This is a genomic window from Limnohabitans sp. Jir72 (assembly GCF_003063575.1).
Classification (GTDB): domain Bacteria; phylum Pseudomonadota; class Gammaproteobacteria; order Burkholderiales; family Burkholderiaceae_C; genus Limnohabitans_A.
The window spans coordinates 224,954-268,380 of sequence record NZ_NESC01000007.1 but is presented as its reverse complement, the minus strand read 5'-3'; the positions used below and the strand labels follow the sequence as shown (position 1 = coordinate 268,380).

The 43,427-nt window shown below is 59.8% G+C and carries 54 protein-coding genes and 1 tRNA gene (1 of these 55 cut by a window edge); 24 read left to right on the top strand and 31 right to left on the bottom strand.

Annotated features, from left to right (window positions below; all coding sequences use genetic code 11):
* On the top strand, positions 1-132 hold a 132-nt coding region (locus B9Z52_RS12090), incomplete at its 5' end, for an IS3 family transposase (RefSeq protein ID WP_146182850.1).
* 60 nt (positions 133-192) lie between these two features.
* Here B9Z52_RS12090 and B9Z52_RS12085 read toward each other — a convergent pair.
* Both B9Z52_RS12085 and B9Z52_RS12080 read right to left on the bottom strand, forming a co-directional pair.
* A complete protein-coding gene (locus tag B9Z52_RS12085) occupies positions 193-639 on the bottom strand; it encodes a hypothetical protein (protein ID WP_108414088.1) in 447 nt (148 codons plus the stop codon).
* Between the two features lie 8 nt (positions 640-647).
* Positions 648-1,169, bottom strand: a complete 522-nt coding sequence (locus B9Z52_RS12080) for a GNAT family N-acetyltransferase (RefSeq protein ID WP_108414087.1) — start codon at positions 1,167-1,169, stop codon at positions 648-650.
* A 135-nt stretch (positions 1,170-1,304) separates the two neighbouring features.
* On the opposite strand from B9Z52_RS12080, the gene rpsP reads away from it, so the two are divergent.
* From rpsP to rplS, 4 genes are all read left to right on the top strand, one after another.
* Positions 1,305-1,556, top strand: a complete 252-nt coding sequence (gene rpsP, locus B9Z52_RS12075; RefSeq protein WP_108414086.1) for a 30S ribosomal protein S16 — start codon at positions 1,305-1,307, stop codon at positions 1,554-1,556.
* A gap of 16 nt (positions 1,557-1,572) precedes the next feature.
* The gene (rimM, locus tag B9Z52_RS12070; protein ID WP_108414122.1) at positions 1,573-2,190 is read left to right on the top strand and encodes a ribosome maturation factor RimM; all 618 of its coding nucleotides are present in this window, start codon (positions 1,573-1,575) and stop codon (positions 2,188-2,190) included.
* Between the two features lie 29 nt (positions 2,191-2,219).
* The gene (trmD, locus tag B9Z52_RS12065) at positions 2,220-2,972 is read left to right on the top strand and encodes a tRNA (guanosine(37)-N1)-methyltransferase TrmD (RefSeq protein ID WP_108414085.1); all 753 of its coding nucleotides are present in this window, start codon (positions 2,220-2,222) and stop codon (positions 2,970-2,972) included.
* A 120-nt stretch (positions 2,973-3,092) separates the two neighbouring features.
* Complete coding sequence (rplS, locus tag B9Z52_RS12060) at positions 3,093-3,476, top strand: 50S ribosomal protein L19 (protein ID WP_053174072.1); 384 nt, start codon at positions 3,093-3,095, stop codon at positions 3,474-3,476.
* A 161-nt stretch (positions 3,477-3,637) separates the two neighbouring features.
* Here the strand turns inward: rplS and B9Z52_RS12055 are convergent, their stop codons facing one another.
* A complete protein-coding gene (locus B9Z52_RS12055; RefSeq protein WP_108414084.1) occupies positions 3,638-5,713 on the bottom strand; it encodes a DEAD/DEAH box helicase in 2,076 nt (691 codons plus the stop codon).
* A gap of 262 nt (positions 5,714-5,975) precedes the next feature.
* Positions 5,976-6,563 carry an oligoribonuclease gene (gene orn, locus B9Z52_RS12050; protein WP_108414083.1) on the bottom strand — a complete coding sequence of 196 codons (588 nt, stop codon included), beginning with the start codon at positions 6,561-6,563 and terminating at the stop codon, positions 5,976-5,978.
* A gap of 68 nt (positions 6,564-6,631) precedes the next feature.
* On the opposite strand from orn, the gene B9Z52_RS12045 reads away from it, so the two are divergent.
* Genes B9Z52_RS12045 through rsgA form a run of 3 tightly spaced genes read left to right on the top strand, consistent with a single transcriptional unit; the run spans position 6,632 to position 9,167 of the window.
* Positions 6,632-7,891 (top strand): M48 family metallopeptidase, encoded by a 1,260-nt coding sequence (locus B9Z52_RS12045; protein ID WP_108414082.1) that lies wholly within the window; start codon positions 6,632-6,634, stop codon positions 7,889-7,891.
* Positions 7,888-8,199, top strand: coding sequence for a 4a-hydroxytetrahydrobiopterin dehydratase (locus B9Z52_RS12040; RefSeq protein WP_108414081.1), 312 nt, complete (start codon positions 7,888-7,890; stop codon positions 8,197-8,199). The genes B9Z52_RS12045 and B9Z52_RS12040 overlap by 4 nt, the downstream gene beginning before the upstream one ends.
* Positions 8,196-9,167: a ribosome small subunit-dependent GTPase A gene (gene rsgA / locus B9Z52_RS12035; RefSeq protein WP_108414080.1), complete on the top strand. Its 972-nt coding sequence runs from the start codon at positions 8,196-8,198 to the stop codon at positions 9,165-9,167. The genes B9Z52_RS12040 and rsgA overlap by 4 nt, the downstream gene beginning before the upstream one ends.
* A 12-nt stretch (positions 9,168-9,179) precedes the next feature.
* Here rsgA and B9Z52_RS12030 read toward each other — a convergent pair whose 3' ends face one another.
* A complete protein-coding gene (locus B9Z52_RS12030; protein ID WP_108414121.1) occupies positions 9,180-10,145 on the bottom strand; it encodes a CobD/CbiB family protein in 966 nt (321 codons plus the stop codon).
* Positions 10,146-10,152: 7 nt separating this feature from the next.
* Positions 10,153-10,965: a CoA pyrophosphatase gene (locus tag B9Z52_RS12025; RefSeq protein ID WP_233251942.1), complete on the bottom strand. Its 813-nt coding sequence runs from the start codon at positions 10,963-10,965 to the stop codon at positions 10,153-10,155.
* On the opposite strand from B9Z52_RS12025, the gene B9Z52_RS12020 reads away from it, so the two are divergent.
* Positions 10,958-11,698 carry a MipA/OmpV family protein gene (locus B9Z52_RS12020; protein ID WP_233251941.1) on the top strand — a complete coding sequence of 247 codons (741 nt, stop codon included), beginning with the start codon at positions 10,958-10,960 and terminating at the stop codon, positions 11,696-11,698. The genes B9Z52_RS12025 and B9Z52_RS12020 overlap by 8 nt on opposite strands.
* Before the next feature lie 118 nt (positions 11,699-11,816).
* Positions 11,817-12,707, top strand: a complete 891-nt coding sequence (locus tag B9Z52_RS12015) for a hypothetical protein (protein ID WP_108414078.1) — start codon at positions 11,817-11,819, stop codon at positions 12,705-12,707.
* Between the two features lie 162 nt (positions 12,708-12,869).
* Here B9Z52_RS12015 and B9Z52_RS12010 read toward each other — a convergent pair whose 3' ends face one another.
* The 9 genes from B9Z52_RS12010 to B9Z52_RS17895 form a co-directional block, all read right to left on the bottom strand.
* A complete protein-coding gene (locus B9Z52_RS12010) occupies positions 12,870-15,392 on the bottom strand; it encodes a VIT and VWA domain-containing protein (RefSeq protein WP_158270561.1) in 2,523 nt (840 codons plus the stop codon).
* Positions 15,389-15,781, bottom strand: coding sequence for a MerR family transcriptional regulator (locus B9Z52_RS12005; RefSeq protein ID WP_108414076.1), 393 nt, complete (start codon positions 15,779-15,781; stop codon positions 15,389-15,391). The genes B9Z52_RS12010 and B9Z52_RS12005 overlap by 4 nt, the downstream gene beginning before the upstream one ends.
* Positions 15,782-15,948: 167 nt before the next feature.
* The gene (locus tag B9Z52_RS12000; protein WP_108414075.1) at positions 15,949-16,356 is read right to left on the bottom strand and encodes a type II toxin-antitoxin system VapC family toxin; all 408 of its coding nucleotides are present in this window, start codon (positions 16,354-16,356) and stop codon (positions 15,949-15,951) included.
* A 9-nt stretch (positions 16,357-16,365) separates the two neighbouring features.
* Positions 16,366-16,596 (bottom strand): CopG family transcriptional regulator, encoded by a 231-nt coding sequence (locus B9Z52_RS11995; protein WP_108414074.1) that lies wholly within the window; start codon positions 16,594-16,596, stop codon positions 16,366-16,368.
* Between the two features lie 131 nt (positions 16,597-16,727).
* Complete coding sequence (locus tag B9Z52_RS11990; protein ID WP_108414073.1) at positions 16,728-17,393, bottom strand: SOS response-associated peptidase; 666 nt, start codon at positions 17,391-17,393, stop codon at positions 16,728-16,730.
* A 225-nt stretch (positions 17,394-17,618) separates the two neighbouring features.
* Positions 17,619-18,035 (bottom strand): hypothetical protein, encoded by a 417-nt coding sequence (locus tag B9Z52_RS11985; RefSeq protein WP_108414072.1) that lies wholly within the window; start codon positions 18,033-18,035, stop codon positions 17,619-17,621.
* Between the two features lie 172 nt (positions 18,036-18,207).
* Complete coding sequence (locus tag B9Z52_RS17680) at positions 18,208-18,558, bottom strand: hypothetical protein (protein ID WP_146182849.1); 351 nt, start codon at positions 18,556-18,558, stop codon at positions 18,208-18,210.
* Positions 18,555-19,172, bottom strand: coding sequence for a hypothetical protein (locus tag B9Z52_RS11980; protein ID WP_233251940.1), 618 nt, complete (start codon positions 19,170-19,172; stop codon positions 18,555-18,557). Before B9Z52_RS11980 ends, B9Z52_RS17680 begins: the two co-directional genes overlap by 4 nt.
* Positions 19,169-19,411, bottom strand: a complete 243-nt coding sequence (locus B9Z52_RS17895) for a hypothetical protein (protein WP_158270560.1) — start codon at positions 19,409-19,411, stop codon at positions 19,169-19,171. The genes B9Z52_RS11980 and B9Z52_RS17895 overlap by 4 nt, the downstream gene beginning before the upstream one ends.
* Here B9Z52_RS17895 and B9Z52_RS17890 point away from each other — a divergent pair.
* A complete protein-coding gene (locus tag B9Z52_RS17890) occupies positions 19,410-19,682 on the top strand; it encodes a hypothetical protein (protein WP_158270559.1) in 273 nt (90 codons plus the stop codon). The two genes, B9Z52_RS17895 and B9Z52_RS17890, sit on opposite strands and share 2 nt — an antisense overlap.
* Positions 19,683-19,794: 112 nt before the next feature.
* Here B9Z52_RS17890 and B9Z52_RS11970 read toward each other — a convergent pair whose 3' ends face one another.
* The 3 genes from B9Z52_RS11970 to B9Z52_RS11960 are packed head-to-tail and all read right to left on the bottom strand — an operon-like array spanning position 19,795 to position 20,712.
* Positions 19,795-19,977, bottom strand: a complete 183-nt coding sequence (locus B9Z52_RS11970; protein WP_108414070.1) for a hypothetical protein — start codon at positions 19,975-19,977, stop codon at positions 19,795-19,797.
* The gene (locus B9Z52_RS11965) at positions 19,952-20,419 is read right to left on the bottom strand and encodes a DUF3293 domain-containing protein (RefSeq protein ID WP_108414069.1); all 468 of its coding nucleotides are present in this window, start codon (positions 20,417-20,419) and stop codon (positions 19,952-19,954) included. The genes B9Z52_RS11970 and B9Z52_RS11965 overlap by 26 nt, the downstream gene beginning before the upstream one ends.
* A 17-nt stretch (positions 20,420-20,436) precedes the next feature.
* A complete protein-coding gene (locus B9Z52_RS11960; RefSeq protein WP_108414068.1) occupies positions 20,437-20,712 on the bottom strand; it encodes a hypothetical protein in 276 nt (91 codons plus the stop codon).
* A gap of 347 nt (positions 20,713-21,059) precedes the next feature.
* Between B9Z52_RS11960 and B9Z52_RS18290 the strand changes: the two genes are divergently transcribed.
* Both B9Z52_RS18290 and B9Z52_RS11950 read left to right on the top strand, forming a co-directional pair.
* The gene (locus B9Z52_RS18290) at positions 21,060-21,815 is read left to right on the top strand and encodes a nucleotidyltransferase domain-containing protein (protein WP_369907911.1); all 756 of its coding nucleotides are present in this window, start codon (positions 21,060-21,062) and stop codon (positions 21,813-21,815) included.
* Positions 21,815-22,219 carry a HEPN domain-containing protein gene (locus B9Z52_RS11950; RefSeq protein ID WP_233251939.1) on the top strand — a complete coding sequence of 135 codons (405 nt, stop codon included), beginning with the start codon at positions 21,815-21,817 and terminating at the stop codon, positions 22,217-22,219. Before B9Z52_RS18290 ends, B9Z52_RS11950 begins: the two co-directional genes overlap by 1 nt.
* Positions 22,220-22,371: 152 nt before the next feature.
* Here the strand turns inward: B9Z52_RS11950 and B9Z52_RS11945 are convergent, their stop codons facing one another.
* From B9Z52_RS11945 to B9Z52_RS11935, 3 genes are read right to left on the bottom strand one after another with little or no spacing between them, the layout of a single operon-like run.
* Positions 22,372-22,653: an antitoxin gene (locus B9Z52_RS11945; protein ID WP_108414067.1), complete on the bottom strand. Its 282-nt coding sequence runs from the start codon at positions 22,651-22,653 to the stop codon at positions 22,372-22,374.
* Positions 22,650-22,934, bottom strand: a complete 285-nt coding sequence (locus B9Z52_RS11940; RefSeq protein WP_108414066.1) for a BrnT family toxin — start codon at positions 22,932-22,934, stop codon at positions 22,650-22,652. The genes B9Z52_RS11945 and B9Z52_RS11940 overlap by 4 nt, the downstream gene beginning before the upstream one ends.
* A gap of 48 nt (positions 22,935-22,982) precedes the next feature.
* Entirely contained in the window at positions 22,983-24,617 is a 1,635-nt protein-coding gene (locus B9Z52_RS11935) for a nuclease-related domain-containing DEAD/DEAH box helicase (RefSeq protein ID WP_108414065.1), read from the bottom strand.
* Between B9Z52_RS11935 and B9Z52_RS11930 the strand changes: the two genes are divergently transcribed.
* From B9Z52_RS11930 to B9Z52_RS11920, 3 genes are all read left to right on the top strand, one after another.
* On the top strand, positions 24,616-24,969 hold the full coding sequence (locus B9Z52_RS11930) for a nucleotidyltransferase family protein (protein ID WP_369907910.1): 354 nt from the start codon (positions 24,616-24,618) through the stop codon (positions 24,967-24,969). The genes B9Z52_RS11935 and B9Z52_RS11930 overlap by 2 nt on opposite strands.
* Positions 24,970-24,990: 21 nt before the next feature.
* Positions 24,991-25,293, top strand: a complete 303-nt coding sequence (locus B9Z52_RS11925; protein WP_108414063.1) for a DUF86 domain-containing protein — start codon at positions 24,991-24,993, stop codon at positions 25,291-25,293.
* A gap of 78 nt (positions 25,294-25,371) precedes the next feature.
* Entirely contained in the window at positions 25,372-25,974 is a 603-nt protein-coding gene (locus tag B9Z52_RS11920) for a macro domain-containing protein (RefSeq protein WP_108414062.1), read from the top strand.
* Here the strand turns inward: B9Z52_RS11920 and B9Z52_RS11915 are convergent.
* Entirely contained in the window at positions 25,960-26,925 is a 966-nt protein-coding gene (locus B9Z52_RS11915; RefSeq protein WP_158270558.1) for a YafY family protein, read from the bottom strand. The genes B9Z52_RS11920 and B9Z52_RS11915 overlap by 15 nt on opposite strands.
* Positions 26,926-26,974: 49 nt before the next feature.
* Positions 26,975-27,208, bottom strand: coding sequence for a hypothetical protein (locus B9Z52_RS17675; protein ID WP_233251938.1), 234 nt, complete (start codon positions 27,206-27,208; stop codon positions 26,975-26,977).
* 151 nt (positions 27,209-27,359) lie between these two features.
* On the opposite strand from B9Z52_RS17675, the gene B9Z52_RS11910 reads away from it, so the two are divergent.
* On the top strand, positions 27,360-27,674 hold the full coding sequence (locus B9Z52_RS11910) for a HigA family addiction module antitoxin (RefSeq protein WP_108414060.1): 315 nt from the start codon (positions 27,360-27,362) through the stop codon (positions 27,672-27,674).
* 50 nt (positions 27,675-27,724) lie between these two features.
* Here B9Z52_RS11910 and B9Z52_RS11905 read toward each other — a convergent pair.
* The 6 genes from B9Z52_RS11905 to B9Z52_RS11880 all read right to left on the bottom strand — a co-directional run bounded on the left by B9Z52_RS11905 (position 27,725) and on the right by B9Z52_RS11880 (position 34,292).
* A tRNA-Thr gene (locus B9Z52_RS11905) sits at positions 27,725-27,800 on the bottom strand.
* A 13-nt stretch (positions 27,801-27,813) separates the two neighbouring features.
* Complete coding sequence (locus tag B9Z52_RS11900) at positions 27,814-28,818, bottom strand: class 1 fructose-bisphosphatase (RefSeq protein ID WP_108414059.1); 1,005 nt, start codon at positions 28,816-28,818, stop codon at positions 27,814-27,816.
* Between the two features lie 49 nt (positions 28,819-28,867).
* Entirely contained in the window at positions 28,868-31,573 is a 2,706-nt protein-coding gene (pepN, locus tag B9Z52_RS11895; RefSeq protein ID WP_108414058.1) for an aminopeptidase N, read from the bottom strand.
* Between the two features lie 33 nt (positions 31,574-31,606).
* Positions 31,607-32,711 (bottom strand): peptide chain release factor 2 gene (gene prfB / locus B9Z52_RS11890; RefSeq protein ID WP_108414057.1). Its coding sequence is split into 2 segments (ribosomal slippage): positions 31,607-32,629 and positions 32,631-32,711, totalling 1,104 coding nucleotides; the frame shifts between segments, so codons are not numbered across the junction.
* Between the two features lie 69 nt (positions 32,712-32,780).
* Positions 32,781-33,311, bottom strand: a complete 531-nt coding sequence (locus B9Z52_RS11885; protein ID WP_233251937.1) for a hypothetical protein — start codon at positions 33,309-33,311, stop codon at positions 32,781-32,783.
* Positions 33,312-33,374: 63 nt separating this feature from the next.
* Entirely contained in the window at positions 33,375-34,292 is a 918-nt protein-coding gene (locus B9Z52_RS11880; RefSeq protein WP_108414117.1) for an alpha/beta fold hydrolase, read from the bottom strand.
* 25 nt (positions 34,293-34,317) lie between these two features.
* On the opposite strand from B9Z52_RS11880, the gene B9Z52_RS11875 reads away from it, so the two are divergent.
* The 4 genes from B9Z52_RS11875 to plsY all read left to right on the top strand — a co-directional run bounded on the left by B9Z52_RS11875 (position 34,318) and on the right by plsY (position 38,383).
* Positions 34,318-36,078 carry an acyl-CoA synthetase gene (locus B9Z52_RS11875; protein WP_108414055.1) on the top strand — a complete coding sequence of 587 codons (1,761 nt, stop codon included), beginning with the start codon at positions 34,318-34,320 and terminating at the stop codon, positions 36,076-36,078.
* An 84-nt stretch (positions 36,079-36,162) separates the two neighbouring features.
* Complete coding sequence (locus B9Z52_RS11870; protein ID WP_108414054.1) at positions 36,163-37,224, top strand: aldo/keto reductase; 1,062 nt, start codon at positions 36,163-36,165, stop codon at positions 37,222-37,224.
* A gap of 9 nt (positions 37,225-37,233) precedes the next feature.
* The gene (locus tag B9Z52_RS11865; RefSeq protein ID WP_108414053.1) at positions 37,234-37,725 is read left to right on the top strand and encodes an aminoacyl-tRNA deacylase; all 492 of its coding nucleotides are present in this window, start codon (positions 37,234-37,236) and stop codon (positions 37,723-37,725) included.
* 28 nt (positions 37,726-37,753) lie between these two features.
* The gene (gene plsY / locus B9Z52_RS11860; RefSeq protein ID WP_108414052.1) at positions 37,754-38,383 is read left to right on the top strand and encodes a glycerol-3-phosphate 1-O-acyltransferase PlsY; all 630 of its coding nucleotides are present in this window, start codon (positions 37,754-37,756) and stop codon (positions 38,381-38,383) included.
* Between the two features lie 61 nt (positions 38,384-38,444).
* Here the strand turns inward: plsY and B9Z52_RS11855 are convergent, their stop codons facing one another.
* Positions 38,445-38,930, bottom strand: a complete 486-nt coding sequence (locus B9Z52_RS11855; RefSeq protein ID WP_108414051.1) for a YajQ family cyclic di-GMP-binding protein — start codon at positions 38,928-38,930, stop codon at positions 38,445-38,447.
* Between the two features lie 40 nt (positions 38,931-38,970).
* Here B9Z52_RS11855 and murB point away from each other — a divergent pair, with 40 nt between their 5' ends.
* Positions 38,971-40,023 carry a UDP-N-acetylmuramate dehydrogenase gene (gene murB / locus B9Z52_RS11850; protein ID WP_108414050.1) on the top strand — a complete coding sequence of 351 codons (1,053 nt, stop codon included), beginning with the start codon at positions 38,971-38,973 and terminating at the stop codon, positions 40,021-40,023.
* A 24-nt stretch (positions 40,024-40,047) separates the two neighbouring features.
* Here murB and B9Z52_RS11845 read toward each other — a convergent pair whose 3' ends face one another.
* The gene (locus tag B9Z52_RS11845) at positions 40,048-40,953 is read right to left on the bottom strand and encodes an NAD(P)-dependent oxidoreductase (RefSeq protein ID WP_108414049.1); all 906 of its coding nucleotides are present in this window, start codon (positions 40,951-40,953) and stop codon (positions 40,048-40,050) included.
* Positions 40,954-41,061: 108 nt separating this feature from the next.
* Between B9Z52_RS11845 and B9Z52_RS11840 the strand changes: the two genes are divergently transcribed.
* Entirely contained in the window at positions 41,062-41,745 is a 684-nt protein-coding gene (locus tag B9Z52_RS11840) for a YggS family pyridoxal phosphate-dependent enzyme (RefSeq protein ID WP_108414048.1), read from the top strand.
* Between the two features lie 190 nt (positions 41,746-41,935).
* Positions 41,936-43,427 carry the 5' portion of an energy-dependent translational throttle protein EttA gene (gene ettA / locus B9Z52_RS11835; protein ID WP_108414047.1) on the top strand. 170 nt of this gene lie beyond the right edge of the window, so the window shows 1,492 of its 1,662 coding nt (coding positions 1-1,492); its start codon is at positions 41,936-41,938; the stop codon falls past the right edge of the window.

Genomic DNA, 43,427 nt, shown 5'->3' with positions numbered 1-43,427 from the left:
AAATTCGAGAATGTGAAAGAGCTTGAGATGGGCTTGAAGGAGTACATCCACTACTACAACAACGATCGGATCAAGATCAAACTAAAAGGGCTGAGTCCTGTGCAGTACAGAACTCAGCCCTCTATGGACTAATCAGCCTTTTAAACCTTCCAACTTATTGGGGTCAGTTCATTTGTCCGGCTTTTTTGTGGGTCACTGGCTGATCAACTTGGCTTGTTCAATCTGGTATTCAAAGTACATCTGAAAGCTGAAAGCCAGACTGGACATCAAGATCGCAGTGCCGATCAGCAAAGACGTGGCAAGCCCAAAGACCGTGAGCCAGTTGGTTTGTCCGGCGACATCATCGGCAGCGCCTTGCGGATTGAATTTGGCGTTCCATTTTTCCGCAGGCATCAGGCCGTAGACGATGGCCGTGAGTGCGCAAACTGCAATGGTGAAGCCCAAAAAGGGAATCAGCACCCAGCTCAGTTGATCGTCCAGGCCAAAAGCCTGGGCCCTTTGGATGCCATAAATCCCTATCGCTGTCGGCACGGGCAAGAGCCAGCCCAATATGTCGCCAAAGCCTTTGAGGTAGAAGCGGTGCAAGCCGAGCGGTCCGCCCCAAAAAGTGAGCCATGTGGCCAGAGTTTTGTTTTTCATGGGGGTGATTATTGCGGAGCGGTGCTGTCGCCCTTGCCCAAAGGCCTTTCCATCATCACCACATCCAGCCAGCGGTCAAATTTCCAGCCGCAAGACTTGAGGGTGCCCACATGCGTGAAACCCACCGAACGGTGCACGCCGACAGAGCCAGCGTTGGCCGAGTCCCCGATCACGGCCAGGAATTTGCGCACGCCCGCTCTTTCGGCCTGGGCGCACAGCTCGCTCAGCAGGGCTTTGCCCAAGCCCTTTTGCTGCACACCGGCCGCCATGTAAATAGAGTCTTCGGCCGAATAGCGGTAAGCCGGGCGTGGTTTGAACCAGTTGCAATAGGCAAAACCCAACACTTGGCCTGCGTCTTCCAGCACCAGGTAGGGCAGGCCCTTGCTCAAAACATCTGCACGCCGGGCAGTCATGTCGGCTTCAGACGGGGGATCGATCTCGAAAGTGCCTGTGCCCGTGAGCACATGGTGTTGGTAAATGGCCGTGATGGCGGCCATGTCTTCTTGGCGGCTGGGTCGGATCAAGGGCATCTGCGCTCCCGTTGTATAATTGAGGGCTCTTCAGTGTGTCACTGGCCGGGTGGCCAGTTGCGTGTCTCAAACGCTGGAAGAAATCGGGTGTCTCGGCATTTGTTCCGAAGTCACCCAACCACCCAAGGATAAATCATGGTTGTTATTCGTCTGAACCGCGGCGGCTCTAAAGCACGTCCTTTCTTCAACATCGTCGTCGCCGACAAGCGCGTGCGTCGTGATGGTCGCTTCTTGGAGCGCATCGGTTTCTACAACCCCACAGCCCGTGGTGGCGAAGAAGGTCTGCGCATTGCTCAAGACCGTCTGACCTACTGGAAGAGCGTTGGTGCCCAGGCTTCTCCCACCGTGGAACGCCTGATCCGTCAAGCTGGCAAAGTCGCAGCCTGATCGGCCGATGACGGCCATGCGTCCACCTTTGGAGACAGCGGTATTGCCCGCTGACGCCATCGAAGTCGGGCGCATCGCCGATGCCTGGGGCATCAAAGGCTGGTTCAAGGTCTTGCCCCACAGCGCCTCGCCCGAGGCGCTTTTTTCTTCCAAACGTTGGTTTTTGTTGCCGCCCGATCGGCCCATGAAACCCAAGCGTCCCACGGAAGCTGCAGCCGCCAAGTCTGAAGCCGCTGCATGGACCGAGCCTTTGCTGCTGCGCATCAAAGAGTCCAAAGACCACTCCAGCACGCTCGTGGCCACCGCCCACGACATCGACGACCGCAATGCCGCTGAGGCCTTGCGAGGCGCCCGCATTTTTGTGCCCCGTTCGAGCTTTCCGTCTGCTGCCGAGGGTGAGTACTACTGGGTGGACCTGATCGGTCTTCAAGTGGTCAACCGCGAAGGCCTGGCCTTGGGCGAAGTGCGCGATCTCATGTCCACTGGACCTCAAACCGTGCTGGTGATCGAAGCCGCCCCTGAGTCCGAAGGCGGCAAACCTGTCGAGCGCATGATTCCCTTTGTCGCCGCTTTTGTGGACGGGGTCGATCTGCCAGGCCGACGCATCACCGTTGACTGGCAGCCCGACTACTGATCGGCCTGCGGCCGTGGAGGGCCACATCCATGCGCTTTGACATCATCACGCTGTTTCCCGAACTGTTTGCGCCGCTGCTCACCAGCGGCATCACGCGCCGCGCCTACGAAGGTGGTTTGGTCGATGTGCGCTTGTGGAACCCGCGCGACCACGCCGAAGGCAATTACCGCCGGGTGGACGACCGCTCTTTCGGTGGTGGCCCCGGCATGGTCATGCTGGCCGAGCCCCTGTTCAAAACCTTGACCGCTGTCCGTGCAGACCGCAACGAAGTGCAGCCAGCGCCCTTGGTGCTGTTTTCGCCCATCGGGCAGGCCTTGAACCACAACGCTGTGGCCAACTGGTCGCAAAGCGCTGGTGCTGTGCTGCTGTGCGGCCGCTACGAAGGTGTGGACCAGCGGTTCATTGACCACCATGTGGACCAGCAAATCAGCTTGGGTGACTTTGTGCTTTCGGGTGGCGAAATTGCGGCCATGGCGCTGTTGGATGCCGTCGCCCGCTTGCAGCCAGGTGTGCTGAACGACGAAGGCAGCCACCAGCTCGACAGCTTCAATCCCGCACTGGATGGCCTGCTGGACAGCCCGCATTACACCCGCCCTGAGGTCTGGCAAGGCCATGCCGTGCCGTCCGAGTTGATGTCGGGCCACCATGCCCACATTGAGCGCTGGCGCCGTGAGCAAAGCCTGCGCTTGACAGCGCAGCATCGCCCTGAGTTGCTCAGTCAAGCGCGCCAAGAAGGCCGCTTGAGTCGGCTTGACGAGACCTTTTTGCAAAAAAAGCTATAATCAGGGGCTTTTCGATCCTCTACCCGCCGCGATCTGGCCCCAGTTGTGCACATGATGCCCAGCGCTTACAGCACAGATCGCCCCTTGTGCAGCGAGGCATGATCGGATGGAGTTCAAAAAATGAATTTGATTCAAACTCTTGAGCAGGAAGAAATTGCCCGTCTGGGTAAAGTGATTCCTGAATTTGCCCCCGGCGACACCGTGATCGTGAGCGTGAATGTGGTTGAAGGCACCCGCAAACGCGTTCAGGCTTACGAAGGCGTCGTGATTGCCAAGCGCAATCGTGGTCTCAACAGCGGCTTCACAGTGCGCAAGATCTCCAGCGGCGAAGGCGTGGAACGTACGTTCCAAACCTACAGCCCTTTGATCGCCAGCATCGAAGTCAAGCGTCGTGGTGATGTTCGCCGCGCCAAGCTGTACTACCTGCGTGACCGCAGCGGCAAGTCGGCTCGTATCAAGGAAAAATTGCCTCAGCGCAAAGCAGCCCCCGTGGCCGCTGCGTAAAGCCTTTTCCAAGGTATCAAAAACCGCCCGGGTTCGCCCAAGGCGGTTTTTTTATGCCCGTCATTCTCAACACAGCCCGGCACATGTGCCAAGAAAAAAGGCCTTGCCGGTGAGGGCAAGGCCTTTGAAAGGGCAGGGCCGCAAAAGCCCTGATGCTGTGTTTAGCCGCGTGTGATTTTCAGCACACGGGTGCCACCGCGTTTGCCTTCACCGCCACCTGCGCCACCCGCGTTATGGGGCTTGAAGTTGCCGGCACCGAACTGCTTGGGGCCACGGGCGAACTTGTCGCCAGCTGCGCCGCGAGGTGCCGCGCCGCGGCTGTCACCACGGTCTTCCCAACGGCCGCCTTGACGGCCTTCACCAGCACGAGCGTCCTGACGTGGGGCACCCCGGTTTTCACGATCCCAAGGGTGTGCAGGGGCAGCTGCACGCTGCTCGAAGCGGTCACCGCCACGGTTGTTGTCAAAGCGTGCATCGGCACGGCCATCTTTGCGAGGGTCAAAGCGGGGCTCAGCGCGCTGCTCAAAACGAGGCTGCTCGTCGCGGAAATTGCCACGCGGGGCGCGGTTGTCGAAACCACCGCCAGCATTGTCGCGGTCACGGTTGCCACCAAAGTCGCGGCCACCGGGGGCGGGACGGCCACCACGGAAACCACCGCCAGCGTTGGCGTAATTGCGCTCGCCACCAAAGCGGTCACCGCCACGGCCCATGGGCTTGCGGGCTTCGGGCATGCGCACTTTGGGCTCAAGGCCTGGAATCACTTCGGCCTTGAAGGGCTGGCGTGTGTAGGACTCGATGTCACCAATCTTGCGACGGTCACGAATCTCAGCGAAGGTCACAGCCAAGCCATCGCGGCCTGCGCGGCCTGTACGGCCAATGCGGTGGGTGTAGTCCTCGGCCTTCATCGGCAAGCCGAAGTTGAACACGTGGGTGATGGTTGGCACGTCGATGCCGCGAGCAGCGACGTCGGTGGCGACCAGAATCTGGACTTGACCGTTGCGCAGCGCCATCAGGCGGCGGTTGCGCATGCCTTGGCTCAGGGCACCGTGCAGGGCGACAGCCGAGAAGCCGTCTTGCTGCAAGTCAGCGGCCAAGCCGTCGCACTCGATTTGGGTGCTGGAGAACACGATGGCTTGGTCGATCGTGGCGTCACGCAACCAGTGGTCGAGCATCTGGCGCTTGTGTTGGGCGTTGTCGGCCCAGAACAGCACCTGCTTGATGTTGTTGTGCTTTTCTTGGGGGTTGTCGATCTGGATTTTCTGGACCGAAGAACCACCGTCGTGCATCACGCGCATGGCCAGTTGTTGAATGCGCGGTGCGAACGTGGCGCTGAACATCATGGTCTGGCGACGCTGGCTGGTCATGTCGTTGATATCGGCCAAGTCGTCCGAGAAGCCCAGGTCGAGCATGCGGTCGGCTTCGTCCACCACCAAAAACTGCACTTGGTCCAGCTTGATCTGCATGGAGCGCTGCAGGTCGAGCAAACGGCCAGGGGTGGCCACGACCAAGTTGGCGTTTTGCAGCTTGGCGATTTGCAATTGGTAAGGAATGCCGCCGACCACATTGGCCACGCGCAGACCGCGTGTGTGCTTGACCAGCTCGATGGCGTCTTGCGCCACCTGTTGGGCCAATTCACGTGTGGGGCACAGGATCAGGGCGCCGGGTGTTGGGGCCTTGAAGTTGCGTGGGTTGGTCGGGTCTTTGCGCTTGGCACGCTTGGGGGCAGGTTCGCCCTTGGCGGCGGCGTCGGCGCAGGCTTGGTCGAACTCGGCGCGCTCGGCAGCTTCTTGTTCGGCCATTTGTTGGATCAGGGTGTGCAGCACAGGCAGCAAGAAGGCGGCGGTTTTGCCGCTGCCGGTCTGGCTGGAGACCATCAGGTCGGTGTAGCCATTGGACTTGCCGTCTTTGGAGCCACCAGCGGTAGGCAGAGCCAAGGGAATGGCGCGCAACTGCACGGCGGTGGGTTGGGTGTAACCCAGATCGGCCACGGCTTGCACCAGCTCGGGGGCCAGGCCCAGCTCAACAAAACCGTTGGGCACCTCGGCGACGGCTTCAACTTCGGCGGTCTCATCGGCGGTGGCTTCGGGCACCACTTCGGGGGTGATTTCGGCCGCAGCGGCGACCATGATTTCAGTGGCCAAGTTGGTCGAAGCGGTCTGGGCAGACGATTCGGTGGCCATGGATGTGTTTTCGGCAGACGACAAGTCGTCCTGCACTGTGTTCAAAGTGTCAGTCATTTGTGTATATAAAACTCGCACGGAACAACGGCCGCAAACAGAAAAGCTGTTGCATTTGGCCGTAGGCACCGCAAGGTTGAAAAAACATCAACCATCAAACGGTGCTCGCGAGAGGCGCTTGGCGTGAAGCCTGGCCGCTGTGAGTGACCCTATCGGTGGGTCAAGGCATGAAGGGAGATGTATGAATTGCTGCACTGGATGCAGCAAGCCAGCGATTATGGCACGAATTCTCAAAAAACGCTAGGGTTTTCCCTGAAAAATATCAAAGCTTGATGAAGTGCTCCCGGTAATGCGCCAATTCGTCGATGGATTCGTGCACATCGGCCAGTGCGGTGTGCTTTTGCTGCTTATTGAAGCTCGAATACACCTCGGGCTTCCAGCGGCGTGACAACTCCTTGAGCGTGCTCACGTCCAGGTTGCGGTAGTGAAAGAAGGCCTCCAGCTTGGGCATGAACTTCACCAGAAAGCGGCGGTCCTGGCTGATGGTGTTGCCGCACAGGGGCGATGCGCTCTTGGGCAGGTATTTTTTCAGGAAGGCGAGGATCTGTTCTTCGGCATCGGTCTCGCTGGTGGCGGAGGCTTTGACCTTGTCGATCAAACCGCTCTTGCCGTGGGTGCCTTTGTTCCAGGCGTCCATCTTGTTCAGCAATTCATCACTCTGGTGGATCACCAGCACCGGGCCTTCGATGCGGGGCGTCAGGTGCGGGCCGGTCACGATCACGGCGATTTCGAGCAAGCGTTCTTTTTCGGGGTCAAGGCCCGTCATTTCGCAATCGATCCAGACCAGGTTTTGGTCAGATTTGGCCAGTTCGGCCACTTCGGGGGCGGTGGAGGTGTTCACTTCAGACATGTGCTGATTGTCGCTGAAGCGGGCGGGTCTTCCATGGCGCACAGGGCCCGGCTCCTACAATAGGCCGGATGAATGCATCTCTTTCTTTGACCGTGACCCTGGTGGTGGCTTTGCTGGCGCATGTGGCGCTCAAGTCCTGGCTCAATGCGAGGCAAGTCCGGCACGTGTCGCGTCACCGCGCTGCGGTGCCCGCCGCCTATGCCGACACCGTGTCGCTGGCCGATCACCACAAGGCCGCAGATTACACCCTGGCCAAAGCCAAGCTCTCGCAACTGGACATCGCACTCGATGCCGCCGTGCTGTTGGGCTGGACCTTGCTGGGCGGACTCGACGCGCTGAACCAAGTGCTGCTGGGCTGGATGGGGCCTGGCATCGGGCAGCAAATCGCGTTGGTGCTGGGCTTCAGCCTGGTGGGCGGTGTGATCGGTTTGCCTTTGTCGCTCTTGCAAACTTTTGGTGTCGAGCAGCGTTTTGGCTTCAACAAGATCACCCCTGCCTTGTGGCTGGCCGACATGGCCAAGGGCCTGTTGCTGGGTCTGGTTTTGGGCGTGCCTTTGCTGTGGCTCATGCTCTGGCTCATGCAAGCGGGCGGTAGCCTATGGTGGCTGTGGGCCTGGCTGGCCTTGGTGGGCTGGCAACTGTTCCTCATGGCCATTGCCCCCAATGTGATCATGCCGCTGTTCAACAAATTCACACCGCTCGAAGACGAGTCGCTCAAAGCCCGTGTGCAGTCGCTGATGCAACGTGCAGGCTTCACGGTCAAAGGCTTTTTTGTCATGGATGGCAGCCGCCGTTCGGCACATTCCAATGCGTTTTTCACCGGCTTTGGGGCCAGCAAGCGCGTGGTGTTTTTCGACACGCTGCTCAAGCAACTGAGCCCCTCCGAGATGGAAGCCGTGCTCGCGCACGAGCTGGGCCACTTCAAGCACAAACACATCCTCAAGATGATGCTCACCAGCTTTGCGCTCACGCTGGCCGGTCTGGCCTTGCTGGGCTGGCTCATGCAGCAAGTCTGGTTCTACACCGGTCTGGGCGTCATGCCCAGCCTGACGGACAGCAACAATGCCTTGGCCCTGGTGCTCTTCATGCTGGTCACGCCCGTGTTCACTTTGTTCTTCGCGCCTGTGTCTTCATGGCGCTCGCGCCAGCAAGAGTTTGAGGCCGATGCCTACGCGGTATCGCAAACGCCGGGCCAAGACCTGTCTTCGGCCTTGCTCAAGCTCTACCAGGACAACGCATCGACGCTGACGCCCGATCCGCTGTATGTGAAGTTTTATTACTCGCACCCGCCCGCCAGCGAGCGCCTGGCACGGATGGGCGCCGCATGAGCACCGCTGCGCTGCGCGCCTTCACGCCCACCGAAGTGGTCATGGCGCTGGGTCAAGTGCCCGGCTGGCGTTTGCAAGGCGATGGCGATGCCGTGGTGATCGAAAAGACGTTTGAGTTTGCCCTGCACACGCAGGCGCTGTTGTTCGTCAACAGCGTCGGTTGGTTGTCCGAAAAGCTCAACCACCACCCGGAAGTGGTGCTGAACCATCGCCGCTGCGTGGTCCGCTGGTGCACGCACGATGTGCAAGGCCTGAGCCGTCTCGACTTTGAGGCCGCCCGGCAAACAGACGGCTTGTTGCCCGCATGAGCAAGTTCAACAAACAACGCCCTGCGCAAGCCGATGGGGCCGTGCTCGAACCCGGCCTGGTGGTGGCCACTTATGGGCGGCACTGCCTGGTGGAAACGCCCGAAGGCCGCCGCCTGATTTGCCACCCGCGTGGCAAGAAAAATCAGGTCGTGGTGGGCGATCAGGTGCTTTGGCAAATCGCAGGTGATGAAGGCAGCATCGAAAAATTGCAAGAGCGCCGCAACCTGTTTTACCGGCAGGACGAAATCCGCACCAAGTCCTTTGCCGCCAACCTTGATCGCGTGCTGATCCTGATCGCAGCCGATCCGGAGTATTCTGAAAGCCAGCTCTCGCGTGCCCTTGTGGCCGCCGAAGCCGAACGCATCACGCCCGTCATTGCGCTCAACAAAAGCGATTTGGCCGTGCCGTTTGCACAAGCTTGGGAGCGCTTGGCCCCTTACCGCGCCATGGGCTATAGCGTGATGCCCATCAGCCTGAGCCCACGCACACCCGTGGCCGACGATGGTGTGGCCGCCTTGTGCGAACACCTGACGGGCCACACCACCTTGGTGCTGGGCCCTTCGGGCAGCGGCAAGAGCACCTTGATCAACCGCTTGGTGCCCGACGCACAGGTCGAGACCGGCGAGATCTCGCAAGCCCTGAACTCGGGCAAGCACACCACCACCAGCACCCGCTGGTATTGGGTGCCCAGCTTGGACCGCAGCGATGCGCGCACGGCCCTGATCGACTCGCCGGGCTTTCAAGAGTTTGGCTTGCACCACATCGAGCCGACACGGCTGGCCGATTGCATGCCTGACTTGCGTACTTATTTGGGCGGCTGCAAGTTCTACAACTGCACCCATTTGCACGAGCCCGGTTGCGCTGTGCTGGATCAGGTCGAGAACGAACACAGCGCAGGCACCATCAGCGCCCGCCGCCATCGCATTTATGCGCAGTTGTTTGAAGAGTTGAGCCAGCAGCGCTGGTGAACAAGAGGGCGCTCAGCCCACCAGCTTGGCCATGGTCAGCAAGGCCACCAGCACCAGCCACATGATCACGGTGCGCCAGACCAGGCCCACCACTTGCGCAAAGTGCGCCACATTTGGGAGGCGGCCGGGGGTACTGCTGCTTCCCGATGAGTCGCCTTCGTTGTGGGCTTCATCGATCGTAGTCAAGGCCGCACCCCCCAAACGGATATTGATGGCTCCCGCCGTGGCCGCCAAGATCACACCATCGTTGTCATCCGGGAAATTTTGCGCATGGTTCCGCCAACCGTCCATGGCGTCTTCAAAGCTGCCCACAATCGCAAAGCCCAAGGCGGTCATCCGCGAGGGCAACCAGTCGATGGCTGTCCATGCGCGATCTGCCACTTCCTGGAGTACAGGGCTGGTCACCGAGCCATCGCTGCTCTCTTGCTGCCAGTATTGCCTTGCAAAATCGGTTAAGCGATACACCACAGCACCCACAGGGCCTAGCCCGATGATGGACAAGATGGCGTACCAGAAGAACACACCAAACACATGGCGGTGGGCGGCAATGATGGAGTACTCAATCGCATGTCGCACGATCTCGCTGCGCGCAAGCTGTCCCACCTGAACTTGCTGCCAGTTGGCCAACAACTCACGCGCCTTGGTTTCATCGCCATCGTTCAAGGCTTCACGGATGGCAGTGAAGTGATGGCTGAACTGTCGAAACCCCAAGGTCACGTAAAGCAGTCCCACGTTCCAAATGACGGCAAACAGCCAGCCCAGACCCCACTCGAATGCCCAATGGATCAGCATGGCCAAAAGGGCCGGGATCAAGATGGCAATGCCCCAAGTCACCCAAGCTTGGTTGCGAATGCCTGCATCAAAGGTCCGTGCCACCCAGGCCAGCCACTGACCTGTCCACTGATAAATCAGGTTTTGCGGTAACAAGGGCCTAGCTTGTTCAATTACCAAGGCCAAAAGGAGCGAAAAAAAACTCATGCTCAAATCATCCTGCAGGATGGATCATCAAAAAACGGTAAAGGTTGCGCAGCATCGCTGCCGTCGCCCCCCAGATATAGCGTTCAACCAAGGCCTGTTCGCCATCTGCGTTGAGGCGGCTTTCTTGGTAAGGTATGGAAAACCACTGCCGCTGCGCCCCTTGCCACATCATGCTGTGGTGGCGGTGGTGCGCAGGGTTCATCAAAAAGGCCAGTGGCACCTCGAATACATCGTCAACCTCATCGGGGTTGGGTTGCAGCTCGATGTCGGGCGAGACCAGGCCAATGACTGGCGTGACCCAAAACGAGCTGCCCGTGATGTACAGCGGCAACTGGCCAATCACCTGAACATGGCGCGGGTCCAGGCCGACTTCTTCTTGCGCTTCGCGCAAAGCGGTGGCTTGTATATCGGCATCGTCGGCGTCGACCTTGCCGCCCGGAAAGGCAATTTGTCCCGAGTGCGTGGACAGGTGCGCCGTGCGCTGCGTCAACAGCACCGTCGGCTCGGACGCCGCCGGCCCTCGCATGACAATCGGCACCAGCACCGCCGCCTCTGAAGGCGCGCGGGTCGAGAACTGGGGTTCGCGCACCACCTCGGGCGTCCACTCGGGCGCATGCGCAAAACGCGCCCTCAACGCATCGGGCTGCATTTGCGCCCAAGGCACGGCGGGCAAGTCATGGTCAACCCGGTGAATGGGGGCCGTGCGGGGATCGATGGACAAAGGTTTGGACACAGCGGTATTTATAACCGACCGCAGCGGCAATTCGCCTGTGGGTACACCTTGTTGCACAATTCGAGGCAGGAGATGGATCATGAACATGAAGCACACACTGTTGATTTGGATGGCTCTTGGTTCGGTGGCGCAGGCGCAGTCTGCTTTCCCCGATCACTTTGTGGGCGACGCGGGCGGCATGCTGGTGGCCAGCCAGCCGGTGGTGCAGGGGGCCAGCGGCACCGTCAGCGCCATGCCTTACGTTTATGGTGATTACGGCCGCTTTTATGCGCGTGTGGACACCTTCGGCGTCAAGGCCTTGCCCATGGGCGAGGGCCATCTGGAGCTGGTCGCCCGAGTGAGCACGGAAGGCTTCAAAGCCCACAAGACCCCCTTCAGCACAGCGGGTGACCGCTCTGCCCCCGTGCCGGTGGGGCTGGGCACTTTTCAGCGCACCGCCATGGGCGGCGTGTTTGCTTATGTTTTTCACGACAGCACCTCGGGTGGTCAACTGCTGGAGCTGACCTGGGCGGGCAAACTGGCTTTGGGCCGTGCCACCTTGTACCCGCAGCTGGGTGTGGAGCACCGCAGCGCCGCGTATGTGCAGCACCTGTACGGTGTGTCCTCCGCCCAATCGTCGCCCGGTTTGCCTGCTTATCAGGCGGGCGCATCCACCGTGCCGGTGCTGTCCTTGCACGCCACGGTGCCCTTGCAAGGGCCCTGGGCGCTGCAGCTGCTGGGCCGCTACCGCGCTTGGGACAGCGCTGTGCGCAACAGCCCCATGGTGGACCGGGCCGGTCAAGCCACCGGCTATGCGGCCCTGACCTACAGCTGGAACTGACTCCCGCGCGTTCAGGATGGCCCCAGCGCATTGGTGCCGGGCTCAAGCCGCCGTAAAATAAGACCCGCTGCATTCTTTAGCAGCGCTATGGTTTCTTTTTATTCGTATAGGTTTATTCATGAAGCGTGATTACTTCTCTCAAGCCCCCCGTCCTGACCGCCGTTTTGGCGAACAGCGCAGTGGCACCTGCATGGCCCTTATCGACGGCCGATTCCTGATCTGGATGGCCCAGCAAGGCGCATTGGGTGCCACGGGTGAAACCGTCAACCGTCAGGGTCTGCTCAGCCTGCTGTCGCAAGCACTGGCCCATTCGGCACTGGACGTCGACCTCAAACGCATCTACTGGTACAGCGACCGCTCCGATGGCTTGGTCATCGACGACCAGATCGTGCGCTTGGTGCAAGCCCACGACGCCGATGGCGGTGCATCGCTGTTGCGCTCACTGGGCCACGACCTCAAGCAACTGGCCGAACACCACGCCTGCGACCACGTGCTGGTGGCCAGCGACGATGAACGCTTTTTGGCCACCATCGACGAAGCCCAGCTCAGCGGCCTGAGCGTGCACCTGCTGGCCGACGAGTCGGCCCGCAACATGCCGCAAATGGTCCGCACCGACCCGGGTTGGGCCCGTCTGCTGGCCCAGGCCGATCGCCGCGTGGTGGTCAACTCGCAAGCCCTTACCGACATGCTGCAAGGCAAAATCCCCACCGGCATGGGCCTGGCGGTGGAAGACGTCGAAGAGCTGCGCAAATCCATGCAAGAAGTCGTCGCCGCCTGGTGGGACGAAGAGCCCGAAGACCTGCGTGAAGACCTGCGTGACGCCCTGCAAATTAGCCGAGGCATTCCACAAGAAGTCGACCGCCAACTGCTGCTGCGCATGCGCCAGCGCCTGGCCCGCGCCCTGAGCCTGCCCGAAAAGAAAATGCTGCGCGAAACACTGCGCAACGTGGTGACTGGCCCTGCGGTGCAAGGTGCACTCGAGGGCTTGCCGCCCGACACCGAGGAATAAGCCAAACGCTTGGGCAACATTCCCACCGATGGGAAGACCGGCATGACCATGCGCGAGAAATGCCCCAACCGTTACGCTGCCAAGTGAGAGGGCGCAACGGCCCTGAGCCGTTGCAAGGCACACCAAGGCTGGCCGTTCTTTGCATCGGCTGGCCTTGATTTCTTAAGCCGCCTTTTGCGCCCCACCAGGCTGGGCCGCATTGTTCAGGCTTTGCAGCAGCTGGTCTTTGGCACTGCCCTGTGCTTGGCCCAGCTCAGACTCCAGCAGGCGGCGAGCATGGTGGTCCAGGTGCAATCCTTTGGCATCGGCCAGCCACAGCAACATCACCGCCCACACCATGGCCGGACTGCCCAAGGCCTTGGCGTGCTGCAAGATGAAGTCGGCCATGAAGGCTGTGCGCGCTGTGCTCAACGTCACCGACAAGGCCGATCGGAAACCCCGATTGCCGTAAGCCTGCGCATTGAACTTCTCCAGCAGCGCCACCAAAGGGTTGGCCGGATCGTCCAGACTGTGCAACACCTTGGACAGTTGCGTGAACTGATCGCCGTAAGTTTTCTCGCGCTGCTTGCGCCAATAGTCTGGCGACAGCATGGCCGCAGAGGCCGCATCGGAACTGGACGCCTTCTTGACCGGTGACACCGGTGTCGGCATGGCCGATACCGAGGCCTTGATCACCTTCGGTGCTGGGTTGCTTTGCTGGGCTGCGGGCGCATCATCGCCATCGGCCTGCTTGCGCAAAAAGGCCGGAATCTCGATGTCATCCATCCCCGCATTGGCCATGCCATCCACGCGAGATGCCGCGTGTGTGCGGTTGCTGCGCCACAGGGCTGGCGTGTTGATGCCCGTTTTGCTCGGCATGTGTGTGGGCGTGGTCACATGATCGGTGCTGCAGCGCAACACCTGCAGTGGGCCGGTTTGATGACGAACGATCTTCCGATCGTTCATCACCGTGCCATGCCCCCCAGCACCGGCCGCCTGCATTTGCGCCACTTGCTGCAGCAAGGGCAGGTCTTGCGCCTTGTCGCCCGCCGCACGTTCGTGCACCAAGATGAAGTTGGTGTGCTTTGTCACCAGCTGGTATTGCACGGCCAAGGCGCTTTGGCGTGTTTCGTCGCTGGTGTCCAGCAAACGCTGCGCAGCGCACAGGCGCGGCAAGATGCCGTCTTCGTCCCAGACCAGGTGCTCTGCTTGACGGGTGAAGGTCTGGCCCGCCAGCGTCCACTGCAAGGCCGGTGCGGCGGCAGGGCGGCTGCTCACTTGCGCCCACTGGTGCAAGGTGTCGCCTTGCGTGATCTCTTTGGCGCCCGGCGATTGTTCAAGCACAGGCGCATCGCTGACCACGCTGCAATTGACCGCGCACGAGCGGCGCATGCGATCGAGCAAACGTGCCACCGCCTGCTGCATGCTCTGACGGGGGCTGACCATCTCGCAGGCACCACCGCTGACCTCGGCCAACTCGCGCAGCAAACTCTCGGCAGGCGAGCTGCCCACCCCCAAGGCAAACACACGGTGCCCCCGCTGGCGCACGCTGGCCACAATGTTCTCGATGTCCCACACCTCGCCATCGGTGATCAGCAAAATGCTGGCCGAACCCACAGGCTCCTCGTCCTCGTGGGTGATGGCCATCACATTGCGCAAGGCGTGTTCCATCTCGGTGCCACCCAAATCGGCCTGGATGTTGCGCGCCTCGGCACGCAAGCGCCGCTGATAAGCCTCGGTGCACTTTTGCAGGCGCGGCAACACATGCACCGTCTGGCTGCCAAAGCGCGTCATCGACACCTCGTCATCGGCCTGTAGCTGGTGAAACAACCAGTCCAGCGCATCGCGGGCCTGCTCATTGCTGTCGCCCTGCATCGAGCCCGAGCCGTCCACCAGCACTTTCATGCGCAGCGGGGCAGGGCGCACCTGCGTTGCATCCCATTGCGCCACAGCGCTGGCCAGCAGTGTGTACTGGCCTGGCTGCGTCGCGTCTGCGCTGGCCAAGGCAAAGGTCATGTCCTTGAGCCCATGCACCGTCAACACAAAATCGCGGTCCAGCCAAGCCTTGCTTTGCAGCTTCACGGTCACGCCGCTTTGGTGCTTGACCAACTGCACCCCGTGCGAGGGGCTGGTGATCGTGCCCAGCCCCAGCGGGTTGGCCACCTCCAGCGACACATACAAACGGTACTCGGCCAAAGCGCTGGTGGCCGCCGTCTGGTGCGGTGCCAGCCCGCCTTGGGCATGCGCATCGCCATAGCGTGGCGCAATCGTGGTGGGCAAACTCACGCGCAGCATGCCACCCTCTAGGCGCAGCAACTGGGCGTATTCCAGCTCGATCACCGCCTCGTCACCCGGCTGCAAATTGCCCAAGTTGGCGGTGTACAAATCCTTGCCCGACCGCTCCAGCATCACCGGCAAATCGCCCGACTCGATGGCTTTTTCATAGGTGGCCTCGGCCTGTTTTTTGGGCGCCACCGTGCCGGTCATGCGCTTGCCATTGAGCTCCACAGCCATGCCCAACAACACACTGCCCCAAGCCAGCGGAAAGGTGTAGACGCACTCTAAGTTTTCGTCGGTGGTGTTGCGGTAAGCCTGGCGCAGCTTCATGCGCAGCATGGGCCCATGCAACTTGCCCTGGGCCTGCACCGACTGCAGTGCCACTGGTTCCCCCCTGCGGCTTTGCAAGCCCATTTCAGAATTGCTCATTTTTGTTTCTCCCATTCGGACATGACGGTGCGCACCCAAGCGCGAAGTTGTTCGGGTGACAAGCCCGCTGCTTGCGGATCGATTTGCAGCTCCACCCCCGGCGCGATGAACACATGGCTCAACACCCGGATGGCCCCCGGCTGGGCCGGTCGGTCTGGCACTGGCGACTGGCCGCCAGCCATCACCTCGCGAATGCGCTCCAGAGACACCCCCGCATCGGCCAGCTTGCGGATCTGCATGAGCTGGCCCAGATGAACGGGCGTGTAATGCGCGGCCCGCGTCTCGCCCACAGGGCGATCCACCAGCCCCAGCTGCATGTAATAGCGAACCGTGCGCTTGGACAAATCGCACAGCGCACACAGCTGGTCAATGGAATAAGTGGTGGTCATGCTGTCATTGTGACATAACAACTGTCACAATGACTGCTTTTAAATGTAAATCTCTCAAGCCTCATGCAGGAGCCGCACCCAGATGGCCTTCGGCATCGAGATGATGCCGATGCCATAAGCCCCATGTAGGAGTCGCACCCCGTGCGCGATATGTGCGCGAAAAACCCTCAAACCTCCTCGTGCCAATCCACCCAATGCAAGCCCGGCACCCGAGAAAACTCCCGCACATTGCGTGTGACCAAGGTCGCCTGGTGGCGCAGAGCGGTTGCGGCGATCAAGGTGTCATGCGGGCCGATGGGGGTGCCTGCTGCCTCCAAAGTCACGCGAATGCGGGCCGCATGTGCGGCGCACTCGGCATCAAACGGCAGCACTTGCATGGGGCGTAAAAACTGCGCCAACGCCGCCAACCTGGGCGTTGCAGCCTCTTGCGGCAAACGCAGCAAACCATAACGCAGCTCGTATTCCACAATCGCCGGCACACCCAAGTCGGCAGGGCGCACGGCCTGCAAACGAGGCACCACCTGCGGGTCACCGCGGAAGTAATAACTGATGGTGTTGCTGTCCAGAATCAGCATCGTGACCCCTCAAAAACCCAAGCGCGGCACATCGGCCGGCTGGGTAGAAGCTGTGTCGTCACGCAAAGGGAAATCGGCAAAACGCCCGGCCAGCGCCAAACAGTCTTGTGGCCAATCGTGTGCCGCATAAGTGCGAATGATGTCTGCCACCCAACGGCTCTTGGACACACCATTGGCCTTGGCCGCCTGTTCCACCAAGGCCTGCGTTGCATCGTCCAGGTAAAGCGTGATTTGTGACATGGCGCACCTCTTGTGATCGATCAAGTATATGTGCAAGTATATGCGATTGTCGGGATGCATGCACTTGCATTGCAGTTGCTCTGATGTTTGCTTTGTTTGAGCCCCTCAGCTGGTTGGTTGGGGGGCTTTTTTTACAGCAATCCCGACTGCTGCGGGGCTTGCGCTGCCATGTATTCCGCAGGCCACGCCCGCAAAAATTCTCCACTCTCACCCGCGCTGGCCTGCAGCCACTCGTCATACCGCTCAGGCGGCAGGATCACCACCGAGCGTTTCTCGTCCTGCGGTTTGTGGAAGTTGCGCATGAACGGGTGTTCGTCGGCGTTGATCGTCAGCATCGTGAAGCTGTGCACCGTCTCGCCTGCGGGTGATCGCCATTGCGCCCACAAGCCCGCCAGGCCCATGGGCTCGCTGTTGGTCAGGGTGATGCAGGTGGGCACGGCTTTGCCGCTGCGCCAGTCGGGTTCAAAAAACGATTGCACCGGGATGATGCAATGCTGCCCGCGTTTCCAGGCATCGCGGAAACTGGGTTTTTCCGCCACGGTTTCGATGCGGGCGTTGTAGGTGTGGCGGGCGATCTTGTCGTCTTTGGACCAGTGCGGGATCAGGCCAAAGCTGCCGATCAGCGCTTCACGCTCGGGTACCGCGTCATCCCCCACATCTGCATGGGGGTGGCGGCGAATGAAGGTGCTCATGTAGCCCGGCCACACATCGCGCCGTGCCAGCTCGCTGGGCAGGTCAATACCGAAATGCTTTTTGAGCAGGGCTTTGTCGTGGGGGGATTCGTAGTGGGCGCACATTTTTAAGTGTCTTTCTGTTGTGGCTTCTGGATCTACAACAAAAACCGGAAAACACCCCGCAGTTATACGCAGTCGTGACGCGATGATCTCTTGACTCCGAAAAAAACTCGGCAACAGTTATTTCATTTTCAAAGCGAGCACCACATGCCCATCACCGATTTCATTCAGCACCTGATCACATTGGCTTTTGTAATCCTGCTCTTGAGAGTCTTCCGATGACCTCAATCACTCAATTTTGGTGGGATAACAACTTGCTTGGCTTCGACCGCCGGGCGAGCTTGGCAACTTGTAGATCCACGTATCTTCCGTGCTTGCTCCTCCTTGAAAATAGACTTCATTCGGATTGCTCAGCCAGCCAGGTCCGTTCTGTGAATTCAAGTGAATTTTCCCTTCGTACAGCAACTTTCCAGTTTTATCGAAAAGCTTGGCCGTCCCGTATTCGTGCGGATAGGTTTTGGTGAGCTTTTCCCACAGGGTTTGGTGCCGCGTGATGTAGTACTCGTGATTGGCGCTATAGCAAAGCTCATCGCCAAACTCGGTGAAGTGGAAGCTGTTCCACTCAAACACCGCAAACCATATCGAGGACATCACTACCACAGCGAGCCCAGCTTTAGCGAGAGGGGATTTCAATGGCTGGGCCATGGTAGGTCTCCCATAAAACATCTGAGAAAAAGTCACCCTTTCGTTACGCTGGTGTTGCCAGCGTCTGCGACTGAGGGTGTACACCCAAACCTACGAAATTTCCTGCTCTTTGCTCAAGCGCCACATGTCCAAGCCGCACTAAAGTAAGCAGTAGCGCATGGGTCCAATTTTTTCAACGATTCAGCAATGTACGAAGTGCCTTGGGTATCTCTTGGAATTTGCTTTCATTTTCAAATAGGTGGCAATTCTCCGCCGCAACTATCTCTGGATTTTTTCCCAGAATTGAAAACAAATTTTCACCATCGCACCGGAGTAACACGACTCGTTTTTTTGTCTTTTTGTTTTTAACCTGCGCCACCCAACATGCATCGGCAGATCCGCATGAATGATATTCGAGGACTTCTGTCTTTGGTCTCCATGCAAGTTGAACGGATGGATTGCCACTTGATGCCAGCGACACTTCGCCGACTGTGAATAACACTATGGACAACATTGCCACCAAAGCCGGATTTTTTGCAATCATTTGTATTCTTTCCCACCCGTTGCTGTAATGTAGTCTTTCGGATGGCTCCAAAAGATGGTGCTGCCATGCGCGGCTGTTGAAACCCAAACCGCGTCGTAGCGACCACGTTCGGCACCGTCAACAATTTGACCGGTTTTTTTGTTCTTAATCTTCCAGCGAACAATAACCTCTCGCTTTTTTTCCTGAACTTTGAATATATTGTGTGATGGATCTCCGAACTTAAATCCATCACGGACTTTTGGATGGTTGTTATAGTTGGTTTTGAAATCCAATCCATCCCACCAAAATCCACCATTTGATGGATCTACCCCTTTATTTTTAATAGCGGAAGTAGCCCAATCTACTGCTAGCGACATGCCAGCATCTTTCCTGATAACGCTTTCGCTGGCTTTCATTAATTTATTGAACCGCGTATTACTACCATCCCATGCATATGCATAATTTGGTTCTGCCGCTTTTAAAGCGGTTACCGTTTTCCCGCCCCATGCGCGGCACCGATTGGCAACAGCAAACGCAATTCCACCTATTTCATCAGAATCATTTGCCGTCGATGCTTCTCCGTATGCCACAGATGCAAGCAATCGAGTTTCATCGTCAATTTTCTCGTCACTCACTTGTTGTCTCCCTTGACCCATGCAACGAAGCTCAGGTTTGGATGCTCATTGATGGTGTACGGCTTAGTTGTACCGTTATCCAGCGTTTTTGAATCAAGCAATGTTCTTCCGCCGCTTGCCAGCTTGTAGGTCATGCCCTCTATGGGTCTTCCGGTTTTTGCATCAACAATTTCAAACACTATTTCATGATCCTCTATCTCATGCCCGGCATATGCTAGCCAAGGAATAGCGCCGGACATGCTGGCCATTTCATCCGCATCAAATACCATGCTCGGCGTATTGAATGCTGTCTTCAAGCGTGGTGGTTGGGGACATTTGCATATGCACAAGTCACCATCAAGATTGATTTGCCGTCCATCCGTCCCCGTGAATGGCCGAAATGGCGGTACACACTTGGTGACGCCCATGCTTTTGCATGCCGGGCAGTACACAGGCGATCCCTCGAAGCAGATGAATCGTGGTGGTGAACCGATTGTCATTGTGATGGGCGGCACACGCACTTCGCCATGACTTGTTGTGCTGTCACCATCGCGGATATACGCTCTGTTGTACATGGATTAAAGGAATAAATTGAAAACCAAAGTATTGTCCATGTTTAGCGCTTGTATTTATCCTCGGCCACTCAACACTCGGCACCCCAAGCCAGATCGGTCATGCGCCAGCTGCCATCGGGCTGCTGCACCGCGGGGCTGAGCATCTCGACCAGCACGCCCGGCGCGGGCAATAGCTTGAGCCCGATCTGCCGCCAATACAGTGCCTGCAGCAAAGCCAGCTCTTCGTCAAAACTGTCGTACAAATCGGCCACCGTCTGGCCGTAATAGTTTTGCCCACTCCGGCCACACCAACTCCGCCACCCCATCGCCGCCCGCCCACACGAACGCGTGTTGTTCGTGCGCCTTGGCCAAGGCCATGGCCGCTTGTCGGTCTAGGCCCAAGACCAGCACACTGGCTTCGCCGGGCCAGCCGTTGCTGGGGTGTTGCCCTAAGCCGTACACAAAGGGCAGGCCGCGTTGGCGCAGCTGGGTTTTCAGCGTGTGTTGGCGGGCTTGGTTTTCTGCGGCGCTCAGCGTTTGGCTCCAGGGGTTCCATGCGGTGATGAAGGCAGCGCACGCGCTGCCGTGCTGCGCCATCAGCGGCATCAGCTCAGTGCAGGGCTGCCCTATGCGCAAGGTGAACGGGGGTTCTCTGTGCACGGTGTAGTGGGTTTCGCTGAAGGCTTGCACCAGGTCGGCTGTTGGGTGGTTCATGGTGGTTCAGTGACGGTTCATTGGCTTGCGATGGATTGACGCCATTGCTGGATTTGCGCGAGCCGCCGGGCATTGTGTTCGCCGAGCTGGCGCAGCAGTTCGTCCAAAAATTCCGGTGCCCAGTCAGCTTGCACGGTTTGGCCGTGTTCACTGTTCCAGTTCACAAAGGTCTGGCCATCGGGGTTGAACATCAGCTCGGGCTGGCCTGCGATGGTCAGCAGTGTGTGGCCGGAGCCAATGACGTTGGTCAAGCGCACGGCTGTGCCGCAGACGCTGATGGTGGTGTATTGCATGTGTTTTCTCCATGTGCCCGCAGTTTCAGTCAGCGTGTGACTGCGGCGGGTGGAGCGCAGGCATCGCTTTAGCAGCATTTGTGATTCGCCCTGCAAGTTGGTTCTTAAATCGGCGATGTGCTGTGAGGCACGGATGGGATCTTGCAGCCTGTCAGGCTCACAGGGTGAGCCCGTGGCTGCCCGCCAGGGCTATGTGTGTGTGCACGGTGATGAATGCGCGCCGTGGATGCTGACGCGGGATGCGTTGAAGGAGGAGGGTGAGGTGTAGAGTGACGAAGTAAAAAAACTTGGTTTATCCTTGGTCCAAATATGGTTAAATAATGGTTTTAATGTCTGTTGGAGGGTCTGTGCCTGCATTGGAAGCGATGCCCCCAAAGGGCTTTTCTCTTTTTGACACGATTGCACCTGATTTGATCGGTTTTGGCTTGGGTTCTACATTCAAAGCGAAGTCCGTGCAGACTTTTTTGGGTCTGAAAAAAGAAGAAGTCGCTCGCATCGCGGATGTGTCGCTCAAGTCAGTCCGCTTTGACGATGCCATGCCCGAGCCAGTGCGTGAGTGCTTGCAAGAGATCGCTATCAGCATCAATTGGGTGGCCAAGGTGTTTGGTGGCGACATGGACAAGACCGTGGTCTGGTTTCAGACACGTAACCCCTTGCTGGGTGATGTTTCACCCAAAGACATGATTCGCTCGGGGCGGTTTGAGCGTTTGCGCAAGTTCATCTTGGCATCTGTGCAAGAGCAGCAGTCAGTGCCCGTGGCCCATGTGCACCAGTTGGATCAGGCTACAGCACAAGCGGTGCAACAGTTTCGCCAACGGATGGAGGCGGATTTTGCCGCCAAAGCTTTGATTGTGTTTGGCAGCCGAGCGCGTGGTGATCACCGCCCAGACAGCGATGCGGATGTGGCTGTTTTGCTGGAAGGGCCGCACCAGCGTTTTTTGGACACGAAGTTAAAAATGTCAGATGCAGCTTTCGATGTGTTGCTCGATACGGGCATCAATATTTCACCTCTGCCGATTTGGCGGGATGAGTGGGAGCATCCAGAGGCGTACATCAATCCGGCTTTGTTGGCTAACATTGCCCGCGAAGGGATTCGGGTGTGATGCAGTCCAAGTCTTCCAGTGCTTTGATGGGCAAAGCCACCCAGGCCGTCGCTTCAGCGCGTGTGTTGCTCGATCTGGGCGATGAAGATGGTGCGTGCAACCGCGCCTATTACGCGATGTTTGATGCGGCTCAGGCTGCATTGCTGGAGTCGGGTGTGCCTGCGCCCGATGCCTTGGGCAAGACACATCGTGGCTTGATCAATACTTTCAGCGCTTATCTGGTCAAGGACGGCCCTGTCAGCAAAGAACTGGGGCGGCAACTCAAACGCGCCGAAGAGATGCGTTTGGTGGCCGACTACAACGGCGAATCGGTCGTGCAGGCGGATGCAGCCGAGCTGGTGCTCCAAGCAGAGGCTTTTGTGTTGGCGATGCAGCGTTTGTTTTTTGAAGACAAGGCCTCGTGAAGAGGTGCTTTGTTAAAGCAGCGCGAACAAAACCCGCACCGCCCGTTCGCTCAGTACTACGTCCACCCGCATTTGCGCACGGGTCAGGCCGACGAAGAGTTTGCGTTTGTCGCGCTCGGTCAGGGCGGCGTATGGCGATGCAAGGCGCCCAATCAGCGTTGCGAGATCAAATGTCCGCTGACAAACTTGTGCAGCAAGCTGGCTGCCAAGGTTTGGTAAGGCACGCCTTCTTCTAATGCACGCGCCTGCAGGTTTTTAAGGTCTCGACTGGAGATGCGGATGTTCAGTCGTTGGTCTTTTTTCAGGCTTGCTTCGGCTGCTGTTTTGTGTGCTTTGATGCGTTTAGGGGCATCTTTGACGGGTTTGAGGCTTCCTGCCTCAAGGGCCTGGATGATTTCCAATTCTTCTTCGTCGTAAGTCGCTTTTTTCTTCATGACTTGCTCCTGTATTGTTTGGTGGCCTTGCGGCTGGGAATGATGGTTTTCAGAAATATTTCTGAATCGGTTTCGATGAATGGCACGGCGTACACATAGTCATCAACTTCCACCATGGAAATCATTTGTCCGGGGTATTTGTCCTGATTCGGGTGCAACAGCACATCGAGTTCGTTGCCAAGACTGATTTCAAAAATGATGCGTTCAAAAGAGATGCCCCTTTCTTTCAGGAGCAACTGATTTTTATCAGCATTCCAGTTGTAAATTTTGGGGCTTGGCATGTGTGCATTCTATGCACACATTGTTGATGCCGTCAACCGCGTGGCCGCTTAAAGCAATTCGAACAACACCCGCACCGCCCGTTCGCTGAGCACCACGTCCACCCGCATTTGCGCACGGGTGAGGCCAACGAAGAGTTTGCGTTTGTCGCGCTCGGTCAGGGTTTCAAAGTCGACTTCGCACAGCACCACGGCGGGGGCGCTTTGGCCTTTGAAGCGGTACAGGCTTTCGGCCAGCAGCGGGCCGTCGCTCCACTGCGGGTTGCCTGCGCTGTCGTATTGGCCCGTAAAGCGCTTGGTGGCGTGGCCGCCCAGGCGGTCTTGGCGCAGGGCTTCAGATTGCTGCACGCCCCGGTAGCTGATGACGGCCACTTGTTCGGGTGTGTAGCCGCTTTGCCACAGTTGCTGCAGGCATTCGTTGAGTTGGCCTTGCGCGTTGCTTTGTCCAGCTTCCCACACATGAAAATGCGGCAGCTCTCCAGTGTGGGCGCTGCGGGCCAGCACGGGCTCGGGGGTCAGGCCCAGGCGGTTGATCATCTGCACCACGCGTTGGGGGCTTCTGAAGTTGTCCATGCAGCGCACTTGCACGGCGCTGCTCAGCGCAAAGGGTTCACGCTCGTACAGCTGTTGTTGGCTGTCGCCCATCACATACAGCTGGCCTTCGGGCAGCAGGGCTTGCGACAGGGCGTCGACCCAGGACGGGTCCAGGTCTTGCGATTCGTCCAGGATCAGCAGGCCCAAGCGGGCGGGCAGGGTGACGGCGTCTTGCAGGTATTGCTGCGTCATGCGGGCAAACACTTGGGGGTCGGCAAAGTCCAGGGTGTGGCCTTGGCGTTCGGCGTGGTCGCGGCACAGTTGGTGGAAGGTGGTGACTTCGCAGCTGGCCGGGGCCAGGCGGGCCAGGTGGTCGGCCAGTGGGCGGTTAAAGCACACATAGCGGGCTTTGTGCCCCTTCGCCACGGCTTGGCGCAGCAGGGTCAGGGCCAGTTGGGTTTTGCCCGAGCCTGCGGTGGCCTCGATTTGGTAGAGCTGGTCGGTGTGGGTGATGCGCGGCACCCAGGTGGCCAGGCCGCTGGCCAGTTGGGTGGTGGCGTGTTGCACTTGCCCAATGTGCGTGGCCACGTCGGGCTGCACGTCAAAGCGGTTGGCCAAGAAGTCCAGCACGCGTTGGCGTTGGTCGGCGTGCTGTGTGTGGGGCGCAAAGCTTTGGCGGATGGTGTGGCACAGCTGGTCGATCTGAGTGGCGTCGACGATGCGTTCGGGCGGGTAGCCGACGATGGGGCTTTGCATCCGAAAGTCGGGCAGCACCAGCAGGGCGCTCACGTGCACTTGGGGCAGGTCGCCGTTTTCCACGCGCTGGAGCAAGCTCGAATGCATGCGCCGCATTTGGTGGCCGATGTCTTTGGGGCCTTGGCGTCCATAGTGCTTGGTCAGGCCGTCTTCGCTGTCGTTCACGTCGCCAGCTTTGACTTCGACGATGAGCAGTTGCCCGCCGGGCGAGACGATGACGATGTCGTATTCGCCAAAGCTTTGCTGATCGCCTTGCATGCCCGACCAGGGCAGGTTGTGGAACACGTCAAAAGCATCGGGCAAGCCGTCTTCCAACAGGCGCAAGACATCGCGTTCGCGGTAGCCGCCCAGGTGGGCAGGGGCGTGCAGTGGGAAGCTGGGGTGAATTCGGGCCATGGGCAATTATTGCCGTAAGATGCAAGCACCTATGAGGATAAAGAGGGCTGAAATGCACTTATCACTGGGGCTCGACGAAAACACTTTGGCTCAATTTTGCCAAGCCCATCACATTTGCAAACTGTCGTTGTTCGGCTCTCAGCTGAAGGGGACTGCGCGTGTGGACAGTGACGTGGATCTGCTGGTCGAATTCGAGGCCCATCACACCCCCAATCTGTTTGAGTTGGCCAGGATGGAATTAGAAATTTCTGGCTTGATTGGCAAGAAGGTTGATCTGCGTACTGCGGGTGACTTGTCGCGCTACTTCAGAAGCCAAGTTCTGGCTACGGCGGTGCCGCAATATGCTGCCTGAAGACCGGATCGCATCACACACATGCGCGATGCGTGTGAGTCTGTCTGTCGTTTCATTGCTGGCAAAAATAGCGCTGATTTGACGAATGATCAAATGCTGCAGTTCGCTTTGGTGCGGGCGATCGAGATCATTGGTGAGGCCGCAGGTAGGGTCTCGGAAGATGTGCAAAAAGCGGCGCCAGAGATTCCATGGCGTGAGGCGGTCGGGATTCGCAATCGCTTGGTTCATGCTTATTTCGATGTCGACTTGGGGATTCTTTGGCAGACAGCGGTTGATTCTGTGCCTCCGTTGCAAGAACACCTTGAAAAGTTGTTGAAGAAATAAGTCTGCTCGCGATGCCTGATTGGCTCACGCCTTGAGCCTTTGGCCGTTCAAGATTCGATCGTTCACAGGAGTCAAGCCATGAAGATCGAAGTCGTTGTCGGCAATATCGTCAAACAGCCCGATGTGGAGGCCGTGGTCAACAGTGCCAATGCCAATTTGCGTTTGGGCTCGGGTGTGGCGGGGGCCATTCATACCGCCGCTGGCCCCAAGTTGGAGGAGTATTGCAAGCCTTTTGCGCCGCTGGCCTATGGCGCTTTTTTGGTCACGCCGGGTTTCAAGTTGCCCAACCTTTGGGTGATCCATGTGCGTGCGGCTTCGTACACCAACCACGACGATGCGCCAGCCATTTTGGAGCAGGCCTTGCAAGCGGCCATTCAGGGCGCTCACCAAAACGACATACGCACCATGGCCCTGCCTGCGATAGGCACGGGGGTGTTTGCATTTCCGCCCATGCTGGCGGCGCAGATCACGGCCAAGGTGTTCTCGCGTGCAGAGCGTGTGGCGCCGCACTTGCAGTGCTTGCGCCTGTGTGTGGCCAGTGATTTTTTGCGCGACCTCTACACGGGTGCGCTGGAGGCCGCAGGGCTTGCCGTTTCGCAGCCCGCTTCATTGAATTCTTCGCAGGGCGAGGCAGCGGCGGTATCAGCGGCCGTATCAGCGCCCGTGTCAGCGGCCGTATAGCGCGGCCATGCGGACAATTTCGGCCTGCACCTTGTGGCGTAAGGCGGCGGGTTTGAGCACTTCGACCTCGGCGCCAAAGCGCAGGATGTCGCCCATCAGTTCGCGCTCGTCGGCATAGGGCAGGCGCAGTGTGTAGCTGCCGTCGGGGTGCAGCAGGCCTTGTTGTTGAGGGTGCCAGCTTTCGTGCCGCACCCAGCCAGCGCGGGCGGCGCTGAAGCGCAGCTCGGCCCAGTCTTTGGGGCTGCCGCCAAAGATGCCGTAACCGCCGTCCAGCTGCTGGCGCATGGCTTGCAGGTCGATGTCTTTGGCGTCTTTGTCGAGCACGGTGGCGTTTTGAATCGCGTCGATCGAGAAGCTGCGCACTTCTTTGCGCAGGTGGCACCAGGCGTCTGCATACCAGTTGTCGCGGTAGTGGATCAGTTGCTGCGGCGAGATGTCGCGCTCGATGGTTTGGCCGCTCATGCGGTTGTGGTGCTGGATGCGCACTTGTTTGCGCTCGAAGGTGGCTTTGGCCACGTGCTCAAAAGCCGCCAGCGGCAGGTGGCGCTTGCCCGCATGCACAGCGCGCACACGTTGCGTGAGCAGCTGCGGGTCGAGCCCTTGGTGGGTGAGCATGTCGTCCAGCCGTTTGCGCAGGGGCTGCAGCTTGGGGCCGAGCAAGCCGGGGTTGAGTTGCACGATCATGGTTTGGATGGTCATGAGCGCGAGGATCTCGTCCTGGCTGAACCAAAAGCCCGGCAGCTCGGTGGCGTTGTCGGGTTTTTCAAGCCGGTAGCCGCCCAGGTCGCGGTCAAACACGATGGGCGAGTTGAGCCGATCGCGCAGCTTGGCCAGGTCGCGCTTGAAGGTGGCTGGAGAAATTTCCAGCTCGCTCAAGATGTCTTCACGCGCCATGGCCCGGCGGCTGCTGAGCAAGGTTTTGTAGCGGTACAGGCGGTCGATTTCAGACATGGCGGCGTGAGGTTCTATTTTTGAGCAGTGTAAGGGGCGGGCTCGATGCTCAGCGTTGCGTGGCCGCGGCATAGAGTTCGGCGCGGCTGCGGCGGTGCAGTTTGAAGGTCTGCCCATATTCAAACAACCGGAGCTTTTGGGTCTCGAGGGCGATGAACTGCTGGGCTGGTGTGAACTTACCCGGCTCCATGGGCGGGAAAATCAAAAACAAGGCTAAAGCAACAAACATGGCGCACCCGAAGTCAACGACGATGAGCCTGATGATGGGGCTCGCAAGGCTCACGCCAAGAGCCTGGCGGGCTGTGCAAATGGGCAGTGCTTGACTGCGGTGCACCTATGAGTTGTTGCGTGTATCGTTACGCGCATGACGTTCACGTTTGAGGGTGAGGACGCCATCCTGGTGGACGACCAGGACTACCACTGAGAGGAAAACCATGACCGAAATGTTCAATCCACCTCACCCTGGCCTGACGCTGCGTGATGACGTGTTGCCCGCTTTGGGTTTGACCGTGACTGAGGCTGCCGCGCAATTGGATGTGACCCGCAACACATTGAGCCGTGTGCTGAATGGCCATGCAGCGATTTCATCGGAAATGGCTTTGCGGCTTGAGAAATGGTTGGGCAAAGACCGTGGTGGTGACGCCCGCCTGTGGCTTGGCCAACAGACGGCCTACGACTTGTGGCAAACCGAGCGGGACTTGAAGAAAAAGCCACTGCGCGTGCATCGGGCGCCAGTGCTGGCCAGTTGAGGTCACAAAAAAGGGTCAGCAGACCTAGACCTGCTGACCCTGATGTGGGTTGGTGCCGGAGAGATGAATCGAACACCCGACCTTCTCATTACGAATGAGCTGCTCTACCGACTGAGCTACACCGGCTAACCTTCAAAAATTATACCTGCGCGTGGTAGCTGGTCAGGCGTTCGACTTCGTTCTTGGAGCCCAACACCACGCTCACGCGTTCGTGCAGCTGGCTCGGTTGCAGGTCGAGGATGCGCTGTTTGCCGTTGGTGGCGGCGCCACCGGCTTGTTCGACCAGCCAGCTCATGGGGTTGGCTTCGTACATCAGGCGCAGCTTGCCGGGTTTGTGCGGCTCGCGCTTGTCCCAGGGGTACATGAAGACGCCACCACGGGTCAGGATGCGGTGCACATCGGCCACCATGCTGGCGATCCAGCGCATGTTGAAGTCCTTGCCGCGCGGGCCTTCTTTGCCTTGCAGGCATTCGTCGATGTAGCGGCGCACGGGCTCGTCCCAGTGGCGCATATTGCTCATGTTGATGGCGAATTCTTTGGTGTCGGCAGGCACTTGCACGTTCTCTTGTGTGAGCACAAAAGAGCCTTGTTCGCGGTCCAGGGTGAACATGCTCACGCCGTCGCCCACGGTCAGTACCAAGGTGGTTTGCGGGCCGTATACACAGTAGCCTGCGGCCACTTGCTGGTGACCAGGCTGCAAGAAGTCTTGCTCGGTCACGCCTTGGTTGCCTTCGGGCTTTTTGAGCACGCTGAAGATGGTGCCGATGCTGACGTTGACGTCGATGTTGGACGAGCCATCGAGGGGATCGAACAGCAAGAGGTATTCGCCTTGCGGGTAGCGGTTGGGCACCAGGTAGATGCTGTCCATTTCTTCGGAGGCCATGGCCGCGAGGTGTCCGCCCCATTCGTTGGCTTCGAGTAGCACTTCGTTGGCGATGATGTCGAGTTTTTTCTGGACTTCGCCTTGGACGTTTTCGCTTTCGGCGCTGCCCAGCACGCCGCCCAAAGCGCCTTTGTTGACGGCGTGGCTGATGCTTTTGCAGGCACGGGCCACCACTTCAAGCAGCAGGCGCAGGTCGGCCGGGATGTGGCCTTTGTCGCGTTGCTGTTCGACCAGGTAGCGGGAGAGGGAGATTTTGCTCATGGGGTTTCCTTGATTCGGTTCAAGTGGCGTGTGCTCAAGCGGCGTGTGATCAAGCCGCACTCAAGGCACGGCTGATGACTTCGCGCACGTCGTTGCTGAGGTCGGCTTTGGCGGCCACGCGTTCGATGGCCACTTTGGCTGCGCTGCGGTAGGGCTCGGCCAGGCGGCTCCAGCGGTCCATGGCGCGGGCCAGGCGGGCGGCCACTTGCGGGTTGATGGCATCCAGGGCCAGCACCTGCTCGCTCCAGTACACATAGCCTGCGGCGTCTGCACGGTGGAAGGCGGCGGGGTTGGCGCTGCAGTAGCTGAAGATCAGGCTGCGGGCGCGGTTGGGGTTGCGCAGGCTGAAGTCGGCATGTTGCATGAGTTGGCGCACACGCGGCAGCACGTCGCCAGCGCGGTCGGGCGCACCGGCTTGCAGGGCAAACCATTTGTCGATGACCAGGGCTTCGTGCTGGAAGAGTTTGTGGAAACGCGCCAGCGCGTCGTGCGCCAATGCGTGACCACTGACCACCAGGGCCGACAGCGCGTTGAAGCGGTCGGTCATGTTGCCCGCGTCCTTGAACTGTTGGTACACGCGGCCGGGCGTCACGTCGTCGCCCGACTGAACGGCGGCAATGCACAGCATGCCCATGGCCAGACCTGCCAGGGCGCGGCGGCCGCTGGATTGCGCATCAGGCGAGTAAGCGCCGTTGTTGCGGTGTGCGTCCCAGGCCCATTGCCACTCGGCTTGCAAGGCGGTGGCCAGTTGCAGGCGCATGGCTTCGCGCAGGGCGTGCACGCGTTGTGGGTCCACCACGCTCAGTTGGTCGGCGATGTAGTTCTCGGAAGGCAGGGTGAGGGCCAGGTCCTTGAAGGCGGCATCCAGGCCCGGCTGGCGCAGCACGTTGCGCAAGGCCGTGACCAGCTCATCTGAAAGCACGGGGCCCGAAGCCTCGGCCTGCGTCAGCGCTTGCACAGCGCTTTGCAGCATCAGGCGTTGACCAGCTTCCCATTGGTTGAAGGGGTCGCTGTCGTGGGCCAACAGGCACAGCAGATCGGCATTGCTCAGGCCATCGTCGAGCACCACCGGGGCGCTGAAACCGCGCAGCAGCGAGGGCACAGGTTCGCTGTCGATGTTCACGAAGGTGTAGCTGGCGCTGGCTTCGGTCAGCACCAGGGTTTGCTGGGGCAACACATCGGCGCTGCCAGCTTGTTGCAAGGACAGTGCTTGGCCATCGCGCGACAGCAGGCCCAGCGTGACCGGGATCACGAAGGGCTGTTTGCTGGCTTGGTCGGGCGTGGGGGGGCAGCTTTGTGACAGCGTGAGGGTGTAGCTGCGCTCGGCCGCGTTGTAGGCACCACGCGCTTGCAGGCGCGGGGTGCCGGCTTGGCTGTACCAGCGCTTGAACGTGCTCAGGTTTTGCGCCAAGGCGCTGCCGGGGTTGGCGTCGGCAATGGCTTGCGCAAAGTCGTCGCAGGTCACAGCTTGGCCATCGTGGCGCTCAAAGTAAAGCTTCATGCCTTTGGCGAAACCATCACGGCCTTGCAGGTCAGATGGCGTCGCCACCAGCGTTTGCATCATGCGAACGACTTCAGAGCCTTTTTCGTAGATGGTGACGGTGTAGAAGTTGTTGATCTCGACATAGCTGTCCGGGCGTACCGGGTGGGCCATGGGGCCGGCGTCTTCGGCAAACTGCACCGTGCGCAGCACCCGCACGTCTTCGATGCGCTTGACGGCGCGGGCGCTGGCAACGCCTGCCATGTCTTGGCTGAACTCTTGGTCGCGGAAGACCGTCAGGCCTTCTTTGAGCGAGAGTTGAAACCAGTCGCGGCAGGTGATGCGGTTGCCTGTCCAGTTGTGGAAGTACTCGTGGCCCACGACGGATTCGATGTTGCCGAAATCCATGTCGGTGGCGGTGGCCGGGTTGGCCAGCACGAACTTGGTGTTGAAGATGTTCAGGCCCTTGTTTTCCATCGCGCCCATGTTGAAGTCGCTGGTGGCGACGATCATGAAGCGTTCCAGGTCCAGCGGCAGGCCAAAGCGCGTTTCGTCCCAAGCCACACTGGCCATGAGCGAGTTCATCGCGTGCTCGGTCTTGTCGAGGTCGCCAGGGCGCACAAACACCTGCAGCAAATGCTCGGTGCCGCTGCGGCTGGTGATGCGTTGCTCGCGTGCGACCAGCTGACCGGCCACCAGGGCGAACAGGTAGCAAGGCTTTTTGTGCGGGTCGACCCACTTGGCAAAGTGACGTCCGTCGTCCAGCGCGCCTTGCTCGACCAGGTTGCCGTTGCTCAGCAGCACCGGGTATTTGGCTTTGTCAGCGCGCAGCGTGACGGTGTAGCTGGCCATCACGTCCGGGCGGTCCAAGAAGTAGGTGATGCGGCGGAAACCCTCGGCCTCGCACTGGGTGAAGAACGTGCCTTGGCTGACGTACAAGCCCATCAGCTGGGTGTTCTTCTCGGGGTTGCAGGTGGTGAAGATTTCCAGATCGAAGGCGTCCGTCCCTTCGGGCAAGTTCTCCAGCACAAGCACATTGCCGTCCATCTTGAACGAGGTGCCGCCACCGTTGACCAGCACCCGTGCCAGGTTGAGGTCTTCGCCATCCAGACGCAGGGCTTGGGCCGCCACGTCGGGGTTGCGGCGCAGGCGCATTTTGTTCAGGACGCGGGTTTTCGCCGGGTCCAGATCAAAGGTCAGATCGACGGTGTCGATCCAGAAAGCCGGGGCGGTGTACGCCTCGCGCTGGATCGCGGTGGGTTGTCCTTCACGCATCACTAACTCCGTTTTTGTTGAGGTCTGAGCAGCTCAGAGGCCTTGTTTCAGTGAGGCTTCGATGAACGCATCAAGGTCGCCATCAAGCACCTTTTGGGTGGCCGAAATTTCGACGTTGGTGCGCAAGTCTTTGATGCGGCTGTTGTCCAGCACATAGCTGCGGATCTGGTGACCCCAGCCCACATCGGTCTTGGTGTCTTCCAGCTTTTGCTGCTCTTCCATGCGCTTGCGCATTTCAAAGTCATACAGGCGCGAGCGCAGGCGTTGCCAAGCCACGTCTCGGTTGCTGTGCTGGCTTCGGCCGTCTTGGCACTGCACCACGATGCCGGTGGGGATGTGCGTCAGGCGCACGGCCGAGTCGGTCTTGTTGATGTGCTGACCGCCCGCGCCGCTGGCACGGAAGGTGTCGGTGCGCACGTCAGACGGGTTGATGTTGATCTCGATCGAGTCGTCGATCTCGGGGTACACAAACAGCGAGGCAAAAGACGTGTGGCGGCCGCCCGAGGAGTCAAAGGGGCTCTTGCGCACCAGTCTGTGCACGCCGGTTTCGGTGCGCAGCAGGCCAAAGGCGTATTCGCCTTCGATCTTGATGGTTGCGCCCTTGATGCCCGCGGTGTCGCCAGGTGTTTCGTCTTCCACGGTGGCTTTGAAGCCTTTGCGTTCGGCGTACTTGATGTACTGGCGCAGCAGCATGCTGGCCCAGTCGCACGCCTCTGTGCCACCAGCACCCGCTTGGATGTCGACAAAGCAGTTGAGTGGGTCGGCCTCGTGGCGGAACATGCGGCGAAACTCAAGGTCTTCCACCAGCTTGGCCAGTTTGGCGGCTTCGGCTTCAATGGTCTTGAGGCCATCGTCGTCGCCTTCTTCCTTGCTCATCTCGAAGAGTTCAAGGTTGTCGGCCAGCTCGCTGGTCAGGTTGGTGATGGTGACCACCACGCCGTCGAGGGCTTTTTTTTCTTTCCCCAGTTCCTGGGCTTTCTTGGGGTCGTTCCAGACCGAAGGATCTTCGAGTGATGCGTTGACGGTTCTCAGCCGTTCAGATTTGGCATCGTAGTCAAAGATACCCCCGTAACTCGTGGGTACGAGCGGTCAGGTCTGTGAGGGATGCGCCAATTTGGTTGATGTGTTCTGCGTCCATGAGGAAAGTCCGGTTCGGTAAACCGGACATTTTCTCATGACTTGGTCCTCGGGCAGGCCGTGCCAGTGCTTAAAAACTGCGGCCGTAAGAGAACATCAGGCCCGCGTTGCCCAGCACTTTGACCTGTACCGAGTCGTGCTCGTTGAGGCGATAACCGATAGAAGGGATGATGGCAGGCGAGAAACCACCGTGGTTGAGTGGCACTTTGTCCTGGTATTTGCCAACATATCCGTACAAAATCCCTGCCGTCACTTTGACGAACACATTGGGGTTGCCCATCAAATTGTTGTATTGCTGGCCTGCATACACATAGGTTGAGGGTTGGCCAAAGGAGTTGCTGAAAAATGCCAAGCCACAAAAGCGGTTGCCCGGCAGTTGCTCATCCAAAGCCACCAGCACCACGGGTTTGTGCTCGGCGCTGTAAGCCCAGTGGTGGGTAAAAGGCGAGAAGGTGAATTCGCCTTTGTGCGATGGTTCCGGCGCGCCATCCACAGCCAGAAAGGACGGGCAGTGCTGTTCGGATGTGCCCGCATGGACAGTGGTGGTGGCCATCAAGCTGGCGATGGCAACGCTGAGCAATGCAGATGTGGAGTGACGCACAGAAAATCCCTGGATGATTGGTATGAACATGCGATTTTAAATGCCCGTGTCAGCGCAAAGCATTCAATTCATCAGGAAGTTTTCCAGCATCTGTGCCAGTTGCTCGGGCTGGTCGTGCTGCAGCATATGCCCGGCGTTGTCGATGCGGGTGATCTGCACTTGCGGCACGGACTTCAGGCGCTCGTGGTATTCGTCCAAGGTGTATTTGCCTTTCCACCACAAGCCCAGCGAGTCGTCGGTGGCTTCTACCGCCAGCACGGGGCAGCCGATGCGGCCGTAGGTCGCCAGCGTTTCTTCGGCGTGGTAGAGATAAGGGTTGATCACCTTGTGCGCCGCGTCACCCAAGATGCGCCACTGGCCCTTGGCGTCTGGTTTCGCCCAATGCTGGGCCAGCCAGTCGGCCTTGTCTTGTGACAAGCGGGGATTGGTTTTCATCAGCCGGGCGGCCACGCCGTCGGCGCTGGTGTAGGTCTTGAGGTCGTTGTCGCCTTGGCGCGTGGCCTTGAGCTCGTCCAGCCACTGCGCCATGCGGCCGGGGGCCTGGGTGGGGCGGGTGGCGGGCATGCCAAAGCCTTCGATGTTGACCAGGCGGCGGATGCGCTCGGGGCGGGCGCCCGCGTACATCATGACCACATTGCCGCCCATGCTGTGGCCGACCAGGTCGATGGTTTGGCCGGGGTAGAGCGTGTCCAGCAGCGCGTCCAGATCGGCCGGGTAGTCGGGGAACCAATAGCTGTCGGTGGCGGGCGCTTCGGTCAGGCCGTAGCCGCGCCAGTCAAAGGCGATGACGGACCGCCGCTGTACAAAGTCCTCAGACAGGGCGTCGACCATGAACTGGTAAGAAGCAGCCACATCCATCCAGCCGTGGGCCAGCACCAAAGGTGTGGTGCCGGGTGCGGGCGTGCCCCACTGTCGCACGTGGTACTGGCAGCCGCGCAGCGGCACCCAGGAGCTGATGGAGGGACGTAAAACTTGGTACATACTTTCGATCATAAGGAGACAAGCCATGACACGCAGTCACACCGATGACCCCCGCACTGCGCAGGTGCCAGACCGTTACAGCGCCATCCACCAAGGCTTTGGCTGGAAGGTGCCCAAGCGCTTCAACATGGCCGAGGCCTGCTGCGGCCAATGGGCCGCCCAAGCGGCCACGGCGCGGCGCGTGGCGATTCGTGAACACGTGGCCGGGCAGGGTCTGGGGCGAAGCTGGACTTTTGCCCAATTGCAAAACGCGGCCAACCGCTTGAGCCAAGTTTTGCAAAAGCAAGGCGTGCAGCGTGGCGACCGTGTGGCGATAGTTTTGCCGCAACGCTTTGAAACCGCTGTGGCCTACATGGCGGTGCTGCAAATGGGCGCGGTGGCCATGCCGCTGTCGATGCTGTTTGGGCCTGAGGCCTTGTCTTTTCGCATCAACGACAGCCAAGCGCGTGTGGCGGTGTGCGACGAGTCCACCGTGGACGCCTTGAAGCAAGCCCGGCCCGATTGCCCGGGTTTGCAATGCCTGATCGGTGTCGGCGAGGCGGCAGCTGCGGCAGACCTGGATTACGCCAAGGCCTGCGCGGCCAGCCCCGCGCAGTTCAAGCCGGTGGCCACTTTGGCCGACGATCCGGCCGTCTTGATTTACACCAGCGGCACCACGGGCAATCCCAAGGGGGCCTTGATCCCGCACCGCGCCTTGATCGGCAACCTGACGGGCTTTGTCTGCAGCCAGAACTGGTTTGGCTTTGACCCTTTCCAAGCCAAGCAAGCGTCCAAGGCGGTGTTCTGGTCACCGGCCGACTGGGCGTGGACGGGCGGGCTGATGGATGCCTTGCTGCCCAGCCTCTACTTTGGCCGGCCCATCGTGGCGTTCAACGGGCGCTTTTCGCCCGAGGCGGCGTTTGAGATTTTGCAAAGCCATGGCGTGACGCACACGTTTTTGTTCCCCACCGCGCTCAAGGCCATGATGAAGGCCGTGCCCGATGTGAAGGCCCGCTACCGCCTCAAGCTGCAAGCCATGATGAGTGCGGGTGAAGCGGTGGGCGATGCGGTGTTTGCTTACTGCCAAGAGCAGATGGGTGTCACGGTGAACGAGATGTTTGGCCAGACCGAAATCAATTACGTGGTGGGCAACTGCGCCCGCCTGTGGTCAGCGCGGCCCGGCAGCATGGGCAAGGGCTACCCCGGTCACCAGGTCGCCGTCATCGACGAAGCCGGACAGCTGTGCCCCGCAGGCACGCCGGGCGAAGTGGCCGTGAACCGCTTGGATGTGCATGGCCAGCCTGACCCGGTGTTCTTTTTGGGCTACTGGAACAACGACAAAGCCACCATGGCCAAATACACGGGCGACTGGTGCCGCACCGGCGACATGGCCGTCTGCGACGAGGACGGATACCTTTGGTACCAAGGCCGCACCGATGACATGTTCAAGGCGGCGGGTTACCGCATCGGCCCCGGCGAGATCGAAAACTGCCTGGTCAAACACGCTGCTGTGGCCAATGCCGCGGTGGTGCCCAAGCCTGACGCGGACAGAGGTGCGGTGGTCAAGGCCTATGTGGTGATGTCGCCCGATTGCCTGGCCAAAAGGCCCTCGGGTGTTGGACAAGCCGCTTTCGATGACGCGGTGCGTGCCCAGTTGCAGGCCCATGTGCGCGGCCTGCTGGCACCGTATGAATACCCCAAAGAGATCGAGTTCATCGACCAGCTGCCTATGACCACCACCGGCAAGGTGCAGCGGCGCGTGCTGCGGCTCCAGGAGGAGGCGAGAGCTTCGGCGACAAAAGCCTGAGCGCGCCCGTGACAAAATAAGCCTGAACAGGCCAAGCCCGAGTGCGGCTTGTCTTATCCTATTGCCATACCGACAGGAAACACCATGAAACTCGTTCAACTCGGCCAATCCGATTTGCAAGTGACCCCCATCTGCCTGGGCACCATGACCTTTGGTGAGCAGGTCAACGAAGCCGATTCGCATGCGATTTTGGACCGCTCGCTGGAAGCAGGCATCAATTTCATCGACACGGCCGAGATGTATGCCGTGCCCGCAACAGCCGGGACGTGTGGGTTCACAGAGACCTACATCGGCAACTGGTTTGCCAAAAACCCCGGTGCTCGCCAGAAGCTGGTGTTGGCCACCAAGGTGGCCGGTCCATCGCGGGGCATGCCCTGGGTGCGCGAAGGCTCGGGCCTGACAGGACAGGACATCCTCACATCCTGCGAAGGCAGCTTGCGCCGCTTGCAAACCGATGTGATCGACCTTTACCAGATCCACTGGCCCGAGCGCCATGTGCCCGTGTTCGGCATGACGTATTTCGATCCGGCCAAAGACAAATCGGCCACGTCCCTGCATGAGCAGCTGGAGGCTTTGTCCAAACTGGTCCAAGCGGGCAAGGTGCGCTACGTTGGCCTGTCCAACGAAACGCCTTATGGTGTGCACGAGTTTGTGCGCTTGGCCGAGCAGTACGGCTTGCCACGCGTGGCCACGGTGCAAAACCCTTATTGCCTGGTCAGCCGCACGTATGACAACGCGTTGGACGAAACTTGCTACCGTCTCAATGTGTCGATGCTGGCTTATTCACCCTTGGGATTTGGCATGTTGACCGGCAAGTACGATGATTTGGACGTGACCGGGCCACTGAAGTCCGATGGCGGTCGCATTGCGCGGTATGACTCGGTGCGCAAGCAGCGCTGGGGCCGCCCCGAGGCTCTGGTCGCCGCGCGTCGCTACAACCAGCTGGCCCGTGACAATGGCATGACCCCCACCCAGATGGCGCTGGCGTTTTGCTACCACCGCTGGAGCGTGGCCAGCACCATCATTGGCGTGACCTCGGTGGCGCAATTGAACGAAGACTTGGCCGCTTGGTCGACCAAGCTGTCACCTGAAGTGCTAAAGGCGATTGATGCGATCCGATGGGAAATGCGCGACCCGGCTTTGTGATTTGAGGCGATGGCCAAGAAAGACAAAGTCAGTGAAACCCCTGCCACGGCGCTCTTGCGCCAGCACGGGGTGGATTTCACCGAGCACCCCTACGAGTACCTGGAGCATGGCGGTGCCCAGCACAGCGCGCAGGTGCTGGGCATGGACCCGTTCAGCGTGGTCAAAACCCTGATCATGCAAGACCAGGACGCCAAGCCGCTGGTGGTGCTGATGCACGGCAACCGCAAGGTGTCCACCAAAAACCTGGCGCGGCAAGTGGGCCTCAAATCCATCGAGCCGTGCGCCCCCGAGGTGGCCAACCGCCACAGCGGTTACCTGGTGGGCGGCACCTCGCCCTTTGCCACGCGACGGGCCATGCCGGTCTTCATCGAAGAGTCCATCCTGGCCTTGCCGCGCATCTGCATCAATGGCGGTCGGCGCGGGTATTTGGTGGGCATCGACCCGCAGGTGTGTGTGCAACTGCTGGCTGCCAAGCCGGTGAATTGCGCGCTGGCAGAATGACGCCAATTCAAAAACAAGGGAGATACCGATGGCATGGTTGATGCAAGTGGGCGCGGTGCTGGCCGCATATTTGGTGGGCTCGCTCAGTTTTGCGGTCATCGTCAGCCAAGTGATGGGCCTGAACGATCCGCGCAGCTACGGCAGCAAAAACCCCGGTGCCACCAATGTGCTGCGCTCGGGCAGCAAAAAAGCGGCCATCCTGACTTTGTTGCTGGACGCCTTCAAGGGCTGGTTGCCTGTGGCATTGGTGCTGGCCTATGGCCAGCCTTATGGCTTGGGCAAAAGCGTGGCCGCCTTGGCGGGCCTGGCGGCTTTTCTGGGGCACCTGTGCCCGGTGTTTTTTGGCTTCAAAGGCGGCAAGGGCGTGGCCACGGCGGTGGGCGTGCTGGTGGGTGTGAACGCTTGGCTGGCGCTGGCCACCGTGGGCACCTTTGCCATCGTGGTGTATTTCAGCCGTTACGTCTCGCTGGCGTCCATGGTGGCGGCGGTGTTTGCACCGGTGTTTTACCTGTTCGGTGACGGCGTGGCCTGGCAAGCCGCTGGTGCCGAGGTGCTGTGCTTGGCCGTCATGGCGCTGCTCTTGGTGTGGCGTCACCGCGAGAACATCAACCGCCTGCTGGCGGGGACCGAGTCGAAATTGGGCGCAAAAAAAGCCTGACGCATCAGGCTTGAATCTGAAACTGGCGGTCTGCACGAGCAGCACCGCCATTTTTTGGGGCTCAGTCGCGGAAGTTGTCGAACGACAGGGGCAGCTCGGTCATGTCTTTGCGCAAGAGCGCCATGGCCGCTTGCAGGTCATCGCGCTTGGTGCCCGTCACGCGCACCGCGTCGCCCTGGATGGACGCTTGCACCTTGATCTTGCTGTCCTTGATCAGCTTGGTGATTTTCTTGGCGTCTTCGGTCTCGATGCCGTTCTTGACCTTGATCACTTGCTTGACCTTGTCGCCGCCGATTTTCTCGACTTTGCCGATGTCCAAAAAGCGCACGTCCACGTTGCGTTTGGTGAGCTTGTTGCGCAGGATGTCTTCGACTTGGGTGAGCTGGAAGTCGGCATCGCCGAACATCGTGATCTCTTTGTCCTTGAGTTCAATGTTGGCAGAGGTGCCTTTGAAGTCAAAACGGGTGCCGATTTCTTTGGCGGAGGTGTCAACGGCGTTGCGCACCTCGACCATATTGGGTTCGCAAACGGTATCAAACGAGGGCATGGCTGAAAAATTCAAAGGTTGAGGATGCGACAATTCTCCCATGAACTTGGAGAAAAATGTCCCCCTGCAGCCGTACAACACGTTCGGCATTGCCGCCAAAGCCCATGCTTTGGTGCGCGTGCGCTCAGAGGACGACTTGCGTGCCGTGCTGGCCGACCCTGCGCTGGCCACCTTGCCGCGCCAGGTGCTGGGTGGCGGCAGCAACATCGTTTTGACCGGTGACGTCAAGGCGCTGGTGCTCAAGGTGGAGGTGCTAGGCCTTCATCTTGCCTCTGAGACCGACAAACACTGGATTGTTGAAGCTGGTGCGGGCGTGGACTGGCATGATCTGGTGGCCTGGACGCTGGACAAGGGGTACCCGGGTCTGGAAAACATGGCGCTGATTCCCGGCACGGTGGGGGCTTCGCCCGTGCAAAACATCGGTGCCTATGGTGTGGAGCTGCAAGACCGCTTTGACTCGCTCGACGCGATGGACATGCTGACGGGGGAGCTGTTCAGCCTGAACGCGGCGCAATGCGGCTTCAGTTACCGCGATTCGGTTTTCAAGCACGCCTCAGGTGGCGCGGATGGTTTGGGCCTGGCTGGCCGTGCGGTCATTTTGCGTGTGCGCTTTGCGCTGCCCAAGCGCTGGAAGCCCGAGCTGGGCTATCTGGACTTGGAGCGCAAGATGGCCGAGACCGGCATCCACAACCCCGATGCCCGGCAGATTTTTGACTGGGTCGTCGCCATTCGCCGCGCCAAACTGCCCGACCCGCAGGTGATTGGCAACGCGGGCAGTTTCTTCAAGAACCCGAGCGTGACGCCTGAGCAATGCGCCGACATCATCGCGCGCGAGCCCAAGGTGGTGCATTACCCGATGCCTGATGGCTCCATCAAGCTGGCGGCGGGCTGGCTGATCGACGCTTGCGGCTGGAAGGGCAAGACCGTGGGCCACGCCGGGGTGTATGAAAAGCAGGCGCTGGTGCTGGTGAACCGGGGCACTGCCGAGCACCCTTGCACGGGGGGGGAAGTGATGACACTGGCCAAGGCCATTCAGACCAGTGTGTACGAGCGCTTCGGGATTCGTCTGGAGCCTGAGCCTGTGGTGATTTGACAGGCTCAGCCCGGCAAAACCTGCTCAGCGCAGGCGACGGATCAGGCTGGAGGTGTCCCAGCGGCCACCGCCCATTTTCTGCACGTCGGCATAGAACTGGTCCACCAGCGCGGTCACAGGCAAGCGGGCACCGTTGCGCTTGGCCTCGTCCAGCACCAGGCCCAGGTCCTTGCGCATCCAGTCCACAGCAAAGCCGAAGTCAAACTTGTCGTCGGCCATGGTTTTGCCGCGGTTGTCCATTTGCCAGCTTTGTGCGGCACCTTTGCCGATCACGTCCAGCACTTGGTGCATGTCCAGACCTGCCGCTTGGCCAAAGGCCACGGCTTCGGACAAGCCCTGCACCAACCCGGCGATGCAGATCTGGTTGACCATCTTGGCCAGCTGGCCTGCGCCCGATTCGCCCAGCAAGGTGAAGGCGCGAGAGAAAGCCATCGCAGCAGGGCGCACGTTGTCGAATGCGGCTTGATCGCCACCACACATGACGGTGAGCACGCCGTTTTGCGCGCCGCCCTGGCCACCCGACACCGGGGCGTCTACAAAGTGCAGGCCCAGTTTTTGGGCTTCGGCGTGCAGCTCGCGGGCCACTTCGGCCGATGCGGTGGTGTGGTCCACAAAGGTGGCACCGGGCTTCATGCCGGCAAAAGCGCCGTCTGGCCCTAAGACGACGCTGCGCAAATCGGCGTCGTTGCCCACGCAGGCGAACACGATGTCGGCGTTTGCAGCGGCTTCACGCGGTGTGGGCGCGCTGGCGTTGCCAGGGCATTCGGCCAACCAGGCCACGGCCTTGGCGGCGCTGCGGTTGTACACCGTGACGCGGTGGCCTGCACGGGCCAGATGCCCGGCCATGGGGTAACCCATCACGCCCAGGCCCAAAAAGGCCACTTGGCGGGCGGGTGTCGGTTCGTAGGTCTTGTTGGCGATTTGGCTCATGGATGTGTCTCTGGATGAAAAAGATAGGCCGCTAATTTAGCAGTCCCGCGCCCAACCCCGCAGGGTGTCTGTGTATTGGGCGACATGGCATTTGGTACGCTTGGGCGGATGAACGTTTCGATTGCAGACAATTTGGCGCAGGTGCATGCGCAGATCCAGGCCGCCTGCCAAGCCGCAGGGCGCGCTGAGTCCAGCGTGCGCTTGCTGGCAGTTTCCAAAACCTGGGGGGCCGATGCCGTGCGCGCTGCCCATGCCGCCGGGCAAACCGCTTTTGGCGAAAACTACATCCAAGAAGCGGTGGACAAGATCACCGCGCTGCACGACTTGCCTTTGGAGTGGCACTGCATTGGCCCGATCCAGAGCAACAAGACCCGCATGGTGGCCGAGCACTTTGACTGGGTCCACAGCATCGACCGCCTGAAGATCGCCCAGCGCTTGTCGGAGCAGCGGCCGGCCAGCTTGCCACCCTTGCAGGTGTGCATCCAGGTCAATGTCGACGGCGGCGAAACCAAATCGGGCGTGATCCCACAAGACTTGCCAGCGCTGGCTCAGGCGGTGGCGGCTTTGCCGAACATGCAGCTGCGAGGCATCATGACCATCCCCGAACCTGCCGAGTCCGAGGCGGCAGCCCGCGCCGTGCACCGCCAGGGGCGGCTGTTGCTGGAATCCCTCATCGCGCAGGGGCTGGCGCTCGATACTTTGTCGATGGGCATGTCGGCCGACATGGCCCCCGCCATTGCAGAAGGCAGCACCATGGTGCGGGTGGGCACGGCGATTTTCGGCCGGCGTTGAGGCGTCAAGTCGATGTGGTCTTGGGCATTTTTCAGCCCAGATTGGCCTTGTGCACGATCAGATTGGCCGCTTGGGGGCTTCTGCTGGGATAATGCCGGGTTGCACAGCCCCGATTTGGTGTTCAGATCGGCGGACTTGGAACTTGACCTCACAGAGGCAAGCCCGCGCTACTTCACTCAGGTTACACACCATGGCTCAATACGTTTTCTCTATGAACCGGGTCGGCAAGATCGTGCCCCCGAAGCGTCATATTCTCAAAGACATTTCGCTGTCTTTCTTCCCCGGCGCCAAGATTGGCGTGTTGGGCACCAACGGCTCGGGCAAGTCCACTTTGCTCAAGATCATGGCCGGCATCGACAAAGAGATCGAAGGCGAAGCCATTCCCATGGCGGGCCTGAAGATCGGGTATTTGCCACAGGAACCCGTGATGGACCCTGAGCAGACCGTGCGCGAAGCCGTCGAAAGCGGCATGGGCGAAGTCAAGGCCGCGCAAGCCCGCCTGGAAGAGGTCTACGCCGCCTACGCCGAAGAAGACGCCGACTTTGACGCCCTGGCCGCCGAGCAGGCCCAGCTCGAAGCCATCATCTCCACAGCGGGCGATGCGTCAGAGCACCAGCTCGAAATCGCCGCCGACGCATTGCGCCTGCCTGCCTGGGACGCCATCATCGGCAAACTGTCTGGCGGTGAAAAGCGCCGTGTGGCCCTGTGCCGTTTGCTGTTGTCGCGCCCCGACATGCTCTTGCTCGACGAGCCGACCAACCACTTGGACGCTGAAAGCGTGGACTGGCTGGAACTGTTTTTGTCGCGTTTTTCGGGCACGGTGGTGGCCATCACCCACGATCGCTACTTTTTGGACAACGCCGCCGAGTGGATTTTGGAACTCGACCGGGGCTCCGGCATTCCTTACAAGGGCAACTATTCCAATTGGTTGGAGCAAAAAGACGCCCGTTTGGCCACAGAGCAGCGCACCGAAGACGCCCGTTCCAAAGCCATGAAGAAAGAGCTGGAGTGGGCCCGCGCCAACCCCAAAGGCCGTCAGGCCAAGAGCAAGGCCCGTTTGGCCCGCTTCGAAGAGTTGAGCGACCACGAATACCAAAAGCGCAACGAGACCCAGGAGATCTTCATCCCTGTGGCCGAGCGTTTGGGCAACGAAGTGTTCGAATTCAAAAACGTCAGCAAGTCCTTTGGTGACCGTTTGCTGATCGACAACCTGAGCTTCAAAGTGCCTGCGGGCGCCATCGTCGGCATCATCGGCCCCAACGGTGCCGGTAAGTCGACCCTGTTCAAGCTGATCGCCGGCAAAGAGCAGCCCGACAGCGGTGAAGTCACCATCGGTCAGACCGTCAAGATGGCCTTTGTGGACCAGAACCGCGATGACTTGGACAACAACAAAACCGTGTGGGAAGACGTCTCTGGTGGCTTGGACATCATCAACGTGGGCAAGTTCCAGATGGCCAGCCGTGCCTACTGCGGGCGCTTCAACTTCAACGGCGGCGACCAGCAAAAGAAAGTGGGCATGCTGTCGGGTGGTGAGCGCGGTCGTTTGCACCTGGCCAAAACCCTGATCGAAGGCGGCAACGTGTTGCTGCTGGACGAGCCATCCAACGACTTGGACGTGGAAACCCTGCGCGCTTTGGAAGACGCGCTCTTGGAATTCGCGGGCTCCATCATGGTCATCAGCC

Coding starts and splice junctions, on each gene's coding strand:
- murB (WP_108414050.1), top strand. CDS start 38,971: ATGAACTTGGAGAAAAATGTCCCCCTGCAGCCGTACAACACGTTCGGC.
- B9Z52_RS12030 (WP_108414121.1), bottom strand. CDS start 10,145: ATGAGTTTTTTTTCGCTCCTTTTGGCCTTGGTAATTGAACAAGCTAGG.
- B9Z52_RS11925 (WP_108414063.1), top strand. CDS start 24,991: ATGCGCGATGCGTGTGAGTCTGTCTGTCGTTTCATTGCTGGCAAAAAT.
- B9Z52_RS11915 (WP_158270558.1), bottom strand. CDS start 26,925: ATGTCTGAAATCGACCGCCTGTACCGCTACAAAACCTTGCTCAGCAGC.
- B9Z52_RS11845 (WP_108414049.1), bottom strand. CDS start 40,953: ATGAGCCAAATCGCCAACAAGACCTACGAACCGACACCCGCCCGCCAA.
- B9Z52_RS12000 (WP_108414075.1), bottom strand. CDS start 16,356: ATGCTGATTCTGGACAGCAACACCATCAGTTATTACTTCCGCGGTGAC.
- B9Z52_RS11965 (WP_108414069.1), bottom strand. CDS start 20,419: ATGAACCACCCAACAGCCGACCTGGTGCAAGCCTTCAGCGAAACCCAC.
- B9Z52_RS11840 (WP_108414048.1), top strand. CDS start 41,062: ATGAACGTTTCGATTGCAGACAATTTGGCGCAGGTGCATGCGCAGATC.
- B9Z52_RS12045 (WP_108414082.1), top strand. CDS start 6,632: ATGAATGCATCTCTTTCTTTGACCGTGACCCTGGTGGTGGCTTTGCTG.
- B9Z52_RS11920 (WP_108414062.1), top strand. CDS start 25,372: ATGAAGATCGAAGTCGTTGTCGGCAATATCGTCAAACAGCCCGATGTG.
- B9Z52_RS17895 (WP_158270560.1), bottom strand. CDS start 19,411: ATGTCCGGCGCTATTCCTTGGCTAGCATATGCCGGGCATGAGATAGAG.
- B9Z52_RS12055 (WP_108414084.1), bottom strand. CDS start 5,713: ATGACTGACACTTTGAACACAGTGCAGGACGACTTGTCGTCTGCCGAA.
- B9Z52_RS12015 (WP_108414078.1), top strand. CDS start 11,817: ATGAAGCGTGATTACTTCTCTCAAGCCCCCCGTCCTGACCGCCGTTTT.
- B9Z52_RS11900 (WP_108414059.1), bottom strand. CDS start 28,818: ATGAGCAAAATCTCCCTCTCCCGCTACCTGGTCGAACAGCAACGCGAC.
- rimM (WP_108414122.1), top strand. CDS start 1,573: ATGCGTCCACCTTTGGAGACAGCGGTATTGCCCGCTGACGCCATCGAA.
- B9Z52_RS11945 (WP_108414067.1), bottom strand. CDS start 22,653: ATGAAGAAAAAAGCGACTTACGACGAAGAAGAATTGGAAATCATCCAG.
- pepN (WP_108414058.1), bottom strand. CDS start 31,573: ATGCGTGAAGGACAACCCACCGCGATCCAGCGCGAGGCGTACACCGCC.
- B9Z52_RS11960 (WP_108414068.1), bottom strand. CDS start 20,712: ATGCAATACACCACCATCAGCGTCTGCGGCACAGCCGTGCGCTTGACC.
- B9Z52_RS12020 (WP_233251941.1), top strand. CDS start 10,958: ATGAACATGAAGCACACACTGTTGATTTGGATGGCTCTTGGTTCGGTG.
- rpsP (WP_108414086.1), top strand. CDS start 1,305: ATGGTTGTTATTCGTCTGAACCGCGGCGGCTCTAAAGCACGTCCTTTC.
- B9Z52_RS12085 (WP_108414088.1), bottom strand. CDS start 639: ATGAAAAACAAAACTCTGGCCACATGGCTCACTTTTTGGGGCGGACCG.
- B9Z52_RS17890 (WP_158270559.1), top strand. CDS start 19,410: ATGCTGGCCATTTCATCCGCATCAAATACCATGCTCGGCGTATTGAAT.
- B9Z52_RS11855 (WP_108414051.1), bottom strand. CDS start 38,930: ATGCCCTCGTTTGATACCGTTTGCGAACCCAATATGGTCGAGGTGCGC.
- B9Z52_RS12080 (WP_108414087.1), bottom strand. CDS start 1,169: ATGCCCTTGATCCGACCCAGCCGCCAAGAAGACATGGCCGCCATCACG.
- B9Z52_RS11870 (WP_108414054.1), top strand. CDS start 36,163: ATGAAACTCGTTCAACTCGGCCAATCCGATTTGCAAGTGACCCCCATC.
- B9Z52_RS11990 (WP_108414073.1), bottom strand. CDS start 17,393: ATGTGCGCCCACTACGAATCCCCCCACGACAAAGCCCTGCTCAAAAAG.
- B9Z52_RS11910 (WP_108414060.1), top strand. CDS start 27,360: ATGACCGAAATGTTCAATCCACCTCACCCTGGCCTGACGCTGCGTGAT.
- B9Z52_RS11985 (WP_108414072.1), bottom strand. CDS start 18,035: ATGGCCCAGCCATTGAAATCCCCTCTCGCTAAAGCTGGGCTCGCTGTG.
- B9Z52_RS12005 (WP_108414076.1), bottom strand. CDS start 15,781: ATGACCACCACTTATTCCATTGACCAGCTGTGTGCGCTGTGCGATTTG.
- B9Z52_RS12010 (WP_158270561.1), bottom strand. CDS start 15,392: ATGAGCAATTCTGAAATGGGCTTGCAAAGCCGCAGGGGGGAACCAGTG.
- B9Z52_RS11950 (WP_233251939.1), top strand. CDS start 21,815: ATGCAGTCCAAGTCTTCCAGTGCTTTGATGGGCAAAGCCACCCAGGCC.
- plsY (WP_108414052.1), top strand. CDS start 37,754: ATGGCATGGTTGATGCAAGTGGGCGCGGTGCTGGCCGCATATTTGGTG.
- B9Z52_RS11940 (WP_108414066.1), bottom strand. CDS start 22,934: ATGCCAAGCCCCAAAATTTACAACTGGAATGCTGATAAAAATCAGTTG.
- B9Z52_RS11875 (WP_108414055.1), top strand. CDS start 34,318: ATGACACGCAGTCACACCGATGACCCCCGCACTGCGCAGGTGCCAGAC.
- B9Z52_RS11995 (WP_108414074.1), bottom strand. CDS start 16,596: ATGTCACAAATCACGCTTTACCTGGACGATGCAACGCAGGCCTTGGTG.
- B9Z52_RS11865 (WP_108414053.1), top strand. CDS start 37,234: ATGGCCAAGAAAGACAAAGTCAGTGAAACCCCTGCCACGGCGCTCTTG.
- B9Z52_RS17680 (WP_146182849.1), bottom strand. CDS start 18,558: ATGATTGCAAAAAATCCGGCTTTGGTGGCAATGTTGTCCATAGTGTTA.
- rsgA (WP_108414080.1), top strand. CDS start 8,196: ATGAGCAAGTTCAACAAACAACGCCCTGCGCAAGCCGATGGGGCCGTG.
- rplS (WP_053174072.1), top strand. CDS start 3,093: ATGAATTTGATTCAAACTCTTGAGCAGGAAGAAATTGCCCGTCTGGGT.
- B9Z52_RS11935 (WP_108414065.1), bottom strand. CDS start 24,617: ATGGCCCGAATTCACCCCAGCTTCCCACTGCACGCCCCTGCCCACCTG.
- B9Z52_RS12025 (WP_233251942.1), bottom strand. CDS start 10,965: ATGTTCATGATCCATCTCCTGCCTCGAATTGTGCAACAAGGTGTACCC.
- trmD (WP_108414085.1), top strand. CDS start 2,220: ATGCGCTTTGACATCATCACGCTGTTTCCCGAACTGTTTGCGCCGCTG.
- B9Z52_RS12040 (WP_108414081.1), top strand. CDS start 7,888: ATGAGCACCGCTGCGCTGCGCGCCTTCACGCCCACCGAAGTGGTCATG.
- orn (WP_108414083.1), bottom strand. CDS start 6,563: ATGTCTGAAGTGAACACCTCCACCGCCCCCGAAGTGGCCGAACTGGCC.
- B9Z52_RS11880 (WP_108414117.1), bottom strand. CDS start 34,292: ATGTACCAAGTTTTACGTCCCTCCATCAGCTCCTGGGTGCCGCTGCGC.
- B9Z52_RS11930 (WP_369907910.1), top strand. CDS start 24,616: ATGGGCAATTATTGCCGTAAGATGCAAGCACCTATGAGGATAAAGAGG.